General features: G+C 29.0%; 60 protein-coding genes, 2 pseudogenes and 1 riboswitch. Of the genes and pseudogenes, 36 read left to right on the top strand and 26 right to left on the bottom strand.

The features are described 5' to 3' along the window. Window positions 1–29 precede the first annotated feature (29 nt). Window positions 30–1,142, top strand: a complete 1,113-nt coding sequence (locus ACRC8M_RS05105) for a hypothetical protein (RefSeq protein WP_438528159.1) — start codon at window positions 30–32, stop codon at window positions 1,140–1,142. A gap of 508 nt (window positions 1,143–1,650) precedes the next feature. Here the strand turns inward: ACRC8M_RS05105 and ACRC8M_RS05100 are convergent. Then, entirely contained in the window at window positions 1,651–1,809 is a 159-nt protein-coding gene (locus ACRC8M_RS05100; protein WP_438528158.1) for a hypothetical protein, read from the bottom strand. A gap of 228 nt (window positions 1,810–2,037) precedes the next feature. On the opposite strand from ACRC8M_RS05100, the pseudogene ACRC8M_RS05095 reads away from it, so the two are divergent. The 3 genes and pseudogenes from ACRC8M_RS05095 to ACRC8M_RS05085 all read left to right on the top strand — a co-directional run. Further along, window positions 2,038–2,118 (top strand): annotated as a pseudogene (locus tag ACRC8M_RS05095) (Arm DNA-binding domain-containing protein); the annotation flags it as partial. A 54-nt stretch (window positions 2,119–2,172) separates the two neighbouring features. Beyond that, a complete protein-coding gene (locus tag ACRC8M_RS05090) occupies window positions 2,173–2,556 on the top strand; it encodes a hypothetical protein (RefSeq protein ID WP_438528157.1) in 384 nt (127 codons plus the stop codon). A 9-nt stretch (window positions 2,557–2,565) separates the two neighbouring features. Beyond that, window positions 2,566–2,853 (top strand): tyrosine-type recombinase/integrase, encoded by a 288-nt coding sequence (locus ACRC8M_RS05085; protein WP_438528171.1) that lies wholly within the window; start codon window positions 2,566–2,568, stop codon window positions 2,851–2,853. Between the two features lie 128 nt (window positions 2,854–2,981). Here ACRC8M_RS05085 and guaA read toward each other — a convergent pair whose 3' ends face one another. Then, window positions 2,982–4,520 (bottom strand): glutamine-hydrolyzing GMP synthase, encoded by a 1,539-nt coding sequence (gene guaA, locus ACRC8M_RS05080; protein ID WP_438528156.1) that lies wholly within the window; start codon window positions 4,518–4,520, stop codon window positions 2,982–2,984. A 65-nt stretch (window positions 4,521–4,585) separates the two neighbouring features. Beyond that, a riboswitch (purine riboswitch) is annotated at window positions 4,586–4,683 on the bottom strand. Between the two features lie 165 nt (window positions 4,684–4,848). Between guaA and rnmV the strand changes: the two genes are divergently transcribed. Then, entirely contained in the window at window positions 4,849–5,412 is a 564-nt protein-coding gene (rnmV, locus tag ACRC8M_RS05075; protein ID WP_438528155.1) for a ribonuclease M5, read from the top strand. Window positions 5,413–5,442: 30 nt separating this feature from the next. Here rnmV and ACRC8M_RS05070 read toward each other — a convergent pair whose 3' ends face one another. Continuing rightward, window positions 5,443–5,724, bottom strand: a complete 282-nt coding sequence (locus tag ACRC8M_RS05070) for a hypothetical protein (protein ID WP_438528154.1) — start codon at window positions 5,722–5,724, stop codon at window positions 5,443–5,445. Between the two features lie 9 nt (window positions 5,725–5,733). Then, window positions 5,734–5,871 carry a hypothetical protein gene (locus ACRC8M_RS05065; RefSeq protein WP_438528172.1) on the bottom strand — a complete coding sequence of 46 codons (138 nt, stop codon included), beginning with the start codon at window positions 5,869–5,871 and terminating at the stop codon, window positions 5,734–5,736. A 161-nt stretch (window positions 5,872–6,032) separates the two neighbouring features. On the opposite strand from ACRC8M_RS05065, the gene udk reads away from it, so the two are divergent. From udk to ACRC8M_RS04985, 16 genes are all read left to right on the top strand, one after another. Then, complete coding sequence (gene udk / locus ACRC8M_RS05060; RefSeq protein ID WP_438528153.1) at window positions 6,033–6,665, top strand: uridine kinase; 633 nt, start codon at window positions 6,033–6,035, stop codon at window positions 6,663–6,665. A 4-nt stretch (window positions 6,666–6,669) separates the two neighbouring features. Beyond that, window positions 6,670–7,287 carry a deoxynucleoside kinase gene (locus ACRC8M_RS05055; protein WP_438528152.1) on the top strand — a complete coding sequence of 206 codons (618 nt, stop codon included), beginning with the start codon at window positions 6,670–6,672 and terminating at the stop codon, window positions 7,285–7,287. A gap of 99 nt (window positions 7,288–7,386) precedes the next feature. Continuing rightward, window positions 7,387–7,998 carry a LysE family transporter gene (locus tag ACRC8M_RS05050; protein WP_438528151.1) on the top strand — a complete coding sequence of 204 codons (612 nt, stop codon included), beginning with the start codon at window positions 7,387–7,389 and terminating at the stop codon, window positions 7,996–7,998. A 33-nt stretch (window positions 7,999–8,031) separates the two neighbouring features. Beyond that, window positions 8,032–9,087, top strand: a complete 1,056-nt coding sequence (gene mnmA / locus ACRC8M_RS05045; RefSeq protein WP_438528150.1) for a tRNA 2-thiouridine(34) synthase MnmA — start codon at window positions 8,032–8,034, stop codon at window positions 9,085–9,087. Window positions 9,088–9,229: 142 nt separating this feature from the next. Beyond that, a complete protein-coding gene (locus tag ACRC8M_RS05040; RefSeq protein WP_438528149.1) occupies window positions 9,230–10,057 on the top strand; it encodes an SIR2 family protein in 828 nt (275 codons plus the stop codon). Window positions 10,058–10,278: 221 nt separating this feature from the next. Further along, on the top strand, window positions 10,279–11,013 hold the full coding sequence (locus ACRC8M_RS05035; RefSeq protein WP_438528148.1) for a hypothetical protein: 735 nt from the start codon (window positions 10,279–10,281) through the stop codon (window positions 11,011–11,013). Between the two features lie 13 nt (window positions 11,014–11,026). Continuing rightward, on the top strand, window positions 11,027–11,815 hold the full coding sequence (locus ACRC8M_RS05030; RefSeq protein ID WP_438528147.1) for a RelA/SpoT domain-containing protein: 789 nt from the start codon (window positions 11,027–11,029) through the stop codon (window positions 11,813–11,815). Window positions 11,816–11,866: 51 nt separating this feature from the next. Further along, a complete protein-coding gene (cls, locus tag ACRC8M_RS05025; protein ID WP_438528146.1) occupies window positions 11,867–13,288 on the top strand; it encodes a cardiolipin synthase in 1,422 nt (473 codons plus the stop codon). Between the two features lie 10 nt (window positions 13,289–13,298). Continuing rightward, window positions 13,299–13,802 carry a MogA/MoaB family molybdenum cofactor biosynthesis protein gene (locus ACRC8M_RS05020; protein WP_438528145.1) on the top strand — a complete coding sequence of 168 codons (504 nt, stop codon included), beginning with the start codon at window positions 13,299–13,301 and terminating at the stop codon, window positions 13,800–13,802. Between the two features lie 9 nt (window positions 13,803–13,811). After that, complete coding sequence (locus ACRC8M_RS05015) at window positions 13,812–16,340, top strand: PD-(D/E)XK nuclease family protein (RefSeq protein WP_438528144.1); 2,529 nt, start codon at window positions 13,812–13,814, stop codon at window positions 16,338–16,340. Then, entirely contained in the window at window positions 16,341–19,406 is a 3,066-nt protein-coding gene (locus ACRC8M_RS05010) for a UvrD-helicase domain-containing protein (protein WP_438528143.1), read from the top strand. Window positions 19,407–19,432: 26 nt separating this feature from the next. Continuing rightward, window positions 19,433–20,395 (top strand): thiamine ABC transporter substrate-binding protein, encoded by a 963-nt coding sequence (locus ACRC8M_RS05005; protein ID WP_438528142.1) that lies wholly within the window; start codon window positions 19,433–19,435, stop codon window positions 20,393–20,395. Between the two features lie 101 nt (window positions 20,396–20,496). Beyond that, entirely contained in the window at window positions 20,497–21,900 is a 1,404-nt protein-coding gene (locus tag ACRC8M_RS05000; RefSeq protein WP_438528141.1) for an ABC transporter permease, read from the top strand. A gap of 15 nt (window positions 21,901–21,915) precedes the next feature. Beyond that, entirely contained in the window at window positions 21,916–22,542 is a 627-nt protein-coding gene (locus tag ACRC8M_RS04995) for a nucleoside recognition domain-containing protein (protein WP_438528140.1), read from the top strand. Then, the gene (locus ACRC8M_RS04990) at window positions 22,542–23,081 is read left to right on the top strand and encodes a spore maturation protein (protein WP_438528139.1); all 540 of its coding nucleotides are present in this window, start codon (window positions 22,542–22,544) and stop codon (window positions 23,079–23,081) included. Before ACRC8M_RS04995 ends, ACRC8M_RS04990 begins: the two co-directional genes overlap by 1 nt. A gap of 13 nt (window positions 23,082–23,094) precedes the next feature. Continuing rightward, entirely contained in the window at window positions 23,095–23,994 is a 900-nt protein-coding gene (locus ACRC8M_RS04985) for a S66 peptidase family protein (protein ID WP_438528138.1), read from the top strand. 55 nt (window positions 23,995–24,049) lie between these two features. Here ACRC8M_RS04985 and ACRC8M_RS04980 read toward each other — a convergent pair whose 3' ends face one another. Continuing rightward, on the bottom strand, window positions 24,050–24,589 hold the full coding sequence (locus ACRC8M_RS04980; RefSeq protein ID WP_438528137.1) for an HdeD family acid-resistance protein: 540 nt from the start codon (window positions 24,587–24,589) through the stop codon (window positions 24,050–24,052). Window positions 24,590–24,878: 289 nt separating this feature from the next. On the opposite strand from ACRC8M_RS04980, the gene gltS reads away from it, so the two are divergent. The 3 genes from gltS to ACRC8M_RS04965 all read left to right on the top strand — a co-directional run bounded on the left by gltS (window position 24,879) and on the right by ACRC8M_RS04965 (window position 27,450). Next, window positions 24,879–26,078 carry a sodium/glutamate symporter gene (gltS, locus tag ACRC8M_RS04975; protein ID WP_438528136.1) on the top strand — a complete coding sequence of 400 codons (1,200 nt, stop codon included), beginning with the start codon at window positions 24,879–24,881 and terminating at the stop codon, window positions 26,076–26,078. 26 nt (window positions 26,079–26,104) lie between these two features. Beyond that, a complete protein-coding gene (gene murI / locus ACRC8M_RS04970) occupies window positions 26,105–26,902 on the top strand; it encodes a glutamate racemase (RefSeq protein WP_438528135.1) in 798 nt (265 codons plus the stop codon). Between the two features lie 116 nt (window positions 26,903–27,018). Beyond that, the gene (locus tag ACRC8M_RS04965) at window positions 27,019–27,450 is read left to right on the top strand and encodes a hypothetical protein (RefSeq protein WP_438528134.1); all 432 of its coding nucleotides are present in this window, start codon (window positions 27,019–27,021) and stop codon (window positions 27,448–27,450) included. Window positions 27,451–27,592: 142 nt separating this feature from the next. Here the strand turns inward: ACRC8M_RS04965 and ACRC8M_RS04960 are convergent, their stop codons facing one another. Continuing rightward, a complete protein-coding gene (locus tag ACRC8M_RS04960; protein WP_438528133.1) occupies window positions 27,593–27,961 on the bottom strand; it encodes a hypothetical protein in 369 nt (122 codons plus the stop codon). Between the two features lie 327 nt (window positions 27,962–28,288). On the opposite strand from ACRC8M_RS04960, the gene ACRC8M_RS04955 reads away from it, so the two are divergent. Then, window positions 28,289–28,873: a DUF4269 domain-containing protein gene (locus ACRC8M_RS04955; protein ID WP_438528132.1), complete on the top strand. Its 585-nt coding sequence runs from the start codon at window positions 28,289–28,291 to the stop codon at window positions 28,871–28,873. A 12-nt stretch (window positions 28,874–28,885) separates the two neighbouring features. Here ACRC8M_RS04955 and ACRC8M_RS04950 read toward each other — a convergent pair whose 3' ends face one another. From ACRC8M_RS04950 to ACRC8M_RS04935, 4 genes are all read right to left on the bottom strand, one after another. Next, entirely contained in the window at window positions 28,886–29,140 is a 255-nt protein-coding gene (locus ACRC8M_RS04950; RefSeq protein ID WP_438528131.1) for a hypothetical protein, read from the bottom strand. A 23-nt stretch (window positions 29,141–29,163) separates the two neighbouring features. Then, window positions 29,164–29,463 (bottom strand): hypothetical protein, encoded by a 300-nt coding sequence (locus tag ACRC8M_RS04945; protein WP_438528130.1) that lies wholly within the window; start codon window positions 29,461–29,463, stop codon window positions 29,164–29,166. A gap of 68 nt (window positions 29,464–29,531) precedes the next feature. Then, entirely contained in the window at window positions 29,532–30,104 is a 573-nt protein-coding gene (locus tag ACRC8M_RS04940) for a hypothetical protein (RefSeq protein ID WP_438528129.1), read from the bottom strand. A gap of 78 nt (window positions 30,105–30,182) precedes the next feature. Continuing rightward, window positions 30,183–30,743 carry a YiiX/YebB-like N1pC/P60 family cysteine hydrolase gene (locus tag ACRC8M_RS04935; protein WP_438528128.1) on the bottom strand — a complete coding sequence of 187 codons (561 nt, stop codon included), beginning with the start codon at window positions 30,741–30,743 and terminating at the stop codon, window positions 30,183–30,185. 214 nt (window positions 30,744–30,957) lie between these two features. On the opposite strand from ACRC8M_RS04935, the gene ACRC8M_RS04930 reads away from it, so the two are divergent. Beyond that, the gene (locus ACRC8M_RS04930; protein WP_438528127.1) at window positions 30,958–32,445 is read left to right on the top strand and encodes a mechanosensitive ion channel; all 1,488 of its coding nucleotides are present in this window, start codon (window positions 30,958–30,960) and stop codon (window positions 32,443–32,445) included. 97 nt (window positions 32,446–32,542) lie between these two features. Here the strand turns inward: ACRC8M_RS04930 and ACRC8M_RS04925 are convergent, their stop codons facing one another. Then, complete coding sequence (locus ACRC8M_RS04925; protein WP_438528126.1) at window positions 32,543–33,313, bottom strand: DeoR/GlpR family DNA-binding transcription regulator; 771 nt, start codon at window positions 33,311–33,313, stop codon at window positions 32,543–32,545. 144 nt (window positions 33,314–33,457) lie between these two features. Between ACRC8M_RS04925 and ACRC8M_RS04920 the strand changes: the two genes are divergently transcribed. Continuing rightward, the gene (locus tag ACRC8M_RS04920) at window positions 33,458–34,945 is read left to right on the top strand and encodes a phytoene desaturase family protein (RefSeq protein ID WP_438528125.1); all 1,488 of its coding nucleotides are present in this window, start codon (window positions 33,458–33,460) and stop codon (window positions 34,943–34,945) included. 16 nt (window positions 34,946–34,961) lie between these two features. Here the strand turns inward: ACRC8M_RS04920 and ACRC8M_RS04915 are convergent, their stop codons facing one another. After that, complete coding sequence (locus tag ACRC8M_RS04915; RefSeq protein WP_438528124.1) at window positions 34,962–35,696, bottom strand: YaaA family protein; 735 nt, start codon at window positions 35,694–35,696, stop codon at window positions 34,962–34,964. 137 nt (window positions 35,697–35,833) lie between these two features. Between ACRC8M_RS04915 and ACRC8M_RS04910 the strand changes: the two genes are divergently transcribed. The 4 genes from ACRC8M_RS04910 to ACRC8M_RS04895 are packed head-to-tail and all read left to right on the top strand — an operon-like array spanning window position 35,834 to window position 40,340. After that, window positions 35,834–36,949 (top strand): aminopeptidase, encoded by a 1,116-nt coding sequence (locus tag ACRC8M_RS04910; RefSeq protein WP_438528123.1) that lies wholly within the window; start codon window positions 35,834–35,836, stop codon window positions 36,947–36,949. A 15-nt stretch (window positions 36,950–36,964) separates the two neighbouring features. Next, on the top strand, window positions 36,965–38,767 hold the full coding sequence (locus tag ACRC8M_RS04905; protein WP_438528122.1) for a polysaccharide deacetylase family protein: 1,803 nt from the start codon (window positions 36,965–36,967) through the stop codon (window positions 38,765–38,767). A gap of 16 nt (window positions 38,768–38,783) precedes the next feature. Beyond that, the gene (locus ACRC8M_RS04900) at window positions 38,784–39,524 is read left to right on the top strand and encodes a MipA/OmpV family protein (protein WP_438528121.1); all 741 of its coding nucleotides are present in this window, start codon (window positions 38,784–38,786) and stop codon (window positions 39,522–39,524) included. Between the two features lie 18 nt (window positions 39,525–39,542). Further along, complete coding sequence (locus ACRC8M_RS04895) at window positions 39,543–40,340, top strand: Cof-type HAD-IIB family hydrolase (protein WP_438528120.1); 798 nt, start codon at window positions 39,543–39,545, stop codon at window positions 40,338–40,340. A gap of 59 nt (window positions 40,341–40,399) precedes the next feature. Here ACRC8M_RS04895 and ACRC8M_RS04890 read toward each other — a convergent pair whose 3' ends face one another. From ACRC8M_RS04890 to ACRC8M_RS04880, 3 genes are read right to left on the bottom strand one after another with little or no spacing between them, the layout of a single operon-like run. After that, window positions 40,400–42,619: a transglycosylase domain-containing protein gene (locus ACRC8M_RS04890; RefSeq protein WP_438528119.1), complete on the bottom strand. Its 2,220-nt coding sequence runs from the start codon at window positions 42,617–42,619 to the stop codon at window positions 40,400–40,402. Between the two features lie 18 nt (window positions 42,620–42,637). Then, window positions 42,638–43,684, bottom strand: coding sequence for a 23S rRNA (adenine(2503)-C(2))-methyltransferase RlmN (gene rlmN / locus ACRC8M_RS04885; protein ID WP_438528118.1), 1,047 nt, complete (start codon window positions 43,682–43,684; stop codon window positions 42,638–42,640). 59 nt (window positions 43,685–43,743) lie between these two features. Further along, entirely contained in the window at window positions 43,744–44,835 is a 1,092-nt protein-coding gene (locus ACRC8M_RS04880) for an alanyl-tRNA editing protein (protein WP_438528117.1), read from the bottom strand. Between the two features lie 164 nt (window positions 44,836–44,999). Here ACRC8M_RS04880 and nfo point away from each other — a divergent pair, with 164 nt between their 5' ends. Then, complete coding sequence (gene nfo, locus ACRC8M_RS04875; RefSeq protein WP_438528116.1) at window positions 45,000–45,866, top strand: deoxyribonuclease IV; 867 nt, start codon at window positions 45,000–45,002, stop codon at window positions 45,864–45,866. Window positions 45,867–45,917: 51 nt separating this feature from the next. Here nfo and ACRC8M_RS04870 read toward each other — a convergent pair whose 3' ends face one another. Further along, a complete protein-coding gene (locus ACRC8M_RS04870) occupies window positions 45,918–46,346 on the bottom strand; it encodes a hypothetical protein (protein ID WP_438528115.1) in 429 nt (142 codons plus the stop codon). 13 nt (window positions 46,347–46,359) lie between these two features. Continuing rightward, entirely contained in the window at window positions 46,360–46,902 is a 543-nt protein-coding gene (locus ACRC8M_RS04865) for a hypothetical protein (RefSeq protein WP_438528114.1), read from the bottom strand. Window positions 46,903–47,152: 250 nt separating this feature from the next. Here ACRC8M_RS04865 and ACRC8M_RS04860 point away from each other — a divergent pair, with 250 nt between their 5' ends. The 3 genes from ACRC8M_RS04860 to ACRC8M_RS04850 all read left to right on the top strand — a co-directional run bounded on the left by ACRC8M_RS04860 (window position 47,153) and on the right by ACRC8M_RS04850 (window position 49,872). Further along, window positions 47,153–47,833, top strand: a complete 681-nt coding sequence (locus tag ACRC8M_RS04860; RefSeq protein WP_023050684.1) for a pseudouridine synthase — start codon at window positions 47,153–47,155, stop codon at window positions 47,831–47,833. Window positions 47,834–47,884: 51 nt separating this feature from the next. After that, entirely contained in the window at window positions 47,885–48,877 is a 993-nt protein-coding gene (locus ACRC8M_RS04855; protein WP_438528113.1) for a tyrosine-type recombinase/integrase, read from the top strand. A gap of 158 nt (window positions 48,878–49,035) precedes the next feature. Continuing rightward, window positions 49,036–49,872, top strand: coding sequence for an NAD(P)H-hydrate dehydratase (locus ACRC8M_RS04850; protein WP_438528112.1), 837 nt, complete (start codon window positions 49,036–49,038; stop codon window positions 49,870–49,872). Window positions 49,873–49,889: 17 nt separating this feature from the next. On the opposite strand, the gene ACRC8M_RS04845 is transcribed toward ACRC8M_RS04850, so the two are convergent. The 7 genes from ACRC8M_RS04845 to ACRC8M_RS04815 all read right to left on the bottom strand — a co-directional run bounded on the left by ACRC8M_RS04845 (window position 49,890) and on the right by ACRC8M_RS04815 (window position 55,649). Continuing rightward, window positions 49,890–50,477 (bottom strand): YeeE/YedE thiosulfate transporter family protein, encoded by a 588-nt coding sequence (locus ACRC8M_RS04845; RefSeq protein ID WP_438528111.1) that lies wholly within the window; start codon window positions 50,475–50,477, stop codon window positions 49,890–49,892. Window position 50,478: 1 nt separating this feature from the next. Continuing rightward, window positions 50,479–50,997, bottom strand: coding sequence for a YeeE/YedE thiosulfate transporter family protein (locus ACRC8M_RS04840; RefSeq protein WP_438528110.1), 519 nt, complete (start codon window positions 50,995–50,997; stop codon window positions 50,479–50,481). 135 nt (window positions 50,998–51,132) lie between these two features. Next, window positions 51,133–52,272, bottom strand: coding sequence for an N-acetylglucosamine-6-phosphate deacetylase (gene nagA / locus ACRC8M_RS04835; RefSeq protein ID WP_438528109.1), 1,140 nt, complete (start codon window positions 52,270–52,272; stop codon window positions 51,133–51,135). 15 nt (window positions 52,273–52,287) lie between these two features. Continuing rightward, complete coding sequence (gene nagB / locus ACRC8M_RS04830) at window positions 52,288–53,118, bottom strand: glucosamine-6-phosphate deaminase (protein ID WP_438528108.1); 831 nt, start codon at window positions 53,116–53,118, stop codon at window positions 52,288–52,290. Between the two features lie 118 nt (window positions 53,119–53,236). Then, entirely contained in the window at window positions 53,237–54,094 is an 858-nt protein-coding gene (locus tag ACRC8M_RS04825) for a MurR/RpiR family transcriptional regulator (RefSeq protein ID WP_438528107.1), read from the bottom strand. Between the two features lie 15 nt (window positions 54,095–54,109). After that, window positions 54,110–55,015 carry a TIGR01212 family radical SAM protein gene (locus ACRC8M_RS04820; protein ID WP_438528106.1) on the bottom strand — a complete coding sequence of 302 codons (906 nt, stop codon included), beginning with the start codon at window positions 55,013–55,015 and terminating at the stop codon, window positions 54,110–54,112. Further along, the gene (locus tag ACRC8M_RS04815; RefSeq protein WP_438528105.1) at window positions 54,996–55,649 is read right to left on the bottom strand and encodes an epoxyqueuosine reductase QueH; all 654 of its coding nucleotides are present in this window, start codon (window positions 55,647–55,649) and stop codon (window positions 54,996–54,998) included. The genes ACRC8M_RS04820 and ACRC8M_RS04815 overlap by 20 nt, the downstream gene beginning before the upstream one ends. Before the next feature lie 147 nt (window positions 55,650–55,796). On the opposite strand from ACRC8M_RS04815, the gene ACRC8M_RS04810 reads away from it, so the two are divergent. After that, window positions 55,797–56,354, top strand: coding sequence for a DJ-1 family glyoxalase III (locus ACRC8M_RS04810; protein ID WP_438528104.1), 558 nt, complete (start codon window positions 55,797–55,799; stop codon window positions 56,352–56,354). Between the two features lie 65 nt (window positions 56,355–56,419). Here ACRC8M_RS04810 and ACRC8M_RS04805 read toward each other — a convergent pair whose 3' ends face one another. Together ACRC8M_RS04805 and ACRC8M_RS04800 are read right to left on the bottom strand one after the other, a co-directional pair. Further along, on the bottom strand, window positions 56,420–57,139 hold the full coding sequence (locus ACRC8M_RS04805; RefSeq protein ID WP_438528103.1) for an SIMPL domain-containing protein: 720 nt from the start codon (window positions 57,137–57,139) through the stop codon (window positions 56,420–56,422). A gap of 41 nt (window positions 57,140–57,180) precedes the next feature. Further along, a pseudogene (locus ACRC8M_RS04800) lies at window positions 57,181–57,671 on the bottom strand (radical SAM protein); the annotation flags it as partial.

Genomic DNA, 57,671 nt, shown 5'->3' with positions numbered 1-57,671 from the left:
GAGTATAAGAACTTCAAAGGAGGAGAAAAATGCCTGAAATAGAAGATTTACATTTAATAATAAGTGAAAATATTAAAGGAAAAAAAATTAATTATGACGATTTAAAAGAAAAAATGAGAATGAAAATAATAGAGTATTCAAAAAAAGATGAATCTCTAATTAGTCCAGAAAATCTAAAAAAGGGAGATCAAAAAATATTTGAAACTGATGAAATAATTGACATGTATTTTAAAAGCGTTTTAATAGATTATATGAAAAAGATGAATCTTTTATTTTTGCAGATAGGTTCTTCTGTACAAATATTAGAAGTATATGAAAATCAAGATTTGAATACGTATGTTTTTTTAAGAGAAAACTTTTCAGTAGAAACGGGAGATAAAGGTGGAGAGTATAAGAATATTCAAATTAACATTGAAAAAAATTTTTTAGAGGAAGTTTTTGAATGGGCAGAGACAAGTCAAAAATTTAAAGAGAAAATTATAAAGGGAGTAGATGGTGAAAATATTGTATTTCTTTGTAAAGAAATACAAGTAATTCCATCAAACAAACCAAATAAAAAAATAACATATGATGATTTTATAAAGAAAAAATATAAAGAGTTAACAATAATGGCTGATAACAAATTAATGAAAATAATAAAGGAATATGGAGAAATAGAAAAAAAATATGAAGAAATAAGAGCAGAAATAGATGATTTAATTGGAAAATCCGAGAAAATGAAATCATTAATTGATAAAACTGATAAAAAATCAAAAAAAATAGAAAATAAAATCAAAAAATCAGAAGGATCAATAATTACAATTATGGGTATTTTTGTATCTATTTTCACTTTTATTTCTATAAATACACAATTTTTTGGAGAAGCAGCAAAAGCTAAATCAAGTTTAGAAATAATTATACTTTTATTAGCAATAAATATTATTATTATAGTGACACTCTCTTCTTTATTGTATTTAATAAAAAAATTAATTCTAGATAATTCTGAAGATGAAAGCTATAAAAATAATTCACCAAAAACTTCACTAATAATAGGGATAGTAGGATTAGTGATTTTAATCATTCTATTATTATCGTATAAAGAGAAAAAGGTAGTTTTGGATGTAACTAAATACATTTATAATATTTATCAAATTAAAAAATAAAAATAGTTTAGAATTAGAATCCGAAATTGATTAGTTAATGTGCGATATCTATGATTTAAATTTGTAAGAAAAAGAGTTTATAAGAAATTTTTAAAATCTAGGAGGAAATAATGGTAGAAATTAAATTTGATATCATAGAAAAAATTGGAGCTATTGGTGAAGAATCTAAAGGTTAGACTAGAGAAGTCAATTTGATCTCTTGGAATAATAGAAAAGCTTCCTGATTGGGATGAGAATCACAGATGGGTAAGGATAAAAGGAGTTAAAAGCTCTTCCAGAACTAATTTATTAATTCTGGAAGAGCTACTATTTTTATAGATTAAAAATGACTATAAAAAAATTTTAATAATTTTTTTCCTTAATTGTAAAAGGAAGCTTTATTTAATCTTTGAATTTCTTTTTTTCTTTTTCTACGAAGAAATAAAAAATAAGGTTTAGTAATGAATCTAGTAACTGGATTTTTTGAAAATAAAAAATAAACTTTTATAAAACGGAATAAAGTTCTTTGTCATAATATCAAAAAGACAATAGAGAATTCACTGTAACTCAGAGAAAAATAATCATGAACTTTGTTAAAAAGATAATCTGTAAATTCATCATACTTAACTGAAAGTTTTGCAATTATAAATTCTAATTTTGAATACTTTAATTTTAAATATCTTGCCATTTACCCCACTTCCCCATCTGTTCTTTTTTTGCTTTTTTTATATCTGATAAATTTTTAAAATTTCATTAGTTCTACTGAATCTTCCCTTTTAAATTAGGTAAGTGTTCCAAATATCTCTTTCAGCTCATCTGTAGTAATTGATAAGTTGAATCTATTAATTTGCTGAACAATTCCATCTAAGGGATGAGATATGCTTGTATATAAAAAAGATAATGGAACTTACTACGTATCATTTTACTCGGAAAAAAGATTAAAAAGAAGAAAGAGGGTTTTAAAACCAAAAGAGATGCTTTGATTCATGAGAAAGAATTTTATAATAAGAGAGCAAGGAACAACTATTTTAAAACTTTAGTAAGCATTTACATGGATTATTGCAAAGCAAGGTTGAAACCTACAACCATAAGAAAATGGCAAAATACTCTATTAGTTCATGAGAATGAATACAGTCCTACCTATCTAAAAACTATTAATAATCAAGTAAGTGTAATCTTCAATTATGCTATGAAGTATTATAAGCTCTCATCCAATCCAGCTAGAATATCTGGAAGTATAGGAAAGAAAAGAGCTGCTACAATGCTTTTCTGGACAAAAGAAAAATTTCGTAAATTTATAAGTGCTATTGAAAATAAGTACATGTCAAAGATAATGTTTAAGCTTATCTTCTGGACAGGAATGAGAAGTGGAGAACTACTTGATGTAAAGATAGAGTTACATAGAGCTATACAAGACATAAGGGAGAGAATCTGATTCAAGAGCATCTCAAAATTTCTCTGTGAGGAGATAAGGAAATTTTCAGAAAGAAGATATGATTATAGATCAGATGAAAGACTGTTTCCCATGACAAAATTTTTTCTCCATCATGAGATGAAAAGAGGATGTCAAAATTCTGGAGTAAAAAAGATAAGAGTTCATGACCTGAGATACTCCCATGCTTCACTTCTTATAGAGATGGGGTTCTCTCCGCTGATTATTGCCGAGAGATTAGGGCACGAAGATATTCAAACAACGTTACAGACATATTCACATCTTTACCCGAATAAATAGGAAGAAGTTGCTAATAGATTAGAAGAGCTAAATAGGAGTTGAAAATAACGAATAGTACTCAGGTAGTACGCATGAGTAAAAAAATCGTGCAACCCCTCATAAAAAGGGACTGCACGAATATATATTTCTTACTCCCACTCTATTGTAGCTGGTGGCTTAGATGAGATATCGTAAGTTAATCTGTTGATTCCCTTAACCTCATTTATGATTCTATTAGAAACTTTATCTAAGAACTCATATGGTAATCTAGACCATGTAGCAGTCATAAAGTCAATAGTGTTAGCTGATCTTAAAACAGCAGTGTACTCATAAGTTCTTTCGTCGCCCATAACTCCAACTGACTTAACAGGTAAAAGTACTACGAAAGCTTGGCTAACCTCTTTATATAAATCAGCAGCTCTTAACTCTTTAATAAAGATATCGTCAGCTTCTCTTAAGATATCAGCTTTCTCTTTATCAACAGCTCCTAAGATTCTGATTCCAAGTCCTGGACCTGGGAATGGGTGTCTGTCAACCATGTGAGCAGGAATCCCTAACTCTCTTCCAACAGCTCTAACCTCATCTTTGAATAACTCTCTTAAAGGCTCAAGTAGTTCAAATTGCATATCCTCAGGAAGTCCTCCAACGTTGTGGTGAGACTTAATCGTAGCAGAAGGTCCTTTTACAGATTGAGACTCTATTACGTCTGGATAGATTGTTCCTTGAGCAAGGAATTTAACATCAGTTAATTTAGATGCCTCATCATTGAATACTTCAACGAACTCTTTTCCAATTATTTTTCTCTTAGCTTCAGGATCAGTAACTCCAGCTAATTTGCTTAGGAATCTCTCTTCAGCATCAACACATTTGATGTTCATGTGGAAGTTCTCTCCATAGATTTCCATTACGTTTTTAGCTTCGTCTTTTCTAAGAAGTCCTGTATCAACGAAAATACAGATCAATTGATCTCCAATAGCTTTGTGTATTAATGCAGCAGCAACAGAAGAGTCAACTCCTCCAGAAAGTCCAAGTAAAACTTTCTTATCTCCTACAGTTTCTTTTATAGATTTAACTGTTTCTTCAATGTAGTTACCCATTGACCAGTTTTTTTCACATTTAGCAACTCCAAATACGAAGTTTTCTAGCATCTTTGCTCCATACTCAGAGTGAGTAACCTCAGCGTGGTATTGGATACAGTAGATATTTTTTTCAACATTAGCAGAAGCAGCTATACAAGAATCTGTATGAGCGATTTGCTTAAATCCTTCTGGTAATACTGTTACGTGGTCTCCATGACTCATCCAAACTTGGTTTAAGTTAGGAACATCTTTGAATAATGGACTTTCTAATTCGTCAATAATAAGCTCAGCTTTTCCAAACTCTTGCTTATCAGCTCTTTCAACATTTCCACCTAATAATTGAGAAGTTAATTGCATTCCGTAGCAGATTCCTAAAACAGGGATTCCTTGTTCATATAATGCTTTATCAATTGTTGGTGATCCATCTAAATAAACTGATGCAGGTCCACCTGAAAGAATGATACCTTTTGGTTTTCTAGCTAAAATATCCTCTAACGGTTCGAAATAAGGAACAACCTCAGCGTAAACTCCCATTTCTCTTACTCTTCTTGCTATTAACTGGTTATACTGAGAACCAAAGTCAAGAATAATGATGCTATTTTTCTTCATAAAAACCTCCAAAATATAATAAAAAAAGAGATAATCATACTCTATAAAAAAACAGAAGGTAGACTAATCCCTTTTATCTTTTTCATAGAAACTAATTTACGGTTAGTTGTAGAGACGTTGCACCATATTTGCAACTTATACGAATGAATATATTTACTTTTGGAACATTCTAGCATATAAATAGAAGGTGTGTCAACCTATAATTAAATAATTTAATCACAAGTAAAAAGACCTATAATCATATAAAAATAAAAAATAGTATTACATATAAAAAAATGTTACAATTAAGTATAAAATTCATGTTTGAAGTTTGAGAGGATATAAATTTATGAAAAAAACAATTAAAGAAGTTATTGTCGTTGAAGGAAGAGATGATATATCAGCGGTAAAAGCAGCAGTAGATGCTGAGATTATACAAACTAATGGGTTTGCTATTAGAAAAAAAGGAAATATAGAAAAGCTAAGAGTTGCTTATGAAAATAAAGGAATAATAGTTTTAACAGATCCAGATTTCGTAGGAGAAGAGTTAAGAAAATATATTTTAAAGTTTTTTCCAGAAGCAAAACAAGCCTATATAAGTAGAAAAGAAGGGTCAAAAGATGGAGATGTCGGTGTTGAAAATGCAACTCCAGAAGCTATAATAAAAGCCTTAGAAAATGCAAAGTGCGAAGTAGTTCAAAATACAGAGGCTGTGTTTACTATGGAAATTCTAATGGACAATAAACTTTCTGGATTTACTGAGTCTAAAGAGCTAAGAGAAAAGCTTGGAACAGAGTTAAGAATAGGATATTCTAATGCAAAACAATTTCTATCTAAATTAAATAGATATGGAATAACTATGGACGAGTTTTTATCAGCAATAGATAATATAAAAAAAACCAAGGAGAATTAATCCTTGGTTTTTCTTTTGTTAGGTTTACTCTTAGAAAGAGATTATTTCAGCAGTAGCTTCGTACCACTCGCCCTCTTCGTCTTCTCCAAACTCAATAAAGAAGTTAACTTGAACATCCTCTAAAGTGAATCCAACACAGTTCTCATCCTCTACTGTAAAGAACTCTATCTTTTTAAACTTTATAGCATCTAATTTTTCTCTTAAATCCTCTCTTTGTTCAAAAAGCTCTAATATATCCTCTTTTATAAAGAATTCTTTTTTTTCAAATTCCTCATTAATTCTATCTATTTTTTTCATTAATTCTTCTGTCATATCTTCCTCCTAAAATTTAAAAATTTTTTTAATTCTCTTAACTGTCTTTACTATAGACAGTACAAATTTAATTTTTCTTATTTCAAAGGGAACCTTTTCCAATGCCTTTTTCATCTGAAGGTTAATCTCTTTTTCAGTCATACTCATAAAAAATCTTCTCCTTTAAAAACAACTATATCGTAAAGTATACATCAAAAAAAATATATAGTCTATATTTATATTATATTTTATTTTTTTTTGAAAAATGTGCTATAATGTATAAGATTTAAAAAAATATAGGCAGTAACACTTAAGGAGGAAAACAAAAAATGAAAAATTGCATATTGATCGGAGTAGCTGGAGGAAGTGGAAGCGGAAAAACTACAATAGCACATAATTTAGTAAAGGCTTTCAAATCAGAAGATGCAGTACTAGTTGAACAAGATGCTTATTATAAAGAGCTAACTAATTTAACGATAGAGGAGAAGGCTGCAGTTAATTTTGACCATCCAGATTCAATAGAGTTTGATTTATTAAGAGAGCACTTAACTAAACTTGTAAATGGAGAGTCAATAGATAGACCAATCTATGATTTTACAACTCACTCTAGAAAAGATGGGTGCATAAAGATACAACCATCAAAAATAATAATCGTTGAAGGAATACTTATATTTGCTGTTCCTGAGATTAGAGAGCTGTTTGATGTAAAAATATTCGTAGATACAGATGCTGATGAGATGATCTTAAGAAGAATCGAAAGAGATATGACAGAGAGAGGAAGAAGTTTTGAATCTGTTAAAAATCAGTATTTAAAAACTGTAAAACCAATGTATTTAGAGTTCTGTGAGCCAAGTAAAAGATATGCAGATGTTATAATTCCAAGAGGTGGAGAGAACAAAGTTGCAATTGGAATGGTAACAAGTAACTTAAAAAGATTCCTTCAAAAAGGAGTGTTAGCATAAGATTATGAAAAATGTTATCTGTATAGAAGGAGTTGTTGGAGCTGGGAAAACAACTTTAGGAGAGTTATTAGCTAAAGAGTTATCAATAGAGTTTTTTCAAGAACCGTATATAGATAACCCTTTTTTAGATAAATTCTATTCAAATAAAGAGAGATACTCTTTATTAAGTCAGATGTATTTTTTAAACAAAAGAATAGAGATAATAGAGGAAGCTTCTAAATTTAATGGTTGCATAATGGATAGAAGTATCTATGGTGACTATTTATTTGCTAAAATGCATTTAAGAAATGGGTTTATGACAGCAGATGAATTTTCGTTGTATGAATCTTTTTGGGAAAAACTAATCTCAGCAAGAACTAGTCCGTTATTGATTATCTATTTAGAAACAACTGTTGATAATGCTATAAAAAAGATAAAAGAACGAGGAAGAGATTTTGAACTTGGAGTGGAAAAAGGGTATTGGACATCTTTAAATGAGGAATACTCTAATTTTTTTAATGAATACAATGAAACAGTTGTATTGAAAATAAATATAGATAATATGGATATTAGAGATAATGAAGAGGATAGAAAACAATTTTTTAATATGGTTAAATCTAAATTGAAACAACTAAGCCTGTAAAGTCCCAATTAAAGGAAAGTACTTTATATTTTAGTAGAATTATGCTAGAATTATAATTGAAAAAACATTTATAGAAATACACTTTTGAGGAGAAAAATTATGATTTTTTTGAAAGGGATTATAACAGGTTTAATATTATCGCTTCCCTTTGGACCAGTGGGCATTTATTGTATGGAAAAGGCTATGATCGAAGGCGAGAAAAAAGCGTATGTATCAGCACTGGGAATGGTAACTGTAGACATAATTTATGGTATTATATCATTTCTATTTATAAGTAGAGTTGAATGTTATATTATTAAATTCGAAACTCCGCTAAAAGTGTTGATAAGTGTATTTTTAATTTTTGTGGGAAGTAAAAAATTTTTTGGAAAGCCTAAAGTTAAAGAGGTTGAAGATGACGACTATACTTTAGTGCAAGATTATTTTGAAACGTTTTTACTAGCAATATTTAATATCTCTTCAATTCTTGTAATAGCAGGAATTTATACACTTCTTGGGATATTAGATAGCCCTATTAGAGAAATGACAGTATTAGAATTAGGAGTTGGAATTGGAATTGGAGGAGCATCACTATGGTTTACAACAATCTTTTTAATATACCATTTTAAAAAGAAAGTAACTATGGATATTCTTTTAAAACTAAGCAAACTTTCAGGACTAATAATTCTAATCTTTGGAATTGCAACTATTATATTTGCCTTCTACAAATAATAATAGAATATTTTATTAAGGATGGTAATATTTATGAACTTAGAGTTTAATAAAGAGAATGAAAACAAAGTTATAGCAGTAGCTATGAGTGGAGGAGTAGACTCTTCTACAGTGGCTTACCTTTTAAAGAAGCAAGGTTACAAAATTTTTGGTGTAACAATGAAAACTTGTGGAGAAGAGGATAAGGATGCTAAAAGAATATGTGATGATTTAGGTATCGAACACTATCTTTTAGATGTAACAGAGGATTTTGGAAAAGAGGTTATTGACTATTTCGTAGATGAGTATAGTTCAGGAAGAACTCCAAATCCATGTATGGTTTGTAACAGAAAAATAAAATTTGGAAAGCTTATTGAGTTTGCAAAAGAGTTAGGTGCAGAAGCGTTAGCAACTGGTCACTATGCAAATATTATCGATGGTACATTAGCTATTGGTGATGACATGAATAAGGATCAAGTTTATTTCTTATCTCAAATAAAAAAAGAAAATTTAAAATATATTATTTTTCCAATTGGAAAAATGGAGAAGCCAGCTGTTAGAGAGTTAGCAAAAGATTTGGGTGTAAGAGTTTACGCTAAAAAAGACTCTCAAGAGATATGTTTTGTTGAAGATGGAAAGTTAAAAGAGTTTTTAATGGAAAAAACTGGTGGAAAAATCGGAAAGCCAGGACAAATTGTTAATCTAAAAGGAAAAGTTTTAGGAAAACACAATGGATTAGCATTCTATACAATAGGACAAAGAAAAGGATTGGGAATAGCATCAGCAAACCCACTTTATGTTATAGAGCTAGATAGAAAAAACAACAGAGTCATTGTTGGAAGTAACGAAGATCTTATGAAGAATACCTTAGTTGCAAATCAACTTAACCTATTTTTAGTAGAGGATGTAAAAGAGTTAGATGGAATAGATTGTTTTGTAAAAGCACGTTCTAGAGATAAACTACATTCATGTAAAGTAAAAGTAGTGGATAAAGATACAATAGAGATTTTATTTACAGAGGATAGCGTAAGAGCTGTTACTCCAGGACAAGGAGCAGTATTATATACTGAAGATGGAAAAGTTATCGCAAGTTCTTTTATAATTAAATAGATTTTAATAGCCTGTAAGTAATAAACTGTTATTTACGGGCTTTTTTTAATTTTTTTTAAATAATATACTTGTTAAATAGATGAAATTAAGATATACTTATATTGCCAAAGTGTTTATTTTTTAAAGAAAGAGAGGTGTTACTATGAGTTTTTTCAATAAATTTAATGATACAGACAAAATTAATCTTTTTTTAGGGGATTTTTTAGTAAGAAACGCTGGATATCCAACAAGAAGAGAGTTAGCAAAACTGTTAATGAAAGATATGAAAGAAAATATAAAGGGCTATATAAGAGATGAAAACTCTTTATTCCAAGTTAGCCAAGTTTATTTAGATGGAGTTGTTAGCAGTAGAAGTTCATTATTGAAAAAAATCAAAAATTTGTACGAAACAAACAGAGAAACTGCAGAGGTGTTAAATATTTTCTCTGAAAGTAATAAGATTAATGCTGTTTTTTCAACAGATTATGATATAGTTTTAGACGATATAAACTGCAACAAAGTAGTAAAAATACTACCTACAGATGAAGAGTTTCCAATAGCATCAAATGGAGAGGTTAAGCATTATAAAATTCTTGGTGACGTCAATAGACATGAAAAGATTTTCGTTTCTATCCAAGATTTTAGAAAATTAAAAGTTTTAGATTTTTACAAAAACTTTTTCAAAAATATAAAAGAGGATATAGAAAATTATCCGACGCTAATTTTAGGATTAGATTTAAATAACTCAGACTTTATAGATGTGTTAGAGGTTGTATTAACAGATGTAAACCCGAAAGATGTTATATATGCTGTGAGTAATTCAAATGTATTAAAAACAAAAACAATTGAAAGATTAAACGAGCTAGGAATAAAATTGTTACCGCACAGTGAAGAGGAGTTTTTAAAAGAGTTAAAGGGTTACCTTAGCTTAACACCACTGGATGAATCTGAATTAAAAGAGTCATATATTGGAAAAAAGCTTTTTCGGTAACTCCAGATATTTCTGATGAAATAGTAGAAGATAAGATTTTAGATGAAACTATAGAAGTAGTAGTAGATACTGCTGAAAAGGTTGAAATTGAATCTGAAGAGAAGAGTTCAGAAGAGATTGAGGAAGAAATAGAAATAAGAGACCCAGAAGTATTAGAAGTTAAAAATGAAGATTTTAAAATAATAGAGAGTGCTTTAGAGATAAGGTATAGCTCTTTAAAATTGGATAGGTTACCAATTGAATTTTCTACAATAAAAGATATGAAAAATCAAAACCTGATAAAGACTTTTGGAGTTACCGATTTAAAAATAGGTCAACTAAATTTGAAAGACTGTCATAGTAGAATAGTTGAGATAAATAGAAAAAAATATTTAGAACTAAAAAACAGAGAGTTTAAATTAGGTTTAGAGATTGACTTAAAAGATGATGGATCTTTTAATACAATAGTAAATAACTGTTACTACAAGATATATCAATATAGCAATATAAAGAGATTTATGTTTAATGTAAAGCTTTTAAAAGAGATCTTTATGGGACAGCTTATTGAAATAAGTGGGAAACTAGTAACTGGTAAAGTAGCTTTTGAAAATAGAATAGAGGTTATGAAGTTAGATTTATTAGAGAAAGAGATTTTAGGATTAGAGGAGATAAAGAAAGAGAAGTTATTGCAAGAGGAGAACTCACTATACTCTCTAGCTTTATTAAATCTTATTGATAAAACTCCAACACTTCAGAGTTGGGTAAACTTTAGATGTGATTTAGATAAAGTTCAGTTAATTGAAGAAGATAGAATATCTCTTGAAAGAGTTCACATTATTAAAGGTAATGACTTTAATATAAGAGAAAGAATAGTTACAATAACTCCAGTAGAAAAAAGAGAGATAAAAACTACTGAAGCAGTAGCTTATCGAAAGACTTGTGAAATTTCATTAGAGAAGATACCTAGAAAACTATAAAGAGGTGTTTAATTTGAAATTAGATAATAAGATAGATAGGGAAGAATTTTTTAAAGCTTTCTGTATAACAGAGGAGTATTTTAACTCTACTGGCCTTAATTGGGATGAGCTTATGAAAATTTATGCTGACTATATAAAATTAGTTCCTTATTTAGAAAAAGAAGCTGAACATATTGTATCTAAATTAATTGATAATGTAGGAGTTCACTCAGTTAGAAGAAGAGTAAAAAGAGCAACACATCTTGTTGAAAAAATAATAAGAAAAGGTCGCAAATATGCAGATCGTGGGATAAATGTAGAAAACTATAAAGAAATTATAACTGACCTTATAGGAATACGTGTATTGCATCTATTTAAAGATGATTGGCGTGGAATTCATTGCGAAATAACGAAGTTATGGGATACAAAGGAAACTCCTCAGATAAACATTAGACGAGGGGATTACAATATCCAAGATTTGAAAAATACGATTCAAGACTTAGATTGTGAGATAATTGTGAGAGATCATGGTTATAGATCGGTTCACTATCTAATTGGTGTACCAGTTACAAAGCAAGATGAGGTACTTGTAGAAATACAAGTGAGAACAGTTTTTGAAGAGGCTTGGAGTGAGATAGATCACTTGATGAGATACCCATATGATGTTGATAATCCAATTATAACAGAGTACTTAGGTATTTTTAATAGAATCGTTGGAAGTGCTGACGAAATGGGTATGTTCATAAAAAAAATAAAAAAAGAGTTTTCTAATGGAAAAGGTTTAGAAGATAATTTCAGAGAGTTGGATTTAAAATTCAAATAAAAGGAAGAGTTGCGACTCTTCCTTTTTTCTAAAAAAGTTAGAGGTGACTAGATGAAAGAGATATTTATAGCATTAAAGGACTACTTAGTGTTTGTTAATATTATATTTGCATGTATCATTATATTCTTTGAAAGAAGAAGGCCTGTATTCACACTATTTTGGATAACAATATTGTTATTGACATCTTATTTTGGATTTGTAATGTATCTATTTTTTGGTATTAGCTTTAAAAAACGTAGAGCTTTAGAAAAATATTATTTAAAAAATAGTCATGGCTATTTAAAAAATTTAAATAAAAAATCTATGGTTAGTATTAAAAAATGGATAGGATTAAGTAGATATTTAGATGGTGTTCTTTTAGGAAAAATGACTCATAATAACAGTTTTACATTTTATCCAGAAGCTAACTATTACTTTGAAAATCTAACACTATCTATAAAAAATGCAAAAAAATCTATATATATGGAGTATTATATATTTGATGATGATGAGGTAGGGTCTCCAATTTACGATTTACTTTTAGAAAAGGTTAAAGAGGGAGTGGAGATAAAAATAATAGTAGATGGAGCTGGAACAAGAGGGGTTTCTAGAAAAAGAATTGAAAAGTTAAAAAAGGCAGGAATCATGTTTGAAGTATTTTTTCCATCGTACTTTCCATTTATAAAAGTTGGAAATTTAAGAGCTAACTATAGAGATCATAGAAAAATAGCTCTTATAGATAACAAAATATGTTTTTCAGGTGGATTAAATATAGGGAAAGACTATATTGGTAAGGGTCGTTTGGGGAGTTGGCAAGATATAGGATTCTCTTTAAAAGGAGAAGCTATAATAGATTATTTGCATGAGTTTGAAAGAAGTTGGAAATTCTTAAAAAAGGATACAACAGATATATTTCAAAATATTGCTATAGATAAAGATGATCATAGCTTAACTCCAATTCAAGTTGTAAGTTCAGGACCCAATTATGAGTTTCATACTATAAAGGATACATTTTTAAGTTTGATAATAAAAGCGGAAAAAAGTATACATATAGAAACACCATATTTTATTCCAGATGAGCCTATTTTAGATGCTTTAAAGGCCGCTTTAGTTTCAGGAGTAAAAATTAAAATAGTGATACCAAGTGTTGGAGATCATGCTTTTGTTTACTGGGCTAATCAATACTTTTATGGGGAGCTAATTGAATTAGGAGCTGAGGTATATAAATATAAATATGGATTTATCCATAGTAAATTAGTTGTTATAGATGGAGAGATTGCGTTTTTAGGAACTGCAAACTTTGATTACAGAAGTATGTACCAAAATTTTGAAATAAGTCTTCTGATTTTGGGAAATAACATCACTGAATTAGAAAAAAGAATAGATAAAGATATTTTAGATTCTAAAAGAGTGACATTGGAAGAGTATAAAAATAGAGGAAAAAAAGATAGGGTGTTAGAATCGATTTCTAAATTGTTGGCACCAATACTATAAGGAGGAAGTTATGATAAGAGTAGCTATAGTAACATTAAGTGATAAGGGTTCAAGAGGAGAGAGAGTAGACGTAACAGGACAAAGATTAAAAGAGATTTTTGAAAAACATCTAAGCTATGAAACTGTTTATTATAATATGCTTCCAGATACTTATGAAGAGATTTGTGAAGAGTTAATAAAATTAGCTGATGAAGATGTAGCTGATTTGATTGTAACAAATGGCGGAACAGGGTTTTCAAAAAGAGATGTCACACCTGAGGCGACACTTGCAGTGATTGAAAGAGAAGCTCCAGGAGTAGCTGAGTATATGAGAGCTAAATCATTTGAGATAACACCAAAAGCCATGTTAAGTAGAGCAAGATGTGGAATAAGAAAAGGTAGCATAATTTTAAATCTTCCAGGAAGTCCAAAAGGAGCAACAGAGAATCTAAACTTTGTAATAGATGCATTAGTTCATGGAGTTGAGATACTAAAGGGTGCAGCTGTAGAGTGTGCAACACCTATTAAAAAATAGGAGGGAACAATGAAGTTTGAGTATATAAGTTACGGGGGGTCTTTAATTCAGGGATTGAAAAAAGATCCCTCTGTTGTATATGTGTTTTCTGACTATCCTTTAAAAAATAGTCAGAGAAAAGAGAGTAAAAGAAATATCTTTGAACCAGATCCACTTTATTTAACAATAGATGAGTTTAAAGGGGTAGCGTTTAGTACAGATAAGATAATTTTAAGTGAAGCAAAAAGATTTGTGAGTTTATATAACTATATGAAAAAAGAGTTTGCAGAGATAAATATAAATAACTATTTTGAATCCATTGAGTTTTCAGATAAGTTTTTTAAATACTATACTGAATTAAACAGAAGTTTGTGTGAAAAGGATATAGAGCTAGAGGAGTGGCAAAAAAAATATTTTGAAATATTTCATAGATTTAAGGAAAAGTATGAGGTATATTTGACTGAAAGAAACTATATACCAAAAGACTGGGTTGAGGATATAAAATATCTAGATTTAACAATCTTTAAAAAATATAAAAAAATAGTGTTTGTAGATATAGTGAATTTTTCACCTTTAGATAAATATGTAATATCTAAGCTAGAGGAGTTTATAGAGGTTGTAATTAGAGTTCAAGGGGAACCTGGAGTTTTTGATGAGGAAAATCTTGAGTTAAAAGAGGTACACCTACCTAGAACACAAAAAGTAGAGATATCACTATTAGAGGTTCAAGATGAATTAGAACTTATAGGGAATCTATTAGATATTATGAAAATGAAAAATCATATGACTAATATTTTTTCTCCAGAAGCTGATACAAATGAGTATTCCAAAATATTTCCGAATAACTTTATGAGAGGTAGCTTCTATACTTTAAATGACACTAAGTTTTTTAAATTTTTAAATGCTCAAAGTGAACTTATAGGAGCAATGGAACCTAGAATGGATAACCTAATTCCTATTAAAAAATTTTTAGAGGGAATTAAAAATTTAGAGATGCAAGAATACTATGGAATAACAAAAGAGGATATGGAGTACATCTATAATCAAATAGATTGGGATTATAAGTATATAGGAACAGAGAGTAATGAAAAAATCTCTGAAATCTATGAAGATATTGTAAAAGTATCAAAAATTGAAAGTATAGATAAATTTATTACATACTTCAATGAACTTTTATCACTAGATATGTTTAGAGAGAAAATATATGTAGATTTTTATGATAAACTTCAAGAGTATATGGGATATGCTAAAACAACTGAGATAATGCTTGAGGAAAGAGAGATTAAAAGTTGCTTTAGAAATGGTGGAGATATTTTAAAATTCTTACTTCAATACTTCAATGATGTTGAGATTATAAGAAATGATGACAGTGAGGGGAAATATCTAATAAAACCAATGGAAAATTGTAAGGTTACTCCATCAAGAGAGTCAATTTTTATAAATATAAGTACAAGATACCTTCCTAGAGTAAAAAGAGATTCTCTTTATTTAACAGAGAAACAGAAAAAAGAGAATGGATTTACTTACTATGAAAAGGAAAGAAAAGAGGAAAAGTATAGATTTTATCAAGGATTTTTAAAAAATAGATATAATACAGTTATCTATATAAAAAATGAAAATAGTGGAGAGGGAGTATCTCCTATACTTTCTGAAGTCTTAAATAGATATGGTATAGGTAAACTTGAAAAAACTATTTATAGTGAGGACATACTAGAGAGATTAATGACATTTAAATCAAATGATATTGGAGAGTTTATTCAAAAAGAATTGTTGAAAAATAGAGATGACTTTAAAAATAGAGAGCTAAGTATAGGTCCATATGATTATGACACTTTGACTAGGTGTGAATATAGATTTTATTTAGATAAAATTTGTGGACTAAGCTCTTTTGAAAAAGAGGACTCTTTAGGTTTGTCAGTTAAATTTATAGGAACGTATGTACACGAGGTTTTTGAAAAATTAACGGATAAGATGTGGAAAAAGATTCTGAATGTTTCAGACTATTCAGTGACAAATGAAGAGGTAGAGGAACTACTATATAAGAGTTTTTATGCCAATAGAAAAAGAGTTCCAGTATATCTAGATAACTATTTTACTCAGATATTAATTCCACGTTTTACAAAAAATATAGTGAAGTTCTATAAAGAGATAGAAAATCTGTACATAGAAAAGAAAGTTAAACGTATAGAGAGTGAGAAAAACAGTAGAAAAGAGCCGTTTTTAAAAGGGGATGTAGAGGTTACTTTAAATGGTAGAGTTGACCTTGTAATTGAAACAACAACAAACAACCATATTATAGATTTTAAAACAGGAAGTAAAATAGATAACCAATTGGATTTTTATACAATTATGCTATATGGAGATGAAAATGCTGCTCAAAAATCTATATATAACGCTTTTGAAGGAAGTATAGAGAATCAAGAAAAACCTAAACTCACAAGAGAGCTTTTAAAAGAGCGATTGATAGAGTTTTTTAAAGGTGAGAACTACTTTTTAAGTGAGAAGAAAAGTGGATGTTTATACTGTGAGTATGGAAATATCTGTAGGAGGGAGTTTTAAATGAAAGGGATAGTTTTAAAAGCTAGTGCTGGAACAGGAAAAACATATAGACTATCTTTAGAGTATTTAGCTACTCTTTTAAAAGGTGAAAATTATAAGAATGTTTTAGTAATGACTTTTACGAAAAAAGCTACATCTGAAATTCAAGAGAGGGTTATCCTATTTTTAGAGGAGATGTATAGAGATAAAGAGTCATCACTATATGAAAATTTAAAAAACTTATACCCAGAGATAGACCTTTCTTTTGAAAACGTTAGAAAAGTTTATTATGAGGTTTTAGATAATAAAGATAGATTAAAAATTTCAACAATTGATGGTTTTATAAATAATATATTTAAAAATGTGATAGCTCCATATCTAAATATATTTTCATATGAGATTATAGATGATACTGAGAATATTGAGATTCTATTAAAATGTTTTGAAAAAATTGTAGAGGATAAAAATGAGTTTGATAGATTTAAAATTTTTCTACAAAACAGAACAGAGCGTAGTATAGAAAAGTATTTGGATATACTAAAAAATCTAATTGATAATAGATGGAAACTAATTTTAATTGAACAGTCTCAAAAGTTAAAAAATAAGGATGAGTGTGACTCAGATATATCTATAGAGAAGTTGATTAAACACTTAACTGATGCTTTTTTAGCTGTAAAAGAGAAAAAGAAAGATGGCAAAGATCTATCTGACTACATGAGTAAAATCATAAAATGGGTTTTAGAAAAAGATAGTTCAGTTCATAGAGAACATGCAGTTGAAAATTGGAATGAAATTATTAAAAGTGATAAGTGTTGGGATGGGCGGAGAGTAAAAACAACAAGTAAGATTGACTTAGATTGTGAGATAGAGATTTTACAAAGAGCCTTCGATCAACTGAAAGAGGAGATATCTAAAGAGGTTTTCAACAGAGAGGTTCTATCTTTTGAAAGGGAGATACTATACTTTATTGAAAATTTATACTTGATATATGATAATATAAAATTTAATGAAAAACGATTTACCCATTTAGATATAAGTAGTTATATGTTCCAATATATAGATAGAGAAGAGATAAATCTTATAAAGGATGGATATATAACAGATTACTTTAAAGATATATTTGATAGTGAATTTAAAACAGTGTTTATAGATGAGTTCCAAGATACAAGTGTTCTTCAGTGGAGAATTTTAAAAGGACTTATAAATAGTTGTGAAAATCTAATATGTGTTGGAGATGAAAAGCAAAGTATATATGGTTGGAGAGGGGGAGAGAAAGCTCTTTTTGAAAACCTTCCAAGCATAATAGGAGTAGAAGAGGAAACTATGAGTGTTTCCTATAGAAGTTGTAAAAATATAGTGGATTTTACAAATGGTGTATTTAATGGAGTAGCTGAAACATATGAAGAGGTTGCAGCTTTAGAGGATCACAGTTATAAGTGGGAGTTTACTCCAGTGGATGGAAAAAGTGATGAACTTGGATACTTTGAAGTTTTAACAAAAAAAGAACCTTTAGAGGATGAGGATGAAGTTTTAGAAGAGGAAAATATGGTAGAAACTATGGTGGATTCTATTGAAACTAATTTTGATGGGAACTATGGTGGGATAGGTATAATTGCAAGAAGTAATAAACAGCTAAATGAGATAGCTATTGCTTTAAGTGATAGAAAAATACCTTTTGTAATAGATTCCAATGACTCTATTATATATCACAGAGCAGTTAATCCGATTTTTAAAATCTTAAAATTTGTTGTGAATAGAGATGTATTTTCACTCCTTGAATTTTTAAGAAGTGATGTTATAAAAATAGGGAATGCTGAATTGAAAATTGTCTTAAAAAATAAAGAGATTATAGAAAAATTAGAAGAGATGCCAGAAGATGCTCCAAGCAGTCTTTTAGATGTTTTAAATAGAATAGAGAAAATAGCTAAAAAGGGATTGGAGAATAAAAACTTTGTTTTAGATGTAATAGAGGCATTTAATATCTCTCAAATATTCTCTGGAAAATCAGATTTAAAAAATATATTCCAATTTTTAGAGATGTCTAAAGAGCATGGAAATATATTTGATTTTTATAACTCACTCATAAATGAAAAAGATAATCCTAAATTTAAGCAGGTATCTTTAGAGGAGGAAAAGGCTATAACTCTTTTAAGTATCCATAAATCTAAAGGGTTAGAGTTTGAAACAGTTTACTATTTCCATCAGGGACAAAAAAGAGGTTTAGAGAGTGGGATACAGTTCCATATAGATTTTAAATCGCCTTTTAACGAAATAGAGAATTTTATATTTGTAGATAAAAAATATGAAAAAATCTTAGGTTATCTAGGAGATAGTTATAACTTTTTAAAGGAGTTAGAGATAAAAAAAGACCAAGAGGAGATAAATAATATCTATGTTGCTCTTACAAGAGCTAAGAAAAATTTATTTTTAGTTATGGGAGGAAGCGAAAATAAATATTTAAAGAACTCAATAGATGGACTATTTAACGTAAAGTGTGGTAAAATTAGTAGGACTGAAAAAAATGAAAGTGTACATAGAGTAAAGAATATAGAGCTATTAGATTCTATAGATTTTATTGAAAAGAGTATAGAAGAGTGTGAACAGCCAAATAGAATGCTTTTAGTTGATATAGTGACAGAGGAAAAAAGAAGAGTGGGTAATGCCATTCACTACTATTTAGAGTTTATAATAAATAATAGTTTAGATGAACATATAGAGGCAAAAAATAGAACTTACTCAAAATATGCATCTATAATAGGAGAGGAAAGGCTAAAAAATATTCTTGAAGGACCAGAGTTTAAAAAGTTCTTTAATGACAACCCAATTATTTTCTCAGAGGAGTGGGACTATATATACCCAGAGTATGAGATATATGATGAGGGAAAGTTAAAAAGAATAGATAGAATTATGATAAAAAAACCTACACCAACAAGTGACGGAAATATTCTTGTAATAGATTATAAAACTGGAGGAATAAATCAAGCCCAGTTAGATGAGTATATTGAAATTGTAGAAAATCATCTATATAGTTTAGGAGAGATAGACAACTATAAAGTGTCTGGTGAGTTTTTAGAAATTAAACTGTAAAAATTAAAATAATTAAAGGGGATGAAATGAAAAAAACAGTTTTAACAGGATTATTTTTAATGAGTTTAGTATCGTTTGGAGAAGAGATTGTAGTTTATGGACCAGAGTCAATGAAATGGATTGAAAGTTCAGCTGGGGTAATTTTTAAGGAGAAAACAGGGGCAACGATTAAGTATGTTCCAATTGATGGAGTTATACCTAGAATGAAATTAGAAAAGAAAAATCCAAAGGCTGATATAATTGTAGGTCTAACAGATATAAACTATTTAGAAGCTAAGAAAGATAATCTTATAAAAAAATATAAACCAACTACTGCTGGAAATATTGCAAGAGAGGAGTTTGTAATTGATAAGGAGTGGTCAGTTACACCTATTGATTATGGAATGCTCGCACTAAATTATAACTATGAAAAAATAGGTTCAGATTTAAAAACTTTTGAAGATTTAAAAAAATATCCAAAGGAGCTATTGGTTCAAGACCCAAGAAGTTTTACAGGAGAAGCGTTTATGCTTTGGACTATTGGGGTTTACGGAGAAAATTGGTTAAAGTTTTGGGAGAGTTTAAAACCAAGTGTATTAACAGTTTCTTCAGGATGGTCGGATTCTTTTGCTAAATTCTCTGTAGGAGAGGGAGCTATTATGAGTGGATATGCTTCGAGCTCAATCTACTTCTATCAAGATGGAAATGAAAATAAATATAAAAGTTATATACCTGAAGAGGGAGGATATATATATTTAGAGGGTGCTGCTTTAGTTAATAAGAAAAATATAAAAAAATCAGCTGAGGAGTTTTTAAACTTTGTGTTAGAACCTGAGTTCCAAAAACTTGCTCTTGAAAAAAATTATATGTTCCCTGTTATAAACTATAAGTTACCAGATGACTATAAATATGTACCTACAACAGATAAAATAGTTAAATTAGATGCGGAATATGTGAATAAAAATATGGAAAATTGGAAAAAACAACTAATAGAGGTATTGAAAAAATAATGAGGAAAAATAAAACCTATAGCTATATATATCTTATTCTATGGGGAATCCCTCTAATATTTTTTATAAAGGATTTCTTTCATTTTGAAGAGATTAGAAGTTTGAGTTTTTATGAAAACTTTCAACTTTTTAAAATATCTTTAACTCAAGGGATATTGTCAGTTATATTTTCAACAGTAATTGCCATTATCCCAGCTTATTATATGAGCTATAAAAAGAATCCACTGACTAAAATATTAGAGGGGCTTATATTTATTCCATTTTTCTTTCCAACCATATCAACAGTAGTGGCTTTTACACTTATATTTAATCTCCCGATTCTTAAAAACTTTAGTGTTTTGTATACACTAAAAGCTATAATACTTGCAAATGTATTTTATAATAGTCCCATTATGATAAAGTATCTAAGTGAGGGAATGCGAAATATACCTAAAAATATAGTTGAAGCAGCTAAAATAGATGGCTTAAATGAGATTAATATATTTTTTAAAATTAAACTTCCGTTAATATTTCCTCAAGTTTTTAGAGGAATGTTTTTAGTTTTTATATATACCTTTGCTTCCTTTGGAATTGTCTTAGCATTGGGAGGAATTCGCTACTCTAACCTAGAGGTTGAAATTGCAAATACTCTTTTAAGAGATGCAAATTTTTCAAAAGCTCTTGTGTTAGGAGTTGTACAATTTTTCTTTTTAATAGTTCTAAATCTCTTAGGTGATTTGTACCCACCTTATGAGTTACAAGATGATTTCAGAGAAAGAAAAGTTTCCATACTGACAACGATTTGGACAACAATATATCTATTGCTAGAGTGTTCAGTTGTTCTTATAGGAGTATTCTATGGTTTTTATAACTATTATACTGGTAGTTTTTCTTTAGAAGGATTTTATAAACTTTTTTCTAGTGATTTTAACGCATACTATCCAGTTTTACAAGGAATTAGAAACTCTCTACTTTTAGCATCAATAACACCAGTATTTGTAATTGTTTTTACGTACCTATTACTTAAAAATTTTACCAAAGTAACAAGTGCTATTGTTTTTTCTACAATGGGATTTTCAAGTGCATTTCTAGGGATTGCTTTAATCTATATAAATATACTTTATGATATAAAACTCTGGATACTTTTAGTTATTGGTTATTTTTTAGTGACAGTTCCAATAGCTTACTCTTTTATGTATCAATATGTGAGAGAGTTTCCAAAGGATATATTGGATTTAGCAAAAATTGATGCACTTTCACCTTTTAAAACATTTTTATTAATAGAGTGTCCTATTTTAAAAAATGTATTTTTAGGTACTTATTTACAGATATTTGCAATAATTTTGGGAGAGTTTACAATCTCATACTCAATGCAGCTTGGAAGAGATTTTCCAACTATAGCTTTAGTTAACTATTCACTTTTTTCAGATAAAAAGCTTTTAGAAGGGGCGGCACTATCATCTGTAAATATAATAATAGTGGTTATATTATTTTATTTATCAAATAAAATTACAGAAAGAGAATAAAGGGAGGGAACAAGCATGATAAACGCAATATGGTTAGGACTTATATTAATTGGAATTGTTGTTTCAATGTTTACAGGAAATGTACAAGCGGTAACAGATTCTGTTATATCATCGTCGAAAACAGCGGTGGAGATAGCAATAGGGCTTATTGGAATTATGGCCTTTTGGTTAGGATTGATGAAAGTTGCTGAAGAAGCGGGATTAGTTAAGGCTTTGGGAAGAGGCTTAAGACCCGTAATGAAAAGATTATTTCCAGAGATTCCAGAGGATCATCCAGCAGTTGGAAGTATTGTAGCTAACGTAGCAGCAAATTTCTTTGGATTAGGAAATGCAGCTACTCCATTAGGAATTAAAGCTATGCAGGAGTTACAAGAGCTAAATGATAACAAAGAGGAAGCTTCAAATGCAATGGTATTGTTTTTAGCTATAAATACATCTTCTGTTACTTTAATATCATCAAGTGTAATAGCTTATAGAGCAGCAGCAAACTCAGCAAACGTGACAGAAATAATTGCTCCAACAATAATAGCAACAGCAATTTCAACAATAGTTGCAGTTGTATCATGTAAAGTTTTACAAAAGTTGCCTTCATTTAAAAGAGAAACAGTTGTAAAAACAGATGCTGTGGGAGGGGATGAGTAATGTTTACACTTATAATGGAAAGAATATCTCTATATGCAATTCCTTTAATTATACTATTTATAGTTTCATATGCGTACTTTGTAAAAAAAGTAAAAGTATATGAGGTGTTTTGTGAAGGAGCAAAAGAGGGATTCTCTACAGCTATTAGAATCATTCCATTTTTAGTTGCTATGCTAGTAGCAATTGGAGTTTTTAGAAGCTCAGGAGCTATTGATGTAATAATAAGATACTTAAACCCAATTTTAGAGTTTATAGGAATGCCTGGAGAGGTTTTACCAATGGCTATTATGAGACCTCTTTCAGGAGGAGGGTCAACAGGGATTTTAAATGATATCTTTTTAACTTACGGACCAGACTCTATGATTGGAAGAATGGCTTCAGTTATGATGGGATCAACAGAAACAACTTTCTATGTTTTAGCAGTTTACTTTGGAGCTGTTAGTATTAGAAAAACAAGACATGCAGTTGCAGCAGGACTATTAGCTGATATAGCTGGAATTTTAGCAGCAGTGTGGATTTGTAATCTAATGTTTAGTTAGGTTGTGGTAATATATGAAAAGATTAAAAATAGGAGATACTCTTGGACTGGTTGCACCAGCAAGTAGTGCTAATAAAGATAAATTGAAAAGTGCCATTGAAAACTTAGAAAAATTAGGTTTTAAAATTAAAATTGGAAAAAGTGTAAAAAATGTATGGTACTCTTTTGCTGGAACAGATGAGGATAGAGCTATAGATATTAACAGTTTTTTTCAAGATAGAGATGTAGATGCAATTATGTGTGTAAGAGGTGGATATGGAGGCATTAGAATGCTTTCACTTTTAGATTATGAAGTTATAAAAAATAATCCAAAACCTTTTATAGGATATAGTGATGTGACCTCTTTACATATGGCATTTTTTAAAAAATGCCATCTGAAAACTTTTCATGGACCTATGGCTGTAAGTAATTTTTCAGAAGACTATAGTTTAGATACTTTAAATGATTTTATAAAAGTTATGAGTAGTAATGAAAGTTATATAATGAAAAACTTTAATGAAAAAATATACTTTTATAACAGTTTAAAAGGAAGTGGACAACTAATTGGAGGAAACTTAGCAGTTTTAGTATCAAATTTAGGAACAGAGTTTGATTTAGAGTATGACAATAAAATTCTATTTTTAGAGGATATTGGAGAAACAACATATAAGGTGGATAGAATGTTGTGGCAGTTAAAAAACCGAGGAATTTTTGATAAAGTTTCTGGGGTAGTGCTGGGAGATTTTAAGAGTTGTGACAAATCAAGTGAGGATGATATGTCTTTACAGGATGTTTTTGATAGTCATTTTAAAGATTTAAAAAAACCAGTTTGTTATAATTTAAGATCTGGACACTGTACTCCAATGTTGACACTAGAGTTTGGAGAAGTTTTAGAGATAGATGGAGAAAAAGAGCAACTAATAGTTAAAAAATAAGCAAAAGAGGGTAGAACTGAGTTCTACCCTCTTTACTATATTTGGTCAATAAATTTTATTGTGATCTTTTAAAGTAAAATGCTGATAAGATTAAGTTTGCTCCACTAAAGAGTATATACCAAGCAATACATAAGAATATAAACTGTTGAGAGAAAAATGGTAGTGCAACTAAAAGCACACCAAATAGTAGATCTATAACACCAGAACCTAAACTAAAATCAACTAAACTTGGGAATATTTTTCTGTTGAATAAAATGTTTAAAACAATGAATATTCCTTTGAAAATCATGAAAATTCCAGCATATATAATCATATATATTTGACTAGCAAATGGAGTGCTAAATAGAGATAAAGAGATTACTACCTCTAAAACACCTATAAAGATATAAAGTCCCCAATGGAAGTTAGGTACCTTTCTAAATTGGAATCCTTTAGTAAAGTTTTTAACACCGCTAACTAAGAAAAATGCTGCAAGTATATCAACTAAATATATGGAGAATATAGTGGGGCTAAAAATTCCAAAAATTCCAACTAAACTAAATAGAATTCCTGTTACTAAAAGATAGGTAAAAACTTTTTTGTTAAACTCTTGCATTGAAATCCCTCCTTAAAAATAAAATTATCTTATATTTTATTATTCTGTTAAAATGGTAAATCTCCTTTAAAAAAAATTATGTAAAAGTTAATTTCAATTTGTATTTATTTAGAAAAAATATTTTTCAAAAATTGATAAAAAATGACTAAAACGCTCAAATAGAGATTAAATATAAAATATGTATATATTTAAGAAATAGATTATATATTATTTATATATTTGAAATTGTACTTTTTAAGAAGTATACTTGTGCCAAGATGAAATACAAAAATATAGTAGGAGGGATTTTATGTTTGAATATCAATTTAACATGGCAGAAACTTTAGCAGTAGCAGTTGTTTTATTATTGCTTGGAAGATGGGTTAAGAAAAAAGTTAATTTTTTTGAAAAGTTCTTTATACCAGCTCCAGTAATTGGTGGAGTAATATTTTCAGTATTTACATTGATTGGTAGACTTTCACAAACATTTACGTTCTCATTTGATGGAGCATTAAAAGATCTTTTAATGATAGCATTCTTTACAACAATAGGTTTCTTAGCAAGTTTAAAACTGTTAAAAAAAGGTGGTATTCAGGTATTTATATTTTTGTGTGTAGCAAGTTTGTTAGTAATAATTCAAAACCTTGTAGGAGTTACATTAGCTAAGTTTTTTGGTTTAAATCCACTGTTAGGAATAGCAGCAGGATCAGTACCATTAACTGGAGGGCATGGAACATCTGGAGCATTTGGACCAGTTCTTGAAGCAGCAGGAGCAACAGGAGCTATGTCAGTTGCAATAGCTTCAGCAACATTTGGATTAGTTGCTGGATGTATGATTGGTGGACCAGTTGCAAAAAGAGTGATGCAACGTTATGGATTGGTTGGGCATAAAGAGGAGGAGTTTTTAATCCCAGAAGAAGATTCAAAAAATGTTGTAAAAGAGCAAATTACAGAAGAAAATCTTTTTCATGCAATTGTTTACATTGTTATATCAATGGGAATTGGAGGATTATTAATACCTCTATCTAAAAAAGTGGGAATAGTTTTACCTGCATATATAGGGCCAATGTTAGTAGCTGCTATTATAAGAAATGTTATAGATAACAAAGATACAGAGTTACCACTACATACAATAAATGTAGTTGGAAATATATCTTTACAACTATTCTTAGCAATGGCTTTAATGTCTATGAAGTTATGGGAGTTAGCAGCATTAGCAATTCCACTGGTAGTTATTCTTTTAGTTCAAACAACAATAATGGCGTTATATGCATACTTCATAACATTTAGAATTATGGGAAAAGATTATGATGCAGCTGTAATGGCATCAGGGCACTGTGGATTTGGAATGGGAGCAACACCAAATGCAATGGCAAACATGGAATCGTTTACAGCAGCAAATGGACCATCACCAACAGCATTTTTCGTGCTACCTTTAGTAGGAGCTTTATTTATTGACTTCACTAATGCTTCTTTAATTACAGTATTTATAAATATTTTTGGAAAATAAAATATAATTAAAAAGGGAGGGGCAAAGTGAAAATTGGTGTTTTTGATTCTGGAGTTGGCGGATTAAGCGTGTTAAAAAAAATAAAAGAAAAAATAGACTTTGCAGATGTAATATATTATGGAGATAGTATGAACTCCCCTTATGGAAGTAAAAGTGTAAAAGAGATTCAAGAACTTTGTTTAAACATAGGAGAGTTTCTAATAGATAATCAAGTGGATATAATAGTTATAGCTTGTAATACTGCAACAGCAGCAGCTTTAGATACTCTCAGAGAAAGGTTTACAAGTGTTCCAATAATAGGAGTAATCCAACCTGGTGCAGCTATGGCTATAAAGCAAAGTAAAAATAAAAAAATAGGTGTTTTATCAACACCACTAACTGCTAAAAGTGGGATTTATGAAAAGGTAATAAAAACTTTAAATCCAAAATATGAAGTTTTTCAAAGAGGTTGTGATCTTCTTTGTCCTATGATAGAGAGAGGGTGGGAGGATAACGACAGAAATACAAAACTTTTAAAATCATATGTGGATCTATTACCAAAAGATATCGATACTTTAATTTTAGGTTGTACACACTACCCTTTAATAAGAAGTGAGATTGAAAAATTAATAGATACAAAAATAGTGGATCCAGCTGAAGAAACTGCTATGCATGTGCTGTTTGAATTAAATAAGTTGGCGTTAAAAAATGGATTTAAAAAAAGTAGAAAAGAAAAAATAAATATAGACTATTTCGTAACAGGAGATATAGATAGATTTAAAAAAGTAGGAGAAAGATTTTTGGGTGAAGAACTTTTAAACATCTATCAACCTTTGATGGGGTAGTTAATTAGAAAAAGTAACAATGTGATGTTGTTACTTTTTTTATTCAAAAAAAAGAAATATAGAAACTATTTCGTAGAATAGAATAACAGATATGGGATTAAACAAGGAGGAGAGGCATGAATAGTTTAATAGATAAGAAATTAGAAACAATCTACAAGATACAACCCTATCTAGTTTATATAGACAGTATATTTTATATCTCAGGATCTGTAATTCCTATTGATGAGTTTAAAAAGTACGTGAATAATATAAACTATATAAAAAATCACTTTGATGCAGTGGAGCTTTATGAAAATTATACAAAGAATAGTTTGCATCTATTTTTTGATAAATATATATCTATTTTTTCAGCTAAAGATATAAAAAAATATATCAATGAAATTTTTAAAGATAGACTGATTATTAATCGCTCAGATTTATTAGAGGGATTAGAAAATTATAATATTTTAGATGAAACTTTTATAGATTATTATATAGATAAGTCAATTTATTTTGAGCAAATCTCAGATAGGATTAAAAAAATTTTTTTAATAGATGATTTTGAGTAAAAAACTACAAAAAATGAACAAACAACTTGAAATTAGTTTGAGAATATGATATTATATGAATAAATACGGGGGTATTAGATTTTAAAAAAAGGCAACTTCAATGATTAAAAATTGAAAGTTGCCTTTTTAGTTTAATTTTTATTTAAAAAGTATTTTTATATAAAATTTCATCTGGAAGCATATCTCTATCTAGTTCAATCTCAACATAAACTGGAAGAGTTTTTCCTGATTCAGTTTGAGTATATTTTGCCATTTCAGAAGCAAGTGTTTCTAGTTTTGCTTTGTCTAATTTATTATATTCCTCTTTTGAAGCATCGCCTTTTAGTTCTACTTTTAGCTCTATTTTGTGGTGGTCTAAATCAACATCATATTCATAAACATTGATAGCTGTTTTACCATCTGTTAAAGTAGGAAACTTATTCATCAATCCCATTTCGATCATATCCTCTTTAGAGTTGGCAAAAGTTGTAAGTGACAATAAAATAGTTAAACTTAAAAGTAATTTTTTCATATATAAACCTCCTATAGTTCTAAACTTCTGAAATATTATTCTTATAAAATTTTTATTTCCTTTTTTATTTTAAAATTATTGGAGAATAAAAAAACTCCTTTTGGGGAAAAGGAGTTTTTATTAACACGGGGGAGTGTTAAAAAATAAAAAAGATTAAAATAGATTTTTGGGGGGTATATAGATCTATTCAATCAAATTCGGTTTCATAGATATAGTACTATAAATGTATATAAATGTCAAATATGTTTTTAAATAGTAAAACAAAAAAGAAATGACGTTTTAAAAAAGTACTTAATAATTATAAAACAAACGAAAATGGAGTTGTATATGGAGAAATTTAAAAATATAGAGTATTTAAAAAATGGAAATTTAAAGCAGATGCAAAGTTACAAAATATTAAAAAAAATAGATATTTTTAATATTTTAAAAGAATTTAAACCAATTTTAGTTGGAACTATACCAATTGAAATTGATATAGAAAAAAGTGATTTAGATATAGTGTGTCAAATTAATCTGGAAAATAAAGAGAGTTTAAAAAACATTATTATTAAAAACTTCTCCCAATTAAAAGACTTTAAAATTTCAGATAAATTTTTAAGTGATGAAGTAGTTATAACTAACTTTTTTGTAGATAATATAGAGATAGAAATATATGCTTCAAAGCTTATACCTGCTCAAACAAACGGATATAGGCATATGATTATTGAAAGTAGATTATTAAATTGTGCTAATTCAAAATTTAAGGAGATGATAATCATCTTAAAAAGAGAGGGTGTAAAAACAGAACCTGCTTTTGCTAAACTTTTAAAATTGACTGGCAATCCTTATGAAGAACTTTTGAATTTAGAAATTTTAAGTGATAAAGAGATAGTGGATAAATTAAAAGAAATAGGGTATGAAAAAAGGGAATAGTTAAACTATTCCCTAAGCTACTTTTACAGATGTTATAATAAAGAACTCCTCTCCATCATATTCAACTCTTTCAGTATTTAGCTTAATATTTTGATCTAAATTAGAACTCTCCAAAAGAAAATAAAGATGCTTATTTTCCTCTGTTAGTGTAAGTTGAAACTCATCACATAAAAGTGAAAAAATATCATCTTCCAGTTCTGGAATAGTGTATTCAAAATCCTCCATTAAAAGATATAAGGTATCAGCAAAGCTCTTTGCTTCTTTCATAGTGCCTCCGTTTATTTTTAAGTTTAATCATTTAAATAGTGTAAAAGATATATACCAAAACGATCAAGTTTATAACGATTCTCTCTTGAGTGATCTTTCATTATAAGTTCTTCTCTCAATAGAATTTCATAATCCATATGGTAGTAAGTTTCTTTAATAGGTAATAAAATATCAACAGTTTCAACTTTTACTACAGAGTTGTGCAATAATTTAAAATTACTTTCTATATCATTTTTTTGTGTTTTATAACACTCTTTAAGCACTTCATAGCATTTCTCTGGTAATCTTTCTTTTAGATAGAAAAAATATTCTCTATAATACATAATAAGACCTCCGTAATATATTTATACAAATATATACATAAAATATCTTTTAAATCCTTTAAATATCTTTAAATCATAAAAAGTATAGAAACAGCTAAGATAATAATACCTGGAATAACGATTTTTTCAGTTTCAAAAAAATAATACTCTGATTCGTCTACTTCTATTTTATCAACGCTATTTGGATGAAAACTATTTACTAAAGAATCGATAAAGTCTTTCTCAGAAAACTTTTTCTGCTTCAACTCTTCAATATCATAACCTCTAAAATTTAAAAAAGTAAATTTTAAAACTCTCTGATTTTTAGTATTTATAAAATCCTCTCCTAGAATTAAAGTTTTACTAAGAGTATCATCACTATTTTCAATTAATTTTGGTTTTAGATTAAAATTTATAAGGTTTTCAGGCTTTATATTCCCATGTAGATTTTCATAGAACTTTTTTTCATTTGGACTTAATAAATCTTTTGTTTTTATTCCAGTATCATATTCCTCAATAGGTTTATCTTTTGAAATATCCATATATTTCTCCCAAATGTAAAACTTTTCCTGTAAACTGATAAGATGATAACCATCTTTAGGAAATATTTTTTTCAGTTGTTCAACTAATTTAACTGATTCAATTGTAACTTGCCTATCCATTAATTTCTCCTTTTAGTAATTAAAACTTCTTATAAATTATACAACTTTTAAAATAGGAGGTCAACAAATTAAAATGAGTTAAAGAATAACTTGTTCTAAATTTTCAGAGTTTAAGAAATCATACGGGAAAATAATAGGACCTTTATTTGAATCTAAATCTAAATTATATCCTAAATCTTGAGAAGTTTTAAAAAATAAAAACCAAACAAACTTAGAGCAGTAGAAATCTGTTTCATTATTTTTAAAAAAAGATGGTTTATATTTACCATGACCATACTTTTCTACATTTTTCAAAAAGGCCTCTTTAAATTGTTGATTGAATTTTGAATATCTTAAGACAATAACTTTACGGTCAGATTCATTAAGCCAAGCTTTTACACTGATTGTGTAATAATCACTACCTGGCATGGGAAAATCTCCAATATGAGTATCACTAATCATAACAGAACTATGTCCCAACCAAGAGATAGGGTCAGTAACTAGTTTATTTTTTATAATAATATCTCCTGTTTGCAGTTTATATGAATTATTGATAGCAACTTGAGTTGATTCCCATTTATAAGGATTATTAGAACAACCGATAATCATTAATAATAAAAAAACAAAAGAAAATATCTTTTTAATAAATCTTAAATTCAATTTATCCACCTCCTTATATTATTAGTAATACCACAAAAAACATAAAAAAGTAAATATTAAAAAAAGAAATGTTTAAAAATATTAGTAAAAAAAGTTATAAATAAAATTAATTAGGAAGTGATGAATATGGTTTTATCAATAACAATTTTTATAGCAATATTTATAATTTGCCTGATTATAAATAAAATAGAAGAAATAGGAGGGTGGTAAAAAAATGGAAGAGATTAAACTTTTAATTCTCAACAATGTAACACTTAATATCATTGCATCGGTTATTATACTATTGGTGGGATTGGCTTTAGCATCAATTGTAGTTAGTAAGTTAGAGCATATCCTAACTAAAACAAAACTATTTTCTAACTTAGAACATGAGATCACTGGAAAAGAGGGTGGAACAAGTACATCAGCAATAAAAATACTTCTTAAGTTTATCTACTATATCTTTGTAATCTTTATAATAGGTATAATTATGGAAAAACTAGGATTTAGTAGATTGGTAAATCCTATTTTAAATCTTTTAGATCCAATCTTTTCATATATTCCTAATGTATTAGGAGGAATAGTACTTTTAATAGTTGCAATTATTTTAGCAAAACTTTCTCAAAAGTTTTCTGAGCTATTCTTTAAAAAAATGAAAGTTGATGAAAAGATACATTCAAACGAGAATGGAATATCTTTATCTAAAATATTTAGTGAAATTATTTCATTAGTAATATTTATACTTATTTTACCAGGAGTTTTAGCAGCGTTAAAATTAGACAAAATATTAATTCCAATTACTGATATGTTGACTAAATTCTTAAATTATATTCCAAGTTTGGTTGCTGCTACATTAGTTTTAGTTGTAGGTTGGTTTATCGCTTCGAAATTAAGAGATATTTTAAAAGGTGTTTTAGATTCTTTTAAACTTGATGAGAAACTAAGCGTAGATGGTAAAGTATTATTTGAGGGGAAACTTTCAAGTGTAGTAGCCAATATAGTTTATGTATTAGTATTAATACCAGTATTTTCAGCATCTTTAAACTATTTAGGATTAGATATAATTATATCCCCTGTAATAAGTATGCTAAATATCTTATTTAACTATGTTCCAAATTTAGTAGGCGTAGCATTAGTTTTAGTTGTTGCACTATACTTTGGTAGAATCATAGAAAGTATAATAACAAATTTATTAATAGGTTTAAAATTTGATTCACATCTTGAAAAAGCAGGATTAAAAACTATTGAAAATAATTACTCTAAATTAATTGGTAAGTTTTCAAAAATTTTAATAATTTACTTTGCAATAATTCAATCAATAGAGATTTTAAATTTTGGATCACTACAAGATTTGAGTTTAAAATTAACAATCTTATTGGGAGATATTTTATTAGGTGTTATAGTTATAGCAATTGGAATTGTTATAGCAAACTATGTTGCTAAAATAATAAAAAATACATCTTTAGTAAATAAAAATCAGATATCAAATATAGCAAAAGTAGCTATAATAGTTTTTGTTGGAGCTATGGGACTAAGACAGATGGGAATAGCTAATGAGATTATAAATTTAGCATTTGGATTTACTGTTGGTGCTTTAGCAGTGGCCTTTGCAATAGCTTTTGGAATTGGTGGAAAAGATTTAGCAAAAGAGAAACTTCAGAAGTTAAATTGCTGTAAAAAAAATGAAGAAAAAGATGAAACAGAACCTCCAAAAGAAAATTAATATATAAAAATCCCCCTCCTAATTAGAGAGTAATCAATAATTATGAGAGGGGATTTTTTTAGTTCTGAAGTAATCATTACCCTAGAACTGATTAAAGTTATTTGTGTTTTATTATTTTAATGTTGTTTTCTATAAGTTTTTTTTCAAAATCTTCAGAAAGATTATAATCTGTAATAATTGTCATTCCCTCTTTAATCTTAGAAAAATTAAATATAGAATCCTGATAAAATTTTTTACTTTGAGTTATTATAAAACTTTCTTGTCCGACTTTAAGTGCAGTACTTTTAAATTTTCCTTCATCAATAGTATAGGTACTTAACTGCATCTTATCTACATTTATTCCACCGATTCCTATAAAAACCTTATTTGGATTAAAATACTCTAAATTTTCTCGAGCCATTTCTCCTATAAAAGAATCTGTTCTTGAATCATATACTCCACCTAAAGATATAATCTCAATTCCTTTATTTTCAGATAAAATCTTTTGTATTTCAAGTACGTTACTTATAACAGAAATCTTTATTTTTCTCTTTTGTAAAAGTGCTGCAACGATTATCATTTCAGTAGAATCGTCTAAAAAAATTATATCCCCATCTTGAATAAGAGAAATAGCTTTTTCTGCTAATGCTGTTTTTTCTTCTAAATCCTCTTTAGCAATATCTTTTAAAATAATCTTATCTACAACTTTTCTTTTTAAGATAGCTCCACCATGAGTTCTAATTAAAAGGTTTTCCTCTTCCATTTGACAGAGATCTTTTCTGATGATAACTTTACTCACAGAAAAAAGATCGCTTAATTCATTAACAGAAACTTTTTCTTTTTGTTTTAATATATTTAAAATGCTTTGTTTTCTTTCTTCAACAAACACCTTTATAAACCTCCTCCAATTACTAAAATAGCTAGAAAAATTATATCACAAAAAAAATGTTTTTAAAAAAGAAAGTTGAATTTGGTCGAGTATACACTAATATATGAAAATATATAAAGTAAACACGTAATGGGAGGTGAGGGAATGGAAAAGAAAAAAATTATAATTGTAGGGGCTGGTCCTGGAGGATTAGCAGCAGGACTACTTTTATCTAGTAAAGGATATTCTGTTAAAATTTACGAGAAAAAACCTTATGTAGGTGGAAGAAATTCTTCTTTTAATTTAGGAGATTACAAATTCGATTTAGGACCAACATTTTTTCTAATGCCACAAGTTTTAGAGGAGATATTTATTGAATCTGGGGAGAGATTAGACGAACAGTTAAATCTTATAGAAATAAATCCAATGTATAGATTAAAATTTTATGGGCTAGATGATTTTAATCCCTATTCATATAATCAAAAATTTCTTATGTATGGAGAGATGGAAAAAATATTTCCATATAGCTCAAAATCTTACGATGCCTATATGAATAGAGAGGCTAAAAAATTTTCAAAACTAGAACCTTGTTTAAAAGTTCCATATCTTTCTTTGGTTGATTATTTAAAACCTAATTTTTTAAAAGCCATTCCTTATTTAGATGCTCATAGATCAATATATGATGTTTTAGGAGATTATTACAAAGAGGAGGAGTTAAAATTATCTTTTACTTTCCAAGCTAAGTATATAGGAATGTCCCCATGGGTTGCTCCTGGAACTTTTTCTATGATCTCATATCTTGAACATAAATATGGAGTTTTTCATATTGAAGGTGGACTAAATAGAGTTTCAAAGATAATGAGTGAGCTCATTATAAAAAAAGGAGGGGAGATATTTTTAGAAACTCCAGTTAAGGAGATTCTGTTTGAAGATAAAAAAGCTATCGGTGTTAAGTTAGATAATGGAAGTGTTATAGAAGGAAATTCTGTAATAATAAATGCTGATTTTTCAACAGCAATGAAAAATTTAATTCCACAAGAGTTGAGAAGTAAGTATTCTGATAAAAATTTAGAAAAGAAAAAATATTCGTGTTCAACATTCATGCTGTATTTAGGAATAAATAAAGTTTATAAAAATATTTCTCATCACAACATAATTTTTGCAAAAGATTATAAAAAAAATGTTAAAAAAATATCTGAAAATAAAGATGTGGGTGGAGATTTTTCTTTCTATATTCAAAATCCATCAGTTACAGACACTACATTAGCTCCTAAAGGAAAATCTTCAGTTTATGTTTTAGTTCCAGTAGCTAATAATAGCTCTCAAATAGATTGGGAATTAGAAAAGGATGATTTTACTCAACTTCTTTTAGATAAATTAGAAAAAATAGGAGAGTTTAAAGGGATAAGAGATCACATTGAGGAGTTAAAAGTAATAACTCCAAATGATTGGGAGTTAGACTATGATGTATATAGAGGTGCTGTATTCAATCTATCGCATAATATTATGCAGATGTTATGGTTTAGACCGCATAATGAATTGGAAGGATATAAAAATTTATTTGTAGTCGGTGGTGGAACTCATCCAGGAAGTGGACTTCCTACTATTTATGGATCAGCTAAAATAGTTGCTGATTTGATAGATAAAAAATAGGTTAGAAAAATCTAACCTATTTTTTTATGAAGAAAATAGCTTTTTCAGAAGATAGTTCTGAAGAAAATATATAGCCAAGAGAGTTAAAATTTCTAATATCTTCAACACAATCTATTTTATTCTCAATAAGATAATTTAATAAGGCACCTCTAGCTTTTTTAGCTTCTGTACTAATATTTTTTATTTTATCTCCCTCATATTGTCTAAACTCAATATCTACCACATTAAAAACTTTTCTGTTTAAAATTTTAGAAAACTCATTTGACGCAATATTTATAAAAGTTTCATTTTTAAACTGTAGTAAATAGTTTTCTATGTCCTCTCTCCAGAAATCGTATGGAGATATTTCAAGTATTTTATTTGTCATATCTAAACGGTATGGTTTTATTGGAGTACAGGCATTTAAAACTCCATATAAAGCTGAAAAGATAAAAACATTATCTCTCATATAGTTATAGCTTTCTCTAGAAAAATTTTCTATACATAGTTGCTTATAACTAACACCATCATAAAGAGCGATAGCTTCTCTCTCCACTTGATTATAAAAATTACTATATATATTTAAAACATCATCTAGTATCTTACCTTTTATTTTTAATTTAGTTGAAACCTCATCTTCAGAAAAATTTTTTAAGACTGATACTAAAAAGTCTGTTTTCTCTTTAAATGGAATATTTGTAATATCATTATCCTCAGAATATTTAAAAGTTTTATAGTGCATTCCCTTGCTTGGGGAAAAAAATAGTTTCATCAAATCACCTCCACATAATATGTTATTATAACATCTTTTTTTTAACTTAAAAGAGGATTTGTAAAAAATTAACTATATATTTATAACTTTTCATTGTATAATTATAGAATATAATACGTGATTAAATGGAGGTTACCGTGGATCAAAGAATTGAAATACTAGCAAAAAATTTAGTTACTTACTCATGTAGAGTACAAAAAGGAGAAAAGGTTTTAATTGAATCTATAGGAGAGGACTCTAAGAATTTAGTTAAAGCTTTAGTAAAAGAGGTTTACGCTGCTGGAGGACACCCTTTTGTGACAATAAAAGATCAAAGTGTTACAAGAGAACTTTTAAAAGGTATGGATCAAACACAGGCAGAGTTAATGGCAAAATATGAATTAGAAAGAATGAAAGACATGGATGCTTATATTGCTATTAGAGGTTCTGAGAATGCATCAGAATTATCTGATATAGATTCAGCTAAAATGAAAATATATACAGATTACTTTATGAAGCCAGTTCATTTATCAGAAAGAGTTAATAATACAAAATGGGTTGTACTGAGATATCCTAATAATTCAATGGCTCAACTTGCAAATACATCTTTAGAGTCTTTTGAAGATTTCTATTATAATGTTTGTAACTTAGATTATTCTAAAATGAGTAGAGCTATGGATTCTTTAACAGCACTTTTAGATAGAACAGATAAAGTTAGAATTGTTGGACCTGGAACAGATTTAACATTCTCTATAAAGGATATCCCATCAGTAAAATGTTGTGGACTTAGAAATATACCTGATGGAGAGGTTTACTCAGCTCCAGTAAGAGATTCTATAAATGGAATCATATCATATAATACTCCATCTGTTTATCAAGGAACAACTTTTGAAAATGTTTGTTTCAAATTTGAAAATGGAAAAATTATAGAAGCTACTTCGAACAATACTGAAAGATTAAATGAAATTTTAAATACAGATGATGGAGCAAGACACATTGGTGAATTTGCAATAGGTGTAAATCCATATATTTTAAAACCTATGAAGGATACACTATTTGATGAAAAAATTGCTGGAAGTATACATTTAACTCCAGGGCAAGCATATAAATTAGCTGATAATGGAAATAAATCGGCTATACATTGGGATTTAGTTCTAATTCAAAGACCAGACTTCGGTGGTGGAGAGATTTGGTTTGATGATGTTTTAATTAGAAAAGATGGTATCTTTGTAATTGAAGAGTTAGAAGTATTGAATCCAGAAAATTTAAAGTAGTAGGAGGATTTAATAATGAATATACTTATGGCACTTTCACAGTTAGAAGTAACTGGTGCTGAGGTGTACGGAACAGTTCTAAGTGATGAACTTATTAGGAGAGGGAATAAAGTTTATATAGTTTCAGATACTTTAACTAAACCTACAAATGCACAATATGAAAAAATAGAGTTTAATAAAAGAAAATTTAAAGATAGAGTTAGCCAAGTTAGAAAACTTCTTAAGATTATAAAAGAGAAGGATATTCAAGTTGTACATGCTCATTCAAGAGCATCATCTTGGAGTTGTGCAATAGCTTGTAAAATAGCAAAGATTCCCCTGATTACAACAATACACGGGAGACAACCTGTGCACTTGAGTAGAAAAATAGTTAAAGCATTTGGAGATTACTCTTTAAGTGTTTGTGAAAATATAAGAGATCATGTTGTTAATGATTTAAAGGTTAAACCTGAAAATATAACAGTTCTTAGAAATATGATCAATACAAAGGAGTATCAAAAAAAATCTGTTGACGATATACAAAAGAATCAAAAAGTTATATCTATAATAGGAAGACTTTCTGGACCTAAGGGAGATGTTACTTACAACTTACTTGATATCCTTCATAAAAGAAAAGATTTTAAGATTCAAGTTATTGGAGGAAAAGAGGTTCCAGCAAGATTTAAAAAATTTACAGGGAATGTTGAATTTTTAGGATATGTGAATAATGTTTCTGAGAAAATAAGAGAGTCCTCTATTGTTATAGGAGCAGGAAGAGTTGCAGTTGAATCTATTCTTTGTGAAGTTCCTATTTTAGCAATAGGAGAAGCGGAGTCTGTAGGAATTGTAACTTTAGATAGATTAAATACAGCTTTAAAATCAAATTTTGGGGATATCTCTTTAAATAAGACTCCTACATTTAGATGGATAGATGTTATCCCAGAAATTGATAAAGGTTTCAATATAAGTAAAGATGATTTAAAGTCTTTAAGAGAAAAAATTATAGAGGAGTTCTCAATAGAGTCTATAGTTGAGAATATTGAAAAGATTTATCAAAGAGAGATTGTAAAAAAGAAAAAATATGAGATGCCTGTTATTATGTACCACAGAGTTATAAAAGATGAAAGTGAAAAGGGAGTTCACGGCACTTATGTAACTACTGAGCAGTTCGAAGAACAGATGAAATACCTTAAAAAGAAAGGATACGAAACTGTAACTTTTGAAGATTTGCTAAATAATAGGTATAAACAAAGATTTGATAAAGATAAGAAATGGGTTATGCTTACGTTTGATGATGGATATAAAGATAACTATGAAAATGCTTTTCCTATCTTGAAAAAATATCAATTTAAAGGTATTATATATATACTAGATGGGATAGAGTATAATAAATGGGATGTGGACAATCTTGAAAATCCTGAAAAAAGATTTACTTTAATGAATCAAGATGAACTTCTAGAGATGCAAAACTATGGAATAGAGTTTGGTGGGCATACATCTACTCATCCAAGACTAGGGGAATTGTCAATTGAACAGGTAAAATCTGAGATAATTAATTCAAAATCTAATATTGAAAAAATAATAGGAAAAGATTTATTATCTTTTGCATATCCTTATGGTAGTTTAAATGAAGAGGTAAAAAGAATACCTCAAGAGGCTGGCTATGAGTTTGCAGTAGCTACTGATTCAGGTAGTATAGTTTTTTCTGATGATCTATTTGAAATTAGAAGAATTGGAATATTTCCAACAAATAATCTTTTTAATTTTAAAAGAAAAGTATCTGGGAAATATAACTTTATAAAAGTTAAAAGAGAAGAAAAAAGTTATGGGAAAAAGTGACTTAGGGAGGATTAATATGAAGAAAATATTAATGGGGTTATTAGCATTAACGCTTTCTGCTACAGCATTAGCTGAAAATAAATTTGGGATAGGAGCTGGAGTAGGAGTTTCAGACAGTATGTATAAGGGTGCAGAAGATAAAGCATATCCAATGCCTCTATTAGATATTAATTATTATGATTTATATGTTAAAGGTGTAACTGTAGGATACCAATTTTATAAAGATGATGCTTTTGCTGCGTCGCTATTTGTTGATCCATTAGCTGGATTTGCTGTAGATGGTGCTGACTTAGCAAAAGGATACGACAATATTGATGATAGAAAGTTCCAAGCTATGTTTGGAATTAGATTAGATGCTGATACTGGATTCTACGGAGTTAGAACTGGGCTTTCTGCTCAAGTAGGAGAACACGGAGGAGAGGGAAAGATAAGTGCATTTAAAGCTTATAAAGTAGATGACAAACTTACAATAGTACCTTCTATTCATGTTAAAGGATATTCAGGAGATTATACTGATTATTACTTTGGTGTAACTTCAGACGAAGCAAAAAGAAATAGTAAAATTGACAGAGCTTATAAAGCGGATTCAGCTTATTCAATGGGGCTTAATTTAACAGCTGATTATAGATTAACTGACAACGTGGCTCTTATGGCATTCTTAGGTGTGGAGAAATTCTCTAGTGAGATTTCAGACTCACCTATTGTAGACGACGGAGTTTTATATTTAGTAGGAGTAGGAGCAAAGTACTACTTCTAAAAATTTTAAGGAGAACAAATGAAATACAAAGCAATTATATGTGACTTAGATGGAACACTTTTAAATGAGCATCACACTATATCTGAAGAAACAAAAGAAACTATAAGAAAGGTTGTAAATTCTGGAGTGAAGTTTATAATAGCGACAGGAAGACACCACAATGATGCAATAACATTTAAAGATATGTTAGAGTTAGATAGCTTCTTAATCACTTCAAATGGTGCTAAGGTGCATGACTATAATAACAAAGAGATTATATCTCACAATATTCCAGCTCATTTATCTAAAGAGTTATTAAATTATAATTATAATGAAAAATTACATAAGAATGTCTATTTAGATGAGGAGTGGTATGCGGAGAAACCTTTAGAGGACGCACTACTTTTTCATAAAGAATCAGGATTTCATCATGTGATAGCTCCTTTCCAATCTTTAGTAGGAAAAGAGATTACAAAATTTTTCTTTATATGTGATGATGAAGAGCATATCTCTGAATTAGAGAAAAAATTAAGAAAACAATTTAATGAAGGATTAAATATCACTCTTTCTCTTGGATCTTGTTTAGAGGTTATGAGAGAGGGCGTTTCTAAAGCTAGTGCAATAGAGGAAGTTTTAAAAGCTGAGGGTATTGATCTTAAAGATACAATCGCTTTTGGAGATGGACTAAATGACCTTGAAATGCTATCATCTGTAGGAAAAGGATTTATCATGGGAAATGGAAGTCCGAGATTAAAAGCTTTATTACCTGAGAATGAAGTGATAAATACTAATGCAGAAAATGGAGTAGCAAAGAAACTTCAAGAGATATTTTTATAAAAATATCATATAAAATAGAAAGGAGAGAGAAGAATTAACTTCTCTCTCCTTTTGTATAGTTAGAAATTGAACAATTTTTGGAAGAATCCTTTTTTCTCCTCTTTCTTTTGTTGTTGAGGTTTTTGTTGATTTTGTTGCTGCTGTTGCACTGGTTGAGTAACTTGTTGTGTGACTGGAGGACCAGTTACCTCATCAGAAGACATAGCTTCACTTTTTGAAGTTGTCTCTTGAGTAGGAACATAGTATCCAAGAACACCTGCAATACCATTAGTATATTTACTGTCTTTCTCCACTGCAATTCTTCCTCTTCTCAATAGGAAAGTTTTGTCAGAAGGACTACCATTTAATAATCCAGATATAGGATCTAACTCTTGATAAGTTAAATCTCCATTTTTAACATGGTTATCTAGGAATGTAAATGTAGTTGGAGTGTAGTAACCTTTTTCTATAATCTCTTGGTAGAAATTTTTCCAAAGAGGTGCTGCTACTCCCCCTCCTGTTGCTTTGTATAAAGGATCATTATTGTCATATCCAACATATATTGTTGTAACATAATCTGGAGTCATACCTGAATACCAAACTGTTCTAGAGTTATTGGTAGTACCAGTTTTTCCTCCCTGCTCAATAGGGACATTGTTTATTTTAACTTGAGCACTTCTACTTGTTCCTTGCTTAACAGAGTTTTTCATCATGTTAGTCATAAGGGCAATGTCAGCACTTTCAAATTTTTGTTCTATTTGAGGTTTAGCCTCATATAAAGTATTTCCAAACTTATCAGATACCTTTATAACATAGAATGGTTTAATTGAATATCCACCATTTGCAAAAACTGCATATGATTGAGCTACCTGTAGTGGAGTTCCCTCAGTTGTTCCTAAAGCTGCTGTTAAATTGTTTGGTACAACAAATCCAGCATCAATTTTCTTCATAGTATCCATAAGAGCTGGGATTCCAACTTTATTTAAAAGTTTTATAGAAACTATATTCTGAGATTTATCAAAACCTTGCATCAATGTCATACCGTTATAATATCTCTCTCCAAAGTTTCTAGGAGCCCAAGTTCCAAATACAATTCTTGAATCCTCTACAACTAAGTTTTCTTCAAACCCTTTTTCTAAAGCTGTATAATAGATGAAAGGTTTGAAAGATGACCCAACCTGACGCTTAGCTTGAACAGCTCTATTGAAGTTTCCAGTTTTAAAGTCTTTTCCACCTATAATACTTATAACCTCTCCATTTTTAGCATCGATTGTTATCATAGCACCTTGAAGTTTTTTATCATTTTTTAAACGTGGATAGTTTTCAAATTTATCTTTAGCAACTTTTTGAATGTTTAAATCTAAAGTAGTTTGAACAAGAAGTCCATCGTTATAAATCTGTTTCTCTTCAAAATTTTCAAATAGAAACTTCTGAACTAAATCTGTAAAATCTGGAGCATTAAACTCTATCTTCTTATCAAGAGCATTATAAATTATCGTTGTGTTTTCATCTTTGAAATCTTTTGATAAAGCTTTTGATTCATTTACAAATTTATGATTTAAAGCATTACTGTACTCAGTTTCAGTTATTAAGCCAAATTTTTGCATCTGTTTTAATATAAGTTTTTGTCTAACTAAAGATTTTTCAAGATTAGTTCTTGGATTGTACATGTTTGGTCTATTTGGGATTCCTGCTAAAAGAGCAGACTCAGCTAGATTAACATCATTGACATCTTTTCTAAAAAAGTTATGAGCTGCTGTTTTTACACCATAAGCACCTGAACCAAAATAGATTTCATTTAGATACTTCTCCATTATTTCATCTTTTGTATACTTTCTTTCAATTTCAAACGTGATTATAATCTCTTTTATTTTTCTAGAGAACTTTTTTTCATGAGATAGAAAAGCATTTCTAGCTAATTGCTGAGTTATTGTACTTCCACCCTGAGCTGCTCTTCCAGACTTTAAGTTGACTATGGCAGAACCCAAAATTCTAAATGGATCGATTCCATAGTGCGATAAAAACTGTCTATCCTCTATGGCTATAAAAGCATTTTGTAAATTTTGTGGTATACGTTCTATATCCACAGGTTCTCTTGTTTCTTTTGAAATAACATCAATTACTTGTCCATTTCTATCATAAATTGTAGTAGGAATAGGAGGACTATAATTCTCAACTAGCTCTGAAACATTTGGTAGTTCTTTATAGTATTTATTTACTAAAAGACTTGCTCCAATTCCTCCAACAATGCCTAAAGATACAATAAATATGGCAACATACTTAAGAATTTTCCATTTCATAAAATATCTCCATTTTAATTATTTTAGATTTTTTTGTCTTAATTGTCCACAAGCACCGTCTATATCAGTTCCCTTTTCTCCTCTAACAGTTACATTTACTTTTCTAAAATCTTTTAAGTAATTAAAGATTTTTTCAATTTTCTTTTGAGAAGGTCTTTGGTAATCTTTTCCATCTACTGGATTACATGGAATAAGATTTAATATATGATCAAAGTTGTGAACGAAATCAGCTAAGTAAGCGATATCATTATCAGATACATTGAAATCATTGATTAAGATATACTCAAAAGTGATTCTTCTTTTAGTTTGTCTTTGATACTCTTGTAATATTGGGAATAAATCCTGTAATGGATATTTTGTATTGATTGGCATTAATTCGCTTCTCTTTTCATCAATAGCACTATGTAAAGATATAGCTAACTCTACTGGGATTCTCTCTTCTAATAATTTTTCAATTCCAGGAATTATTCCAGAAGTTGAAATTGTGATTCTTCTCTTAGAAACATTAACACCTTTTTCACTTGATAAGATATCAATAGCTTTAATAACATTATTGATATTAAGCATTGGCTCTCCCATACCCATGAATACAATGTTATTAATTTGTAATCCTTGCTTTAATAGTCTTCTTTCAATTGTGTAGAACTGATTTGTAATCTCATGTACATCTAAGTTTCTTGTAAATCCACCAAGACCTGTAGCACAGAATCCGCACTTAACAGCACATCCAACTTGAGATGAGATGCAAAGAGTTGTTCTCTCTTTGTGTCTTAAGATAACACTTTCAATTGTATTTCCATCTTCTAATTTAAATAAAAACTTTTCAGTTTTATCTATTTTAGAAACTTGGTGCTTTAATAGGTTTAAGAAAGGGATGTATGCTTTCTCAGAAAGTAATTCTCTATCCTTTAATGATATGTTTGTCATATCGTTAATATCTCTAACTATTTTTTGATTTAACCATGTAAATATTTGTTTTCCGTAAAATTTCTTCATTCCTAAAGAAACTATAAAATCTGTAAGCTCTTGTTCGTTTAAATTAAGTAAATTTATTTTATTTGACATATTTCCTCCATTGTTACTAATAAATACCTAATTTCCATTATAACAGATATTTCATACTTTTACAATATATTTGTAATCTCCGCTACTGAAACATCACCTTTAAAGTTTGCTCTCTCTCCTTTTCCTCCACCTTTTATGTTTAGTACTTTAGAAAACTCCTTTAATAGTTCCCCACAATCAATAGTTTTACTAGATATTAATCCAGCATCTTCCCAAATACCTATAAAAATATAATCTCCTGGTATAATTTTATTTAAGTTTGTTATTGTATCCTTATCATCTCTATATACGATATATTTCTTTCCATCCTTTTCAATAGCTGAACTTAATAACTCGGTAGATAAAAAATTACAATATTTTAAATTAAGTTCTTTAAATCTATTTTCAACCTCTTTTTTTTCGTTATTAAATTTTTCTACCATAGAGATTATCTCGTTATCTCTACAACTAAATATTCGATTTAGCTCTTTGATAGTTTTATTCTTCTTAACAAAATCTTCAATGGCTCTCTCTCCACTTAAAAAATAGAATCTAGTATAATTTCCTTTAATTTTTTCAAAACTTACAATTTTAAACACTCTAATCTCTGATATGTCAGATACATGGTACCCAGCACAAGCACTTGTATCAATATTATCTATTGTTATAACTCTGACATCACCGATAACTTTATCACTTATTTTTTTTCTAAATGTATCGATAGAGTTAGCTTCATCTCTAGTAACTATTTTTTCTAAGATAGCCCTCCCCTCTCCTATAGCACTATTAATTTTTCTTTCCAATTCCTCTACAAACTCTTCATCCAAATCTTTAGAATCTAAATCCACTGTTGTATAAGTTTCAGTCATTCTAAATCCAACAGTATTTAACCCGTAGTCATTATATGCTATAGCAGAGAAAAGATGTTGAGCTGTATGTTGTACCCCAATATCAAAAACTCTATTAGTATCTACAGTATATGTATATTCATCTGGAGCAATTTCATTTTCAACTATAATTTTTTTATCATCTATAACAGTTAGAAATTTTGTATCCCCTATATAACCTTGATCTCCTATCTGTCCACCTTTACCATCTATATATAGATTATGTGACTCTACTTCAACAATCCAACTATCTTTTTCCTTTGTACAAGAAAGTATCTTAATCATATCTCCTCCTAAATCTTTTGATATCTTATTTTATAACGATATCTTTAGTATTTCAATATATTTCAAGAAAGTATTTTCATTACATTGTCTATTCAAAAAGTATAGATTATGTTATACTATATACGAATAGTAAAATAACAATCAATTTAGATAGAGGTGTATATATGACAAGAGAGGAAAAAATTAAAAATACATATTTAGGTGCTCATGTATCTATACAAGGTGGAGTAGCTAACGCTTTTAAAAATGCAATGGCTATAGGAGCAAATGGATTTGGAATGTTCGTTAAAAATCAGAGAAGATGGGATGCAAAACCATATACAGAGGATGAGATTTTAGAGTTTAAAGATGCTATGAGAAGATATAAGTTCACTCCAGAGCAAATTTTACCACATGATGGATATCTTATAAATTTAGGAAGTCCTGATGAGGAAAAAAGAGAGAAATCACTAAATGCTTTTTTAGATGAGATGGAAAGAGTAAATCAATTGGGACTTATATATCTGAACACTCACCCAGGAAGTCATCTAAAAGAGATAAGTGAAGATGAGTGTGTAAAACTTATAGCTGATTCAATAAATAAGGCACATAAAGCTGTTCCAAATGTTATAGTTGTTTTAGAAAACACAGCGGGACAAGGGTCAAATATGGGTTATAAGTTTGAACATTTAAGAGATATAATAAACCTTATTGAAGATAAAAGTAGAATAGGTGTTTGTTTAGATACATGTCATACAGTAGCAGCTGGTTATGCTCTTTCAACAGAGGAGGAGTATAATACAACTATGGATGCTTTTGAAAATATTGTTGGATTTAAATATCTGAAGGGGATACACTTAAATGATTCTATGTTTGGAGTAGGAAGTAAAAAAGATAGACATCACAGTATAGGAGAGGGAACTCTTGGTATGGATTTCTTTAAAAAGTTCATGAATGACGATAGATTTAGAAATATTCCTATAGTTATGGAAACAATAGATGAAACTATTTGGAAAGAAGAGATTGAGTTACTTATAAGTTTAATAGATTAAAAAAAAGACACAGAATTTTCTGTGTCTTTTTATATATACATATTATGGCGATTAGTTTCTTTCTAATGCCTTTTTTACATCTTCTAATGTATCTTCAACCATATTATCATTTTTACCAATAGCGTTGTAGAAGAATACAACATATTTTCCATCTATTTTTTGTACAGCTTTTCTTCTAGCTGTTCCAGGAACTGAGAAGTATTGAATCCCTCTCTTCTCTCTATTCATTTCCCAATCACTATTTCTATTGTACTTGTTATCCCCAAAAGCAGTTCTTGAAGTTTGAGGTAAATCTCTCAATTTAGAGTCTATTACAAGTTCTCTTTTTCCTAAGTGATTTTTCATAGTAAAAGCTCTGTTTTGGTATCCTGTAGTATACATCTTTAATCTATCTTTTAACGCATCTGCTTCTTTTCTAGAAACTTCTGCTGAAAATGTCATAGATGAAAGTAATAAAAATCCACATAATAATTTTTTCATAATTTTGTTCTCCCTATTTAGTAAGTTTTCTTATAGCTCTATATAAAGCTTTATCTTTTTCGACTTTTTCCATCTTTCCTAAAAACCAGTTAAGTTCTTGGTCATTTAGACGAAGCTCCTCTTTTACAAATCTTTCTAGCTTTTCAACTTCCATAGGTAGTAACTCTTTTTTAAGTGAACTGTTAATCTCCTGTATTGTTCTTCCTCCTTCGAAAAAGAAAACAAGTTTTTGCCAGTTTGCAAAAAGATCTACTTTTCTAAGAAGCATTACTGCTGTATAGTTAAGTTCTGGAAGAGTTTTAAATCCTTTTCTAGATAAGAATGACTTTATTTCATCATTTTTTTCCGTTTCAAAAAGAACCTCTCCAGCTTTTTTAGTATTCATAATTTTAGGTAACTTTGAACTTCTATCCTTTAATCTTAAGTATTTTGATAAAGTTAAAGTTTTTGTTTCAAGATAAAAGTCTATTGCAAATTCATTGAAACTCTTACCCTCTGGAATAGTTCCCTCTTCGATGTATTCGATCATTAAATCAATTTTTTTGAAATCAACCATTTTTGTATACCCTCCTGAAAAATAAGAATTTAAATATTTGCTATTTATTATAACACAACTTTAATTAGTTGAACAACTAAAAATTTAAAAAAATTATTATTTTTTTAAATTTGTAATTTGATATTATAACTTATTTAAAAAAAGTAGACATATAAAAAACTAGTTAAAAAAATAAATTATAAATTATAAAACTTGATTTTATAATTCATAAGAACTATAATTATATTATTACTATTTAGGAGGATTAAAATTGAGATTAGATAAATTTTTAGTAGAGTGTGGAATTGGAAGCAGAAGCGAGGTAAAGAAACTGATATCTTCTGCTGAAATAACTATAGATGGATGTATCTGTAAAGATAATAATAAAAATATAGATGAGAAAAATACAGTGGTAGAATATAAGGGTAGAAGAGTTATATATAAAGAGTTTAGATATTATAAGCTATATAAAATAGATGGGTATATAACTGCTACTGAAGATAAAAAGGAAAAAACAGTAATGGAACTACTGCCTGAATGGGTAAATAAAAAAGACCTATTTCCTGTAGGGAGATTAGATAAAGATACTGAAGGATTACTTTTTTTTACAAATGATGGTAAATTGGCACATGAGTTGACATCTCCTAAAAAACATGTGGACAAAATATATCGTGTTTCTCTAAGAGATGATATTGGAGAGGGAGAGATTGAAAAACTTGAAGCTGGAGTGGATATTGGTGGATATATAACTCAACCTGCAAAAGCGGAGATTGTAAATTCTAAAGAGATACTTTTAAATATAAAAGAGGGAAAGTTTCATCAAGTTAAGAAAATGCTAAAAGCTGTTGGAAATGAAGTTACATATTTAAAAAGAGAAACTTTTGGTAAGTTGACTTTAGAGGATATGGTTCCGTGTGAAGTTAGAGAGATTGAAAGAGATGATGTTATATAGTTCTCTATTAATTTCCATAAATAAAATGATAGGACTTTTTTAGGAGGGGCATTGAACGAGATAGTTATTAAAGAAAAACATGAAATAAGTACCCAACGTAGAAAGAGAAAAGGCAAAGAGGAGAAAAAAAGTATATTTGAAATATACAAATCTCCAAAAACAATGAAAGATTATTTTTTCTATCTAAAGGATTTTTTAACTTATGTTTATGATGGAGATTCTCCAATAGAGGGAGATGAAATAATTGAGCTTATGACTGGAATAGAAAAAAGTGATATAGAGGATTATTTATCTCATCTTCTGAATGAGCGGGAGATGAAAAAAACATCTGTAAATAAAGTTATATCATCTTTGAAATCTCTTTATAAAGAGTTGGAAAAAAATGGATATGATAATCCATTTAAATATATTGGACTTTTTAAAACAGCAAGAAATTTGGACAATATATTAAAGGTATCTTTTGATGATATAAAAGAGATATTGAAAAACTATAAAGTTAATGGAGAGAAGGAGTATCGAAACACTCTTATTCTACATACGCTTTTTTATACAGGGATGAGAAGTCAGGAGTTACTATCTTTACAGTTTAAACATATACTAAAAAGAAATGGAGAGTATTTTGTAAAATTAGAAAAAACAAAAAGTGGAAGAGAGCAGTATAAACCACTACATAATTTTCTGATAAATAAAATTGCAGACTATAAAAATTACTTAATTAATGTATATGGGATGGACGAAGAGGAGCTAGAAGAGAGATATCTTTTCTGTAGTTCCTTTGAAAAAAACAGACCTTTATCATATAGAGCTCTATATAATGTTGTTCAAGAAATGGGACAAGTTATAAATAAGGATATTAGTCCACATAATATTCGTCATGCTATTGCAACTGAACTTTCGTTAAATGGAGCAGATTTAATAGAGATTAGAGATTTTTTAGGTCACTCAGATACAAAAGTTACTGAAGTTTATATAAATGCAAAATCATTAATTGAAAAGAAGGTCCTTGATAAAATACCTGTGCAATCTATGGATGATGACTTTTAAATTCTATTTTAAAGATATATTACTGAATACTACAAATAATTTTAATGTAAATAACTGTTATTTTCGAAACAAAACTACATATAATTAACATTATATGTAGTTTATTTTTAACAAATTAAAAATAATTATTATTCCGAGTAATTTAAGGAGGTTTTTATATGATTATTATAGATTTGGATTATGCAAAAGATATATATAGACCTAGAGAGTTAGAATCATATAAAGGAGATTTTGGCCATACTCTGATTTTATGTGGAAGTTCTGGAATGGTAGGAGCTGGTTTTTTTGCAAGTATGGGAGCTGTAAAATCTGGTTCAGGACTTACAACTTTAGGAAGTTATCGTGAAACTTTTGATATTTTTTCTATAAAACTAAACGAGGTTATGATAGTTAATTTAGATGAGATAAACATATTAGATAATTTAGAAAGATTCTCGTGCATAGTTTTTGGAAGTGGATTTGGAATAAATCAAAAAAATGAGTACCTTTTAAAAGAGCTACTTTTAAATTTCCCAAAACCTATAGTTATTGATGCAGATGGATTGACAATGTTAGCTAAAAATAGTAATCTAGATTTTTTAAAAAATAGAACTTACCCCACAATTTTAACACCTCACTACGGGGAGTTTTCAAGACTTACAAATTTAGATATAGAATACATAAAAGTAAATAGAGTAGCTATAGCAAAAGAGTTTGCCCAAAAGTATAGTTGTATATTACTTTTAAAAGACCATAAAACTTTAATTACTGATGGAGAAAATATCTTTATAAATACAACAGGAAATAGTGTTATGGCAACTGGGGGAATGGGGGATGTTTTAAGTGGGATAATTGGATCTTTTATAAGTCAAAAATATTCCCCTCTAGATGCAACTTTATTTGGAGCATATATACATGGAAAAAGTGGAGAGCATTTTTCAGAAAATTACTACTGTATAACTCCAACTGATATAGTAAACATACTTCCTAAAATTATAAAAGGTATAGAGTTTTAAAACTCTATACCTTTATTTTATTTTTTCTCATCCTCAGATAATGAGTATGGAATGGCTAGAGATATTGCAATTAAAACAATTCCTATAAATACCCCTATCCAAGGTGTTCCGTGTATAAGAAAATTATATTTTTCAGATAAAAACAGTAAAGTAGTTTTCCCACCAAGAAGATTTTTAAAAAGTCCGATACTATTAAATACGGGATAAGAAAGTGTAAATAAAAACGCTCCAACTAAACCACCTAAAAGCACATATATACTTTTTAAATATCCTGCTCCAAAACTTGCTACTGCAGTTCCAGGACAAAGTCCAATCATTCCAAAACCTAAAGCTAAAATCGCACTTCCTAGTATCACTCCAAAATTCATAGGCTTAATACTGAAGTGATCCAAAGGAATTAAATTTAAAGCTACACTTAAATATAAAAGAGCCATACTAAATCCTATAGCAAAGACAATTATTTTCATAAGAGTTAAATCTTGAAGTTTTAACATTTTAGATATAACAACTCTATTTGTTGCTCCAGCATAATATAGTGCTAATCCAAAAAGTAAACCTAATATCAATCCTAAAAGTGGTACATTATCAAAAAATAGATTTCTCACATTAATCACCTATCCTTTTAGCAACAATTACAGCTATAGGGAATAAAACTATCGTAAAAATAATACTACTGACAGATAGTTGCATAACTCCACTCATCATATGTCCACTTGTACATCCACCAGCCATTCTAGCTCCGAAAAGTAAAAGTACTCCACCTAGAAAAAGTTTAACTCTAGATATTTCATCTTTTTCTAGTAAACTCTCCTTTTGTATAAACTCCTCTTTTTTCCTAAAAAATATTCTACCGAGCATACCTCCTAAAAAAACACCGACAACAAATATAATTCCGTAGTTATATGGAGTTACTATACTTTTAGCAATTCCATCTTGATTGTAATAATCGATTAAACTATAAAATTCAGCACCCTCTTTAAAAATTATACCCTCTTGAAATATTGTTTGAATCATTCCAGATGCAACACTAAACTGTGTTGAAATCCCAACAGGTTTTATAAGTAGTATAGATATGAAGAACACACTTCCTAAAAAAATACCTTTTAAAATCCATTTCCTTTTCATAATTTTCTGCCCTCCTTAAAAAGTGTTTCCTAAAATCAAGACACTATTTTATATAAGTTTATTCGGTGAAAAATTATTTTTTCTTTTTTATAATTTATATAAAAATAGAGGTAGAATAATCTACCCCTTATCAAACTATACTAACTTTCCTTTTGCAATAACTTTTTTAAGATTTAAATGCTTGTCTAAAAATACGATATCAGCAAAACATCCAGGTTGTAGCTTTCCGTACTCATTATCAATATTTACAGCTTTTGCAGGATACAAAGTTGCCATTCTCACAGCTTCTTCTAAAGTTATATCACAATATTTAACTAAGTTTCTAACTCCAGCATCCATAGTTAATGCAGAACCACCTAAAGTTCCATCCTCTCCAAAACATTTTCCATCCTTATAGAAAACTTTGTTTCCTTCGAAGTAGAAATACTCCATATCTGTTCCAACAGGAGCAACAGCATCAGTGACTAAATATAATCTTTCTCCCATAACTTTAATAGCTGATTTTATAGCAGAATAATGACAGTGGAATCCATCAGCAATTACTCCAGCTTTAATATCACTATCAAATACAGCACCTACAACTCCAGGTTCTCTGTGATTGAAAGATGACATTCCATTGTATAGATGAGTTGCAAGAGTTATTCCGAAACCTTCTTTTTCTTTCACTTGCTCATAAGTGGCGTTAGAATGCCCTACTGCTACATGTATTCCAGCTGCGTTTAGTTTCGAAATTATTTTTTTATCTGTATTTTCTGGAGCTAATGTAACTATTCTTACATTTTCTTTTCCAGCTTCTACCATTTTATCTATCATAGCTTCATCAGCTTTTCTTATAAACTTAGGATTATGAATCCCCTTCTTTTGTAAAGAGATATATGGTCCTTCAATATGTAATCCAACAACTCCATACTCGCCTTTATTTTCAATACCTTTAACTAACTCAATAGCTTTTTCAATACTTTCATCTCCAGTTGTAATAAGTGTTGGAGTGAATGAAGTACATCCATATTTTAAGTTCGTTTTGTGCATTGTTTCTAAAGTTTCTAACGATATATTATCATTGAATAAAACTCCTCCACAACCATTTAGTTGTAAATCTATAAATCCTGGAGTTACATATGCATTTTCAGCATCTATAGTTTCAATACTTTCATAAGTAGTTGCTAACTCCTCTTGAGGTATTATATCAACTATTCTCTCTCCATCCATTATTAAAACTTTTCCAGTATAAAACTTATTTCCTATAAATAATTCTCCATTTATAATAGCTTTCATTACTAGTTCATCTCCCTATTTTCCACAACTTTTATATAACTCTTCTATTAATAAATCTGTATCTAAATTACTCTTTTCAATATCCTTAAAGTATCTGTAAGTTCCAACTTTTAACTCTGTACAAGCAGCTTCATCAGAAACAATAATTCCTTTTGGATGTAATTGAAGTGCACTGATAGTCCACATATGATTTACACCTTGCTCAACTGCGTGATGCAATGCTCTTGCTTTATTATGCCCATTAACCATTATTAAAACTTCTTTTGCATCAAGAATAGTTCCAACTCCAACAGTTAAAGATAACTTTGGAACTCTATCTATATCTCCACCGAAGAATCTAGCATTTGCAATTATTGTATCCATAGTTAACTCTTTATCTCTAGTTCTTGAACTTAAAGATGATCCAGGTTCATTGAAAGCAATATGTCCATCAGGTCCGATTCCTCCTAAAAATAGATCAATTCCACCAATAGCCTTTATTTTAGCTTCATAATCTTCACACTCTTTTTTATAGTCAGTTGCCAGTCCGTTTAATATGTTAATATTTTCCTCTTTTGCATCTATGTGTTTAAAGAAGTTCTCATACATATAGTAGTGATAACTTTGATCGTTAGCTGGAGATAATCCAACATACTCATCCATATTGAATGTTACTACATTTTCAAAAGATATAATTCCATCTTGATAAAATTTAATTAATCTCTTATACATTGCTAAAGGTGTTCCCCCAGTTGGTAAACCTAATACAAATGGTTTTTCAGCAGTAGGCTTTGCAGCTAATATTTTCTTTGCAACATAAACTGCTGCCCAGTCCCCAATATTTTTCTCAGTTATAATTACTCTCATTCTAAATCACTCCCTTGAATTATTTGCATATTCTACAATAAAGTTACCATTTATTTTTGTAAAAGTCAATCTTTTTAGAATTTTTTTTTCTTAAAAGTTTCGTAAAAATGAATTATATTTACATTTTATATTTTTTTACACTTTCCACTGCATTTCCAATCAATTTATCAGCTTTCTCTCTATCTCTTTGAATTAATTTGATATAAAGAATATCAATAACAGTTAGTTGTGCCATTCTAGAGGAGAGAGAAGTAGATCTTAAATTACTTTTTTCAACTATAGTCGTTAAAGATATATCTCCAATATCTTTTATAGGATTTGTAGCTACCTTAGTTAATGTGATTACTTTAACACCTTTATCTTTAAATTCTAAAATACTTTGGTATATATCCAATGTTTGCCCACTATAAGATATTACAAATAAAAGATCTCCTTCTTGAGCAGTGGAAGCATTTGTTAATTGTATATGTTGGTCAGTTTCAAATATAACATTTTTTCCTAGCTCCCATAGTTTATATTGAAAATCTCTTGCTACTATTCCAGAGAACCCAGCTCCTAGAAGAAATATTCTATTTGCATTTTCAATAGCTTCTACAGCTTTTTCAACCTCTTGAAAATTTAAAACTTTATATGTATCCTCTACACTTTTTATATTTTCATATACAACTTTCTTAGCTAAAATCTCAGTACTATCTTCGATACTAATCTCATCATAGATTATTTGAATCTCTTTTTCATTGTTTTTCATAGCTAAATCTCCAGCTAAAGCTATTTTAAACTCTGGAAAACCTTTAAAGCCAAGTTTTTTAGCAAATCTAACAACTGAGGCCTGACTCACATCACATTTTACAGCCAAATCATATGTATTGATTGTTTTTATCTCATCCATATTCTCTAATAAAAAATGAGATATTTTTTTCTCATTTTTAGTAAAGCTCTCTTGAAATTCTTTTAATTTTATAAGTGTTCCACCCATAATTTAAAACCTCCGTTATATATTCTCTCTCTCTTTTAATTTTTTTTCAATTTCATTTAAAACTTTCCTTTTATTTAAACTCCATTTAGGTTCAACAACTTCATCTTTTTTTCCATCCCCTGTCACTCTATGAACAACCATTTTCTCAGGTAGAAATTTTAATATGGTAACTACTATATCTACATACTCATCTAAAGTAAAAACTTTAAAGTTCGTATCTCTGTATAATCTTTCTAAAGGAGTCCCTTTTATAATGTGTAGGGAGTGAATTTTTATTCCCCAAGCACCAGACTGAACAATACATTTGGCTGTATTAAAAATATCTTCCCTCTCCTCTGTAGGTAACCCAACAATCATATGTGTAACAAACTTTATTCCACTATCTTTTAATTTTTTAGATGTTTCAAGATATGTAGAAAGAGGATAACCTCTATTTATTATTTTTGCAACTTTATCATCAATTGTTTGAAGACCTAGCTCTATCCAGAAAAAATGTTTTTCATTTATCTCTTTTAAAAGTTCTAAAGTATCATCCTCTATGCAATCAGGTCTAGTTCCTATTGCCAATCCTAAAACTTTGGGGTGATTTAGGGCTTCGTAGTATATCTCTCTTAAATAACTTACATCCCCATATGTATTTGTAAAGTTTTGGAAATAAGCTACTACTTTCTTATCTTTAATTTTATCTTTTAAAAACTCTAACTGTTCATCTATCTGTTCTATTATACTTTTTCTTCTATTTCCAGCAAACTCTCCACTTCCAGCGTCACTACAAAATATACATCCACCGTGAGCAACTTTTCCATCTCTATTTGGACAAGTGAAGCCACCATCTAAAGACACTTTAAATATCTTGTCTTTAAACTCATCTTTAAAAAAATCATTTAAAGAATAAAATCTTCTATTGTTGTGTTTCTCCATTTTCTTTTTCCTTCTCTTTCTCTTTTTCCATTCTCTCAAGTTTAGAATATATACACCCACAGTAGTCCTGTCTATATAACTCATGTTCTTTAGATAGATTTACACTTCTTAAGTATCTACTTTTCTTTTTAAAATCTCCTCTTAAAAACTTAACTCCATACTTTTCTTCAAGTTCAATTCCGATCTCATTTATCCACTGAGCATTTTTCATAGGACTTATACTTAAAACAGTTGAAAAATATTCATATCCCAACTCTTTAGCTTTTTTTGCAGTAGCTTCCATTCTAAGTTTATAACATCTGTAGCATCTAGCTCCGCCCTCTTTTTCCTTTTCAAAACCTTTAATTTTTTCTATAAAATCTTTACCTGGACTATATTCTCCCTCCACTATAGTCATCCCAAATTCCATAGCATCATTAAATGTAAATTGCTCATTTAATCTAGTGATGTATTCCTCTTTCTCTGTTATGTTGGGATTGTAAAAATATATATCAATATTTAAATATGTTTTTAGGTACTCAAGTATAGCACAACTACATGGTGCACAACATGAGTGTATTAAAAGTTTTTTTTCACTGTTAAGACCTATCTTATCCAGTTCTTTTTGCATTTCTAATTCATAATTTACCTTCATGTTATCATTCCTTTTTTCATTTCTAATTCATAATTTACCTTCATGTTATCATTCCTTTTTTCATTTATATTATGATTATATCATATAACCTAGAGTTTTTTTAATGTTTCTGATATAATTAAGTTAATTATTTTTCGGAGGTGTTTTATGAACAAGAAAATTTTTGTTATGTTAGCTAATGGATTTGAACTAATTGAAGCGATGTCACCAGTAGACGTTTTAAGAAGAGCAGGACTTAATGTGGTTACTGTATCTACTATGGAAAACACTTTAGAAGTTGAGTCAGCTCAAAAAGTAAAGGTTGTTGCTGATATAAATATTTCTGATATCAATATAGGAGAGGGAGTAATGGTTGTTATACCTGGTGGATTCCCTGGATATGTCAACTTAAGAAGCGACTCAAGAGTTGTTGAGATTGTTAAAGAATATTTAAATAGTAGTGATAAATTTGTTGGAGCTATTTGTGGTGGACCGACAACTTTAGGAATAAATGGATTAATTGGAGATTACAGATTTACTTGTCACACATCTGTTAAAGAGGAGATGGCTAGTGAAAAGTATGAGCATAAAGATGTTGTAGTCGATAGAAACTTAATTACTTCTTCAGGAGCTGGAAAATCTATTGAGTTTGGTTTTGCTTTAGCTAGTATTTTTGTAGATGAGGGGACTATAACTAAAGTTAAAAAGGGAATGGAACTTATATAATAAAATTAGTAAATAAAAAGGAGGCTTCAATAGAGCCTCCTTTTCTATATAATATAGTATATTTTTTAATCAACTAGGTAATATTCGATTGTACTAACAACTCTCACATTTTTAATCTGTGGATTGTGTTGATCTCTGTTAGTTATAGTAAACTGTCCTTGATTTGCAGATTTAATCTTTCCTAAAGAACTATTTGAATCTTTTGCAAATTTTTCAGCAACCTCTCTGGCATTTTTAGTAGCCATTTCAATCATCTCAGGTTTTAAATCATTAAGTTTTGTATAGATATAGTCAGTTGTAGTTCCATATTGATTTGAATTTCCTAGAGCTATATTTTCCTTAACAAGTTCCCCAATTTTATTCGTTAAAGTATATACCTTATCCACTTTAGTCGAATAAACAGTAACTGTTTGAGTTGCTACATATCTAAAAGCAGCAACATTATTATCGTATTGATATAGCATCTTGTCTTCAATAGTTGGTGCTGAAATAGTTATCTCACTGCTTTCTATTCCATTCTCTTTTAAAAATTCAATAATTCCACCATTATCTCTTTCTAAATTAGAATAAATTTCTGAAAGTTCATTTCCAGCAACTTTAAAATCAATTGGCCATAGAACAACATCAGCCATGACCTCTTTTTCAGCTAATCCTTTTACAGTTACAACTCTGTCCATTGTTTTTGTTTTTATAAAACTCTCTCCTAAAGTGTAACCTAAAATCCAAAGGCCAAGAAAAATACATACTCCTAAAATTCCATAACTTGTATTTAACCTATTTCTCATATAACCCTCCTAATTGAAAAATTATTTTGAAACTGTATATACTACTCCTCTTCTTCCTCATCCTCTTCAACAAAGAAATCCTCATACATCTCATCTTCATCATCAACTATAAGAAAATCTATCTCGTCTAAACAGTTTTCTAACTTTAAGTTTTCTGGTAACTCAGCTTCTTCGATAAATGCAAAATTCTCATCCTCTAAAGTTGCTAAGAATAGATGTGGTAAGAATCTATCAAACTCACTAACATAAGTTGTATTTCCAAAAGGTTGTCCTTGTTTAGAGTTTTTATTTAACTCTCTTGAGTATTTTGTGTGGTTTGAACAATCGTGAACAACTACTGGCCAGTTCTCATCACAAGCTTGTTTCATAAGTTTAAATGTAATCTCTCTTGACCAAAGTGGAGATATATATCCTCTTCTAGCCATATACATTCTCTCTCCAACATAGTTATTTATATTGTCCTCTCCAAAGTGAAGTTCAGCACAGTTTATAAAGTCTATACCTGTTGCTAGAATCTTTTCCTTCTTTTCTT

This window comes from Cetobacterium sp., assembly GCF_051653945.1.
Classification (GTDB): domain Bacteria; phylum Fusobacteriota; class Fusobacteriia; order Fusobacteriales; family Fusobacteriaceae; genus Cetobacterium_A.
The sequence above is the reverse complement of the archived record's forward strand: the minus strand, read 5'-3'. Positions and strand labels throughout refer to the sequence as shown.

Bases quoted from the DNA above. Each gene is read 5' to 3' on its own strand.
- ACRC8M_RS05105 (WP_438528159.1), top strand. From the start codon at position 30: ATGCCTGAAATAGAAGATTTACATTTAATAATAAGTGAAAATATTAAA.
- ACRC8M_RS05100 (WP_438528158.1), bottom strand. From the start codon at position 1,809: ATGGCAAGATATTTAAAATTAAAGTATTCAAAATTAGAATTTATAATT.
- ACRC8M_RS05090 (WP_438528157.1), top strand. From the start codon at position 2,173: ATGGATTATTGCAAAGCAAGGTTGAAACCTACAACCATAAGAAAATGG.
- guaA (WP_438528156.1), bottom strand. From the start codon at position 4,520: ATGAAGAAAAATAGCATCATTATTCTTGACTTTGGTTCTCAGTATAAC.
- rnmV (WP_438528155.1), top strand. From the start codon at position 4,849: ATGAAAAAAACAATTAAAGAAGTTATTGTCGTTGAAGGAAGAGATGAT.
- ACRC8M_RS05070 (WP_438528154.1), bottom strand. From the start codon at position 5,724: ATGACAGAAGAATTAATGAAAAAAATAGATAGAATTAATGAGGAATTT.
- ACRC8M_RS05065 (WP_438528172.1), bottom strand. From the start codon at position 5,871: ATGAGTATGACTGAAAAAGAGATTAACCTTCAGATGAAAAAGGCATTG.
- udk (WP_438528153.1), top strand. From the start codon at position 6,033: ATGAAAAATTGCATATTGATCGGAGTAGCTGGAGGAAGTGGAAGCGGA.
- ACRC8M_RS05055 (WP_438528152.1), top strand. From the start codon at position 6,670: ATGAAAAATGTTATCTGTATAGAAGGAGTTGTTGGAGCTGGGAAAACA.
- ACRC8M_RS05050 (WP_438528151.1), top strand. From the start codon at position 7,387: ATGATTTTTTTGAAAGGGATTATAACAGGTTTAATATTATCGCTTCCC.
- mnmA (WP_438528150.1), top strand. From the start codon at position 8,032: ATGAACTTAGAGTTTAATAAAGAGAATGAAAACAAAGTTATAGCAGTA.
- ACRC8M_RS05040 (WP_438528149.1), top strand. From the start codon at position 9,230: ATGAGTTTTTTCAATAAATTTAATGATACAGACAAAATTAATCTTTTT.
- cls (WP_438528146.1), top strand. From the start codon at position 11,867: ATGAAAGAGATATTTATAGCATTAAAGGACTACTTAGTGTTTGTTAAT.
- ACRC8M_RS05020 (WP_438528145.1), top strand. From the start codon at position 13,299: ATGATAAGAGTAGCTATAGTAACATTAAGTGATAAGGGTTCAAGAGGA.
- ACRC8M_RS05015 (WP_438528144.1), top strand. From the start codon at position 13,812: ATGAAGTTTGAGTATATAAGTTACGGGGGGTCTTTAATTCAGGGATTG.
- ACRC8M_RS05010 (WP_438528143.1), top strand. From the start codon at position 16,341: ATGAAAGGGATAGTTTTAAAAGCTAGTGCTGGAACAGGAAAAACATAT.
- ACRC8M_RS05005 (WP_438528142.1), top strand. From the start codon at position 19,433: ATGAAAAAAACAGTTTTAACAGGATTATTTTTAATGAGTTTAGTATCG.
- ACRC8M_RS04995 (WP_438528140.1), top strand. From the start codon at position 21,916: ATGATAAACGCAATATGGTTAGGACTTATATTAATTGGAATTGTTGTT.
- ACRC8M_RS04990 (WP_438528139.1), top strand. From the start codon at position 22,542: ATGTTTACACTTATAATGGAAAGAATATCTCTATATGCAATTCCTTTA.
- ACRC8M_RS04985 (WP_438528138.1), top strand. From the start codon at position 23,095: ATGAAAAGATTAAAAATAGGAGATACTCTTGGACTGGTTGCACCAGCA.
- ACRC8M_RS04980 (WP_438528137.1), bottom strand. From the start codon at position 24,589: ATGCAAGAGTTTAACAAAAAAGTTTTTACCTATCTTTTAGTAACAGGA.
- gltS (WP_438528136.1), top strand. From the start codon at position 24,879: ATGTTTGAATATCAATTTAACATGGCAGAAACTTTAGCAGTAGCAGTT.
- ACRC8M_RS04965 (WP_438528134.1), top strand. From the start codon at position 27,019: ATGAATAGTTTAATAGATAAGAAATTAGAAACAATCTACAAGATACAA.
- ACRC8M_RS04960 (WP_438528133.1), bottom strand. From the start codon at position 27,961: ATGAAAAAATTACTTTTAAGTTTAACTATTTTATTGTCACTTACAACT.
- ACRC8M_RS04955 (WP_438528132.1), top strand. From the start codon at position 28,289: ATGGAGAAATTTAAAAATATAGAGTATTTAAAAAATGGAAATTTAAAG.
- ACRC8M_RS04950 (WP_438528131.1), bottom strand. From the start codon at position 29,140: ATGAAAGAAGCAAAGAGCTTTGCTGATACCTTATATCTTTTAATGGAG.
- ACRC8M_RS04945 (WP_438528130.1), bottom strand. From the start codon at position 29,463: ATGTATTATAGAGAATATTTTTTCTATCTAAAAGAAAGATTACCAGAG.
- ACRC8M_RS04940 (WP_438528129.1), bottom strand. From the start codon at position 30,104: ATGGATAGGCAAGTTACAATTGAATCAGTTAAATTAGTTGAACAACTG.
- ACRC8M_RS04930 (WP_438528127.1), top strand. From the start codon at position 30,958: ATGGAAGAGATTAAACTTTTAATTCTCAACAATGTAACACTTAATATC.
- ACRC8M_RS04920 (WP_438528125.1), top strand. From the start codon at position 33,458: ATGGAAAAGAAAAAAATTATAATTGTAGGGGCTGGTCCTGGAGGATTA.
- ACRC8M_RS04915 (WP_438528124.1), bottom strand. From the start codon at position 35,696: ATGAAACTATTTTTTTCCCCAAGCAAGGGAATGCACTATAAAACTTTT.
- ACRC8M_RS04905 (WP_438528122.1), top strand. From the start codon at position 36,965: ATGAATATACTTATGGCACTTTCACAGTTAGAAGTAACTGGTGCTGAG.
- ACRC8M_RS04900 (WP_438528121.1), top strand. From the start codon at position 38,784: ATGAAGAAAATATTAATGGGGTTATTAGCATTAACGCTTTCTGCTACA.
- ACRC8M_RS04895 (WP_438528120.1), top strand. From the start codon at position 39,543: ATGAAATACAAAGCAATTATATGTGACTTAGATGGAACACTTTTAAAT.
- ACRC8M_RS04890 (WP_438528119.1), bottom strand. From the start codon at position 42,619: ATGAAATGGAAAATTCTTAAGTATGTTGCCATATTTATTGTATCTTTA.
- rlmN (WP_438528118.1), bottom strand. From the start codon at position 43,684: ATGTCAAATAAAATAAATTTACTTAATTTAAACGAACAAGAGCTTACA.
- ACRC8M_RS04880 (WP_438528117.1), bottom strand. From the start codon at position 44,835: ATGATTAAGATACTTTCTTGTACAAAGGAAAAAGATAGTTGGATTGTT.
- nfo (WP_438528116.1), top strand. From the start codon at position 45,000: ATGACAAGAGAGGAAAAAATTAAAAATACATATTTAGGTGCTCATGTA.
- ACRC8M_RS04870 (WP_438528115.1), bottom strand. From the start codon at position 46,346: ATGAAAAAATTATTATGTGGATTTTTATTACTTTCATCTATGACATTT.
- ACRC8M_RS04865 (WP_438528114.1), bottom strand. From the start codon at position 46,902: ATGGTTGATTTCAAAAAAATTGATTTAATGATCGAATACATCGAAGAG.
- ACRC8M_RS04850 (WP_438528112.1), top strand. From the start codon at position 49,036: ATGATTATTATAGATTTGGATTATGCAAAAGATATATATAGACCTAGA.
- ACRC8M_RS04840 (WP_438528110.1), bottom strand. From the start codon at position 50,997: ATGAAAAGGAAATGGATTTTAAAAGGTATTTTTTTAGGAAGTGTGTTC.
- nagA (WP_438528109.1), bottom strand. From the start codon at position 52,272: ATGAAAGCTATTATAAATGGAGAATTATTTATAGGAAATAAGTTTTAT.
- nagB (WP_438528108.1), bottom strand. From the start codon at position 53,118: ATGAGAGTAATTATAACTGAGAAAAATATTGGGGACTGGGCAGCAGTT.
- ACRC8M_RS04825 (WP_438528107.1), bottom strand. From the start codon at position 54,094: ATGGGTGGAACACTTATAAAATTAAAAGAATTTCAAGAGAGCTTTACT.
- ACRC8M_RS04820 (WP_438528106.1), bottom strand. From the start codon at position 55,015: ATGGAGAAACACAACAATAGAAGATTTTATTCTTTAAATGATTTTTTT.
- ACRC8M_RS04815 (WP_438528105.1), bottom strand. From the start codon at position 55,649: ATGAAGGTAAATTATGAATTAGAAATGCAAAAAGAACTGGATAAGATA.
- ACRC8M_RS04810 (WP_438528104.1), top strand. From the start codon at position 55,797: ATGAACAAGAAAATTTTTGTTATGTTAGCTAATGGATTTGAACTAATT.
- ACRC8M_RS04805 (WP_438528103.1), bottom strand. From the start codon at position 57,139: ATGAGAAATAGGTTAAATACAAGTTATGGAATTTTAGGAGTATGTATT.